Source organism: Bradyrhizobium liaoningense (assembly GCF_018130785.1).
Lineage (GTDB): Bacteria > Pseudomonadota > Alphaproteobacteria > Rhizobiales > Xanthobacteraceae > Bradyrhizobium > Bradyrhizobium liaoningense_A.
In genome coordinates, this window is record NZ_JAFCJT010000021.1 from 55,506 (window position 1) to 111,502 (window position 55,997).

Sequence of the window (55,997 nt, forward strand, 5' to 3'; positions counted from 1 at the left end):
GCGATGAACTCGTTCCACTTGCGGACCATGTAGTCGTTCTCGTCCATCACGGCGTTCCAGCAGGCGACGCCGCCCATGCGGTCCTCGTAGGAGCCGCCGTCGCGCACCGTGCCGGCCTTCTCGAGCAGCGAGCCGTCGGGCGCCTTGATGTCCTTTTCGGCCGCCTTGCCTTCCATCCAGTACGCCCATTCGTAGGGCTCCATATGCGCCTTCGCGGTGGAGAGCACGGCGGAGTAGTAGCCCTGGCGGTTAAGATAGGCGCCGGCATAACCGGACAGGAACCAGTTGACGAATTCATAGGCCCATTCGAGCTTCGCACCCGACACGCCCTTGGAGACGCAGAAGCCCGAGGCCCAGGAGCGATAGCCTTCCTTCAGCGGCTGGAAGGTGCAGGCAATCCCCATCGAGCGCACCTTCGTCACCGCCGGCGACCACATCGACTGGATCACGGTCTCGCCTGACGCCATCAGGTTGACGCTCTCGTTGAAGTCCTTCCAGAAGGCGCGGAACTGGCCGGCTTTCTTGGCTTCGGTCATCACCTTCATGGTCAGATCGATCTCCTCCTTGGTCATGTTGCCCTTGTCGGCATATTTGTACTTGCCGGTGGCTTCCACGACCATCGCGGCATCCATGATGCCGATCGAGGGGATGTTGAGGATCGAGGCCTTGCCCTTGAATTCGGGGTTGAGCAGCTCGGCCCAGGAGCTGATCGGCCGCTTGATCAGGTCGGGACGGATGCCGAGCGTGTCGGCGTTGTAGACGGTCGGGATCAGCGTGACGAACTCGGTCGCCGACGTCGCGAACTTCTTGGAGTCCTTGCCTTCGAGATAGAGCACCTTCCAGGGCGCAGTGCCCTGGCCGCCGATCTTCTTGCCGCCCGGCGTCTCGCCCTTGGTGAAGACCGGCGTGATGTTGTCGAATTCCTTGATCTTCCTGGCGTCGAGCGCAAGGATGTTGCCCGACGGCACGATCTTCTTCAGCGAGAAATATTCGGTGTCCAGCACGTCGAACGAGTTCGGCTGGGTCATGACGCGCTTGGTGACGTCGTCGGTGGTCGCAGTGATGTATTCGATCTTGATGCCGGTGTCCTTCAGGCACTGCTTGGAGATGTCGTCGCCCTCGTTCACGGCGGTGCCGAGATAGCGCAGCACCTTGGTCTCGGCCGACTTCACATAGGGAAAGCCGGTGATTGCGCCGGAGCCGGCGGCAAGGCCCGCGAGGCCCGCGGTGCTCTTCAATAGCGTGCGGCGGCTGACGCCGGTCTTCCTGGTCGTCTCGGTCATATCGCTCACTCCTCTGTGTTGCGCATTTTCTGAACGGAGGCGCTATTGCAGGCGTTGCGCCTTGGCGGGATCCCAGGTGGCCAGCACCCGATCGCCCGGGCGGAACGGGTGAACATCGAAGGCGGCCTCGGAAACGTGGGAGAACAGGGACGTGCCGTCATCGAGCGTGAGCGAGACGGCGATGTAGGAGCCCTGGTACTCGGTCTGGGTCAGCAGCGCCGGCGCGCCGAAGGCACCGTCAGTGAACGGCACGATGCCGAGCTGATCGGCGCGCACGGCGATGAGGTTTCCGGCGTCGCTGAGGACGTTGTGGCCGCCGATGAAGCGCGCCACGAATTCGGTGCGGGGGTTGTGGAAGATCTCGCGAGCGGTGCCCTGCTGCTCGATCCTGCCGTGGTTCATCACCACGATGTGGTCGGCGAGCGCCATCGCTTCCTCCTGGCCGTGGGTGACCTGGATGAAGCTGATGCCGAGCTCGCGCTGAAGGCGCTTCAACTCGCCGCGCATCTTCACCCGCAGGAACGGATCGAGCGCGGAGAGTGGCTCGTCGAGCAGCAGGATCTGCGGCTCGGTGATCAGGGCGCGAGCCAGCGCCACGCGTTGCTGCTGGCCGCCGGAGAGTTGGGCCGGGAGCCGGCCTGCATAGGGGCTCATTGCGACCAGTTCGAGCAACTCGCCGGCGCGCTTGTGGCGCGTCGGCTTATCGATGCCGCGCATTTTCAGGGCAAAGGCGACGTTGTCGAGCACGGTCAGATGCGGAAACAGCGCGTAGGACTGGAACATCATCGCCGTACCGCGCTTGGCGGGCTCGAGGTCGGTCACGTTCTGCGCACCGAGGATGATGTCGCCTCCGCTGACCGCCTCGTGGCCCGCGATCATGCGCAAGGTCGAGGTCTTGCCGCAGCCGGAGGGGCCGAGCAGGCAGCAATAGGTGCCGGCCGGGATCTTCAAATTGACGGTGTCGACCGCCAGCGTCGTATCGTAGCGCTTGGTGACGGCGACCAATTCGAGAGCGGCGGGAGTGGCCATGGCGTGTCCAAGGGAGGGGCGATGCTCCCGTCTCTCCGCAAGGTCCGTGCCAACCGCCCTTGGCCGGCTGAATTTCCGAACTGTGCAGCTGAGTCAGGTCGTTAGATCGAATCCGACGCCTTTGGCCGTCACCGCGCCCGCCTGCTTCGCTGCACACAAAACAGGCGCTGATTGTATAAAGTTTCGCCTGTGATTGGATACAGCTCGTCGACTAACATTCAAGGCCGAACGTCGCCGATCGAGCCCTCACACCCAACCCTTCGAACCGATGGCCGCCAAGACTCGCCCGAAATCCGACGCGCCAGACGCGAGCGACCGCGTCAGCCGTATCAGGGAGGGTGTGACCGCGGCGATCCTCGAGCATCGCCTGCTGCCGGGCACGAAGCTCGGCGAGGACGAGATCGGCGAGATCTACGGCGCCAGCCGCACGCTGGTCCGCACGGCGCTCCAGCAGCTTGCGCATGAGGGCATCGTCAACATCGAGAAGAACCGCGGCGCCTTCGTCGCGCGGCCGACGCCGGGCGATGCCCGTGAAGTTTTCGAGGCGCGCCGCCTGATCGAGCCCACCATCGTCGATCACGCGATCGATGCGGTGTCACCGGCCTGGATCGATCGCCTCCAGCAACATCTTACCGAGGAGCGTGAGGCGGAGCTACGCGGTGACGCGCGCGCCTCGGTGCGGCTCTCCGGCGAGTTTCATCGTCTCGTTGCCGAGATGAGCGGCCACAGCATCTATCTCGGCTTCCTGAAAGAGCTGATCGCGCGCTCCTCGCTCATCATCCTGCTCTACCGCCGCCACGACACGCCGGCCTGCGGCACCGATCATCACGCCGGCATCGTCGCGGCGATCCGCAAGCGCGACAGAAAGGCTGCGCGCGTGCAGATGCTGTCGCATCTCGACGAGATCGAGGCCGAGCTGTTCCTGAAGGATCCCGCCGCCGACGAGCTTCGGCTCGCCGACGTGCTCGGCGCGTGAGCGAGCGCGCCCTCCGGCTAGGTCAGCGGCGGTCCCTGGTTTCGCCTGACGATCTTGAGCACGAGCAGGACGGCGCCGAGCGCCAGAAACAGCACGCCCAAAATCGTCAAGCCGGTGGATTCGAATGTCACGCCGACGGCAGTCAGCAGGCATCCGGCGATGATTGCGAAGAGACCGCCGAGCTTCTTGGTCAGCAGAACGTGTCCGTCACTCGTCTGTGCCACCATGTCACGCCTCGTCCACTTGATGTCGGGCCTGCCTTCGAGGCCCCCTGATGCCCCCATCATCCTCTCGCACGGCCCGGGCGGATCGTACTCCTGCGCAAGGCGATTGCAATCTGGCGTTGATCGCGAGGCCAAGCCGCCGACCGATTTTTGATTAGAGTTCTACAGAATCGAGACAGTAGCGCTTACTCATTTACCAAGAATTCCCGGTCGATCGCACAGTCCCCGCGTTTCTCATGACGTCGTATGGCTGGCTTGCAGAATCGTCTCATGGTTGCAAATTGACTCGCTTCGATCTTCGGCATCAACTGGCGCACAAGCGTCGGGTTCTAGAACGGAGCCGACTTGCGTTTGATCCGTTCTGCGGAGTGGTGCCATGGCGCGACCTCTGGCTGACGAACAAGAGGCGGCTTACGTCTCGACCGGCCATCTCCCCGGTCCGGAGACCGTTCAATCGCTGGTGACCGAGGCGCAGCGACGGTTTCGATCAAATCGCGACGGAAACAACTCGCAGGTCTATCCCGCGCTGGCGCGCGTTCCGAGCGAGCTGTTCGGGGTCTGTGTCGTCGGAACCAGCGGGCAGGTCTACGGTGCCGGCGAGGTCGACTACGAATTCTCCATCATGAGCGTGTCAAAGCCGTTCCTGTTCGCGCTGGTCTGCGAGGCCATCGGGCCGGAGGAGGCGCGCGCGAAGCTCGGCGCGAACGCGACCGGGCTTCCGTTCAACTCGCTCGCCGCGATCGAGCAGGGCGGCGGGCGTACCAACCCGATGGTGAACGCCGGCGCGATCGCCACGACCAGCCTCGCGCCGGGCGCCACCGCCGCGGCGCGATGGACGTTCATCCATGACGGGCTGTCGCGCTTTGCCGGCCGCAAGCTGCCGCTCAACGACGAGGTCTACGCGTCGGCGTCGGAGACCAATTTCCGCAACCGCAGCATCGCGCGGCTGCTGGAGAGCTACAACCGCATCTATTGCGATGCCAAGGAGGCGACCGATCTCTACACGCGGCAGTGCTCGCTCAATGTGAGCGCACGCGACCTCGCCGTGATGGGCGCAACGCTCGCCGACGGCGGCGTCAATCCGGTGACGAAGCAGCGCGTGGTGGATGCTTCGGTCTGCCACTACGCGCTCGCCGTCATGATCACGGCCGGGCTCTACGAGACCTCTGGCGACTGGCTCTACGACATCGGTCTGCCCGGCAAGAGCGGGATCGGCGGCGGCATCGTCGCGGTGTCGCCCGGCAAGGGCGGGTTCGGCACCTTCGCGCCGCCGCTCGACGCCGCCGGCAACAGCGTGCGGGGGCAGCTCGCCGCAAAGTTCCTGTCGCAGCGGCTGGGGATGGATCTGTTCGTATCGCAACCGGAAAAGTGAACCGAAGCTGAAGGGGGCGGCGGGCGCAGGCTTGACCGACCACAACGCCGATCAAGCCGGAGGATGTCATGGCCACGCAGACAATGTCGATCGGCGGTATTCACCAGGAGGAGCGCGCGTCATGGGTTCCCATGATCGCCATTGCGCTCGGCCAGATGATCATGTCGTTCAACGTCGCCTCGCTGCCGGTGGCCATGGGCGGCATGGTGACGAGCTTTGGCGTTGCGCCGACGACCGTCGCGACCGGAATTGTCGCTTATTCGATGCTGGTTGCGGGCTTCGTCATGCTCGGCGCCAAGCTCGCCCAGCGCTTTGGCGCGTTGCAGGTGTTCCGCGGCGCGGTCGTGCTGTTCCTCGTCTCGCAGCTGATGATGACGTTCAGCCCGACGGCGACGATCATGATTTCGGCGCAGGCGCTCTGCGGCGCGGCCGGTGCGGCGATCGTGCCCTCGCTGGTGGCGCTCATTGCCGAGAACTATGCCGGCCGTCAGCAGGCGACCGCACTTGGCGCGCTCGGCTCGGCCCGCGCTGCGGCGGGCGTACTGGCTTTCGTCATAGGCGGCGTGCTCGGGACTTACATCGGCTGGCGGCCGGCGTTCGGCATCCTGATCGCGGCCTCGGCCATCGTTTTTCTGATGAGCTTTCGTCTCCGGGCCGATCGCGGCCGGCCGGACGTGCAGATCGATCTGGTCGGCGTCACGCTCGCCGCAAGCGCGATCATCCTCATCAGCTTCGGCTTCAACAATCTGAATGGCTGGGGCCTCGCGGTAGCCACGCCGAATGCGCCGTTCAATCTGCTCGGGCTCTCGCCCGCGCCGGTCATGATCGTGCTCGGCATCGTGCTGGGGCAGGCGTTCCTGCTCTGGACGCGCCGGCGGCAGGCCGCGGGGAAGACGCCGCTGCTGGCGCTGGAGGTGATCGATTCGCCGCAGGAGCGTTGCGCAGTCTTTGCGCTTTTCGCGGTGGTGGCGCTGGAGGCTGCACTGAATTTCACCGTGCCGCTTTACATCCAGATCGTCCAGGGGCGTTCGCCGATTGCGACCGCGATCGCGATGATGCCGTTCAATCTCACGGTCTTCTTCTCGGCGATGCTGATCGTCAACGTCTATGAGCGGCTGACGCCGCGTCAGATCGGCCGTTACGGCTTTGCATGCTGCACCATCGCGCTGGTCTGGCTCGCCTTCGTCGTGCGCAACGACTGGAGCGAGGTTCCCGTGCTGTTCGGGCTCGTCCTGTTCGGCATCGGCCAGGGCTCGCTGCTGACGTTGCTGTTCAACGTCCTGGTGACGGCGTCTCCGAAAACACTTGCCGGTGACGTCGGCTCGTTGCGCGGCACGACGCAAAACCTCGCCGCCGCAGTGGGGACCGCGGTCGCAGGGGCGCTTCTGGTCGGCCTGCTCAGCACCATCGCGCTCGGCAAGATCACAGCGAGCCCTGTGCTGACGCCGGAGCTTCAGGCCCAGGTCGATCTCGACAACATCACCTTCGTCAGCAACGACCGCCTGCGCAGCGTACTCGAACGCACGAGCGGATCGCCGGAGCAGGTGGCGGAGGCTGTGCGCGTGAACACCGAGGCGCGGCTGCGCGCGCTCAAGATCGGACTGCTCATCATGGCGGGCCTGGCGCTGATCGCGATCATCCCGGCGGGGCGGCTGCCCGACTATCTGCCGGGCGAGATTCCCGGCGATGAGTCCGCTGCAAAAACGTGAGTTCAAAAAATGGGGTGGGGGACTCGTGAAAGGACTGCCCATGAATGAACTGGATCGCCGCGGCGCGCTGCGCCTGCTGCTTGGAGGCGTGATCCTCGCAGGTGCGGGCGTCAGCCTGTGGTCGCGGGACGCCGCGGCCTTGCCCGAGATATCGCCAGCCGATCATGCCGCTCCAGGCAGGCGTGAACCCGTTGCCGGCACCTTTGCGCAGCAGACCGCCCGTCCGCTGCCGGCACCGGGCCATCGGCCGCCGCATCGGCCGTCGCCGCGGCACCGGCGGCGTCGGCGCTGGGAGTGCTGGTGGCATCGTGGCCGCCGTCATTGCGGATGGCGCTGGAGATAAACCTGGAGATAAACCTGGAGATAAACGGAGGAGGATGTCATGACGACTTACGACCATGGTGCGCCGATGGGCGCGACCGGCCTGCCGCAACCGCCCCGCTGGGTCTGCGTGCTCCTGGGTCTCTTCATGGTGTTCGCAGGACTGATGGTGCTCGGCGACATTGCGTTGTTCACCGTGGTCAGCGCGCTGTTCATCGGCTGGATGGCCATCGCCGCCGGCGCCTTCGAGATCTTCCACGCGTTCTGGACCAAGGGATGGGGCGGCTTTGTCTGGCAGATCATACTCGGCACTCTCTACATCGCCGTTGGCATCGTCCTCGTCACCCAGCCGGTGACCGGCGCGCTCCTGCTCACCTATGTGCTCGGCATTGCGCTGCTGGCCTCCGGTGTGGTGCGGATGCTGATCGGCATCGGTCGCTGGCAGCAGGGCGGCGGGATCATGGTCGCATCCGGCCTGTTTGGCGTTCTGGCGGGGCTCGTCATCCTCACGGGCTTTCCGATGACCGGGCTCTGGGTCCTCGGACTGCTGCTCGGCATCGACTTGTTGTCCCACGGCATCGGGTGGCTGACGTTCGCCTGGACGCCTGCGGCTCGTGCCGCGTAGCTTTGTGCGGAGATTGAGCATGTCGGGTGCGACGACGGCGGCTGGCCTGTTGAGGGCCGTGGCACTGCTTGCAATCGGAATGACCTTCGGCGCGCCGCCGGCATCGGCGCAGCAGGACCCCGCTGTTCTGTTCCGCAATGTCCGGATCTTCGACGGCAAGGCTGGTGCACTCTCCACACCGTCGAGTGTCCTTGTCCGGAACAGGACGATCGAGAAGATTTCGGCCAGCGACATCACGGCCGCCGCTCAAGTCATCGACGGCGGCGGCCGCGTGCTGATGCCGGGGCTGATCGACGCGCATTGGCACGCGATGCTGGTGCGGCCCACACCGATGGCCGCACTCGCGGGCGATGTCGGCTACAACAATCTGCTCGCCGCCAGCGAAGCAACGGCTACATTGATGCGCGGCTTTACCACCATACGCGACATGGGCGGCCCGAGTTTCGGCCTCAAGCAGGCCATCGACGAGGACCTCGTCGCTGGCCCGCGGATCTATCCGTCCGGCGCAATCATCACCATCACCGGTGGCCATGGCGACTTCCGGCAGCTCTCCGATCTGCCGCGAACCATCGGCGGCATGCTCAGCCGCATGGAGCGGATCGGCGGCAGCATGGTCGCCGACAGTCCGGACGAGGTGCGCGTGCGGGCGCGCGAGCAGCTGATGCAGGGCGCCTCGCAGGTCAAGCTCACGGCGGGCGGCGGCGTCGCGTCGCCCTTCAGTCCGCTCGACGTCTCCACTTTCACCGAGCCCGAATTGCGCGCGGCCGTCGAGGCCGCCGACAATTGGGGCACCTACGTCGCTACGCACGCTTATACGCCGGTCGCGATCCAGCGCTCGATCGCGGCCGGTGTCAGATGCATCGAGCACGGTCATCTCATGGACGAGGCGAGCGCGAAGCTGATGGCGGAGAAGGGAATCTGGCTCAGCACCCAGCCGTTCCTGGATATGTCCATGGCTGCCGCGCTCGGGCCTTCGGAACAGGACAAGATGCGGCAGGTGGTTGCCGGCACCGACCGTGTCTATGCGTTGGCGAAAAAATACGGCATCAAGACCGCGTTCGGCACCGACGTCCTGTTCTCGAAGGCGCTGGCTGACAGGCAGGGCGCGATGCTGGCTGCGCTGACGCGCTGGTATACGCCGGCGGAAGCGCTGACGATGGCGACGTCGACCAACGCCGAATTGCTGAGCCTGTCGGGCCCGCGCAATCCCTATCCGGGCAAGCTTGGCGTGGTGGCGGAGGGCGCGCTCGCCGATCTCCTGCTGGTCGACGGCAATCCGCTCGACGACATCAGGCTCGTCGAAGATCCCGCGAAGAATTTTGTGGTGATCATGAAGGGCGGAAAAATCTACAAGAACAGCCTTCCGCACTGACGCGAGCATGCCGGTGTGACCTGCGACATTGGACCGCTTCTAGTCCCGCTCGTCTGGGGTCGGCTTTTTGCGCCGCGAACTGGACTCGGCTTCCGGCACCGCAGGAAGTGGTGCAGAACTTGTCACAATCTCGGGCCGGTCATCGGAGGCGTAACTTCTAAGCGTCTCCAGAACCAGAAAGAATTTCTCGGCTAGCATGAGTCAAGCTCGCTGACGCGTTCATCTCGGTTTCGAGAACGACGAGATTCGCTATCAATTCGATCACTTACTGTACGTGGCAGCAATTTAATTCGTAGCGCAAAACTGGATTGTGACAGTCCTTGCCGGATTTTTGCGCTCGCAGCGTCGTGTTGACGATGAGGCGTTGCGACGTAACGTTCCTATTCCTCCCAGGCCGTACCGGCTATATGGTGGCGGTCTGTCATTGAATTGTCATGTCACCGGAAATGCTAAAATCAGACGCTACGCCGGCTCGCAAAACTGTGAGCGCGCCGGACGGGAATCCTGTCCCCAAAGACAACAAGAGAACGCAAGTCGTCGGCGGCTTCCTCTGGCAAGTTGGACGGGCCGAGCCCGGCGCGGAAGGCGCGATCGTCGAGGGCGCTGTGATGGATCAGACGCCGTCGCAAGATGTGACGTCTGCACCGGAGCCAGGCCAGCAGACCGCTGCCGCGCGTCCCGCCGGTGAGATCGAGCTCAAGCTTCTCGTCGATGCCGATCGCATGGCGGAGTTCAACGCCGCGCCTGTCATCGCGGCCAATGCGCGCAACAAGGGCTCGCGCAAGCATCTCAAGTCGGTCTACTACGACACGCCCGAGCGTCTGCTTCGGCGCAATGGCCTCAGCCTGCGCGTTCGCCAGAGCGGCGCGCGCTTCGTGCAGACGGTGAAGACGGACAGTGTGGACGATCCGCTCCGCCGCGGCGAGTGGGAGGCGAGCGTGCCGTCGCTTGCGCCGGATCTCGCTCTGGCAATGCCCTTCATTCCGGAGAAGCTTCGCGGTCACCTCGAAGCGCATCCGCTCGAAGCCGTCTTCACCGCCGACATCCATCGTCACGCGCGGATGATTGACCTGCCGACCGGCACGGTCGAGATCGCCTTCGACTTGGGCGAGCTGACGGCCGGCGATCGGTCGTTGCCGGTGAGCGAGATCGAGCTTGAACTGAAGAGCGGCAGCGCGAGCACGATCTACGAGATCGCGTTGCGGCTTGCGGAGCAGGGTGCGGTGAAGCCGTCGATCCGCACCAAGTCGGCACGCGGCTTTGATCTCGCCGCCGACAAGCCGCCCTCGGTGGGTCGCCCGCGAAAATTTCGCCTCGATGCGTCGGTTGCGCTCGACGAGGCCTTCGCGACGATCCTGCGGTCCTGCTTCCTCCATCTGCTTCAGTCGCTGCCGGCCGCCGAGGACGGGCGCAATCCGGAAGGCGTGCACCAGCTTCGCGTCTCGCTGCGCCGGTTGCGATCGGCACTCGACCTGATGCGATCGGTCGGCGCGCTCAGCAATCTCGACGCGCTGCGGTCGGAAGCCAAATGGCTGGCGCAAGACCTGTCCGCTGCGCGCGACTGGGACGTGTTCCAGCTCGACACCCTGCCGACGATCGCAAAAGCCTGTCCGTCGGTCGGCGGATTCGATGCGCTGGGCCGGGCCGCGACCAGGTGCCAGTCGGACGCCTATCGCAAGGCGCATGATGCACTCGACGATCGCCGCTGCGCCGTGTTCCTGATCGGCCTCGGTGGCTGGATCGAGACGCGCGGCTGGCGCAGCGACGTTGCCGCCGAAGATCTCGGCCAGCTCGCCGAACCCGCCGTCAACTTCGCGCAGCGCATCTTGTCGGAGCAATACGCCAAGGTGCTCAAGCGCGGCCGCCGCTTCAAGTCGCTTCCCGCCGAGGGTCTGCACCGGGTGCGGCTCGCGACCAAGCGGCTGCGCTATCTCAGCGAGTTCCTGCTGCCGCTGTTCGCGGATCGCAAGTCCGCGAGAAAATTCTCGCGCCGGCTCGCCGGCTTGCAGGAGGAGCTCGGGGTCTTCAACGACATGGCCGTCACGGCATCGCTGCTCGACGGGCTCGGCGCCGAGCCCGACAGCGCCATCGCCGCCGCGGCCATTGCCGGCTGGCAGGCGCGCGCATCGGTCGGCGTGCAGCCCGCTTTGCAAGGCACATGGCGCGATTTCACCGCGGCGCGCGTGCCCTGGTCGCGGCAAGCCCAGCAGGATTGATCGGCTCTCGAGTCTTCAAAAAGGTTGCGCCCAGCCATTGGGGGATGGCTGGGCGCGCGCGAACCGGTCTGGGACGGGGAGGGGTGGGGATGTGACCGGGTCGCGTAACTCGTGTTCCTGACTGCTAGTTCTTGACTGCTAGTTCTTGGCGCTGGCGGTGGAGACCGCCGGCTTGGTGTCGCCGAGCGAGACCCAGACGTTGGGATCACTCTGTGACTGGCGCTTGACGAAGCGGTAGCCGGTCTCCGTCCAGGCAACGACGTTCTCGTTCTGATTGTCGAGAACGAACTCGCCCTTGTCGGTCTTCACCGTCAGCACCGCGTGTCCTTCGCCCTTCTTGTCCCGCACGACGGTGATGAGCAGGGCCTCACGCGGCCATCCGGCATCGATCAGCATCTTGCGCTTCAACAGCACGTAGTCTTCACAGTCGCCGTAACCGTCAGTCGGCAGCGACCACTTCTCGATCACGCCCCAGTGCTCCTGGTCGGTCAAAGGCTTGACGGTCTCGTTGACCCAGCGATTGACCTTGACGAGGTCGCGCCATGCAGCCTGCGACATCACGATGTCGCGCGGTTGCGTCGGCGTGCCCTGGCACTGGGCGGCGTTATCCGCACAGAACTCGACCCAGCCGATCGGCGCACGCGTGGTGTCGCCGAGGCTTGCGTAGAGCAGACGGCCTTCGCCGGCCTGCGCTGTCGCGCCGATCCCGAAGAGCATGGCGGCCAGCGCCAAGCCCTTCCCCTGTCCCCTGAAGTCCAACATTGCGGCCCCCGTTTCTTGTTGGGACCACATTTCGCACGGAGCTTTTGAGTTGGCGCTAAGTCGGCCAAGTCAAGTCGAGACGAATGCAAGTAAAAGTCGCGGCGAATTCGATCTATACTTGAAGAAAATTCGAGTAAAATTTGAGATTACTGCAATTGATTCAAACTTTATCGATTAACGTGGAAACGCTGGCGGAACCGCCGTTTCCGCGCGCAAACGGGCCGCGCGTTAACTCGTGCGCGGCCGGTCTCAACGCATGAAAAAGGCGGCGTCCGCATCGCGGAGGCCGCCTTCAAGGCTGGAAATACAGTGGTTTTGGCGTCGTCGCGCTTTACCGCGCAGTAACGCTCTCTTCGAGAGTCTCGATCGGCTGCTCGTGCATGAACTCCAGCGCGAAGCCGTCTTCGAGGTTTCGGACCACGCGGCCCTGCACGCGGCCGAGCAAAACCGTCGATTTCAGCGGCGGGCGGTTCTCGGCGGCGATGGCCGCGCCCGACAGCGAGAGGTCGATGATGCGGCAGGTCATCTTGGTGCCGTCCTCGAGCGTCAGCACCGCGATCGGGTTGCGTGGCACGATACGGTCGTGGCGGCGATCCTCCGGCAGGTTGAGGATGTCGCGGTTGGCGAGCCAGGTGAGCTGGGCCGCCAGCTTGTCGCGCTTGCGGGGCGTCGCACCGACCGTCATGGCGAAGCCGTTGTCGATGATGCGGGTGATCTTGCCCTCGACACGGCCGATATGGTCGAGATAGGCGACCACGCGGTCGCCGACATTGCCGATGCCGGGCGCCAGCAGCGCCAGCCCGCCCGGCGACATGTTGATGACCTGGCAGGGGAATTCACGACGATCAGGCAGCATGTAGCGGCCGAGCAGGTGAACCTTCACCCGCTGGAAACGCCGACGTTCCTCGGCGGCCGGAAGAAATTTTTTGTTCGCCAACGCCATTTTCACAACCCGACTCCCCGCCTGGCGGAGTCCGCGACGACCCTAAGGTGCACAGGGTTAACGCCGCGTTAGGATTGGGCGCGTCGATTACGGACAGACACAATGCGCTCGAAAAGCCACATCAGCGGCGGGCAGGCCAACACCGTCAGCGCGCCGAGGTCGAGCGCGACCGCGGCAGTCCCCGCCGATTTGGCCAGCCGGCCGGCCACCGCCGGCCCCAGCATCATCGCAGCATAGAAGAGCGTGTAGAACACGCCCATGCCGATCGCCCTTGTTTCCGGCGCGAGCACGCGGGCGGCGAGGCTCATGATCGGGCCGGCCGGATGGCCGCCGATCAGGCCGATCAGGACGAGGATCGTGATCACTGCATCCGATCGCGGCAACCAGGCCAGCAGGGCGGCCACGATGAGGCTAGCCGCGGTCGCGAGCGTGAGCGGCCGCTTGAAGCGGTCGGCGAGATAGCCGCCTGCTGGCACCGAGATCACCGACAGCCACATCACGAGGCTGATCGCGGAGCCCGCCGCCGCAATGCTCCAGCCGCGCTCGGCGAGCAGCGAGGGGCCGAACGAGAAGATCATGGCGAAGCCGACATTAAAGAGTCCCCAGATCAGGCCCGCGACGATCACTGCCAACAGCGCGAGAGGATCGAGCCGGCCCGGGCCGGCCGCGCTGACCGTGGCTCCCGGCGGCGACTGATAGAGCGTGATCAGCACAATACCGACTGCCGTGAGAGCGCCCGCCGCCAGGAACACCGCGCTTGCGCCATAGGCCGTGCCGATCGCCGGCAGCACCAGCAGCGAGATCGCAACGCCGGCCGGCCAGGAGTTGACGAAGATCGCCATCGCGGTTGCGATCTCCTTACCCGCGAACCAGTCGGTGCCCATCTTGGTGAGCTGCACCGTCAGCAGCACGCCGCCGGCGCCGGAGACCAGCCGGCCGGTCATCTGCCAGCCCCAGATATCGGTTGTGGCCATGACGAGGCTGCCCGCCGTCATCAGCAGCAGCGCCGCGATCGTCGTCGGCTTGTCGCCAAGATTTCGGCCGATCGCGCCGCCCGGCAGCGCCAGCACGATGCCGGGGGTGAAATAGAGGCCGATCAGGATGCCGATGTCGGCAAGCCCGACGCCGAAAGTCTGTTGCAGCAGCGGCGCGACCGCGGCCACGCTCTGGAACTGGAACGCGATGGTGAGGCGCACGACGAACAGGATCGCAAGAATGCCCCAGCGATTGCGCAACGCCTCATCTCCTCAGGCCCATCTTGAGGGTGCGGTGGGGAGGGACGAGAGTCAACCGGCTGTCTTCCGCGTCGCGCGCCCGTAGAGAAGACACAGCAGCGCCAGCAGCACCGCGGCCGAGAGCCCGAGCGACCAGTGAATGCCGATCGCCGCGCCGAACACCCCGACGGTGATGCCGCTGAAGGCCCGCATCCCGAGGCCGGCCATGTTGTAGAGGCCGACGACCCGGCCGCGAATGTCGGACGGCGCGTTCAACTGCACCAGCGCCTGCGCCATGGTGTTGAACGACAGCTCGAAAAAGCCCGCAAAGAACAGCAGCACGATCGCAACCGGATAGATCCGCACCGAGGCGAAGCCGAGCAGCGCCACGCTCCAGAGCATCGCAAGCGCGATCGCGGTGCGCGGCGTGCCCTTCAGCCGTCCCCAGGATTCCAGCGCGATGCCGGCGAGCAGCGCACCGGCCGCGTCAGCCGCGAGCAGCACGCTGTAGGAGACGCCGGGATCGCCGTGGCCGAGGTCGCCGGCAAAGCCCGGCATCTGGGCGTGATAGGCGTTGCCGATCATGAAGGAGGTGAGGCCGGCAAGCCACGTCATTGCGGTCAGCACCGGCTGGGTCCCGATGGAGCGGATGGTCAGCATGATGTCGGCAAGGCCGCGCACGGCGAAGCGCCGCACCGCGACACTCTTGTCGCGCACCGGCGCCCAGAACAGCCACAGCAGCATCGGCAGGTAGAACAGCGTGTTGAAGATGATGCCGTGCGAGGTGCCGAGCGTCAGCATGATGACGCCGCCGACCGCAGGTCCAACCAGAATGCCGAGATAGCGCGCCATCGCGTTCAGCCGCACCGCGCTCGGCAGATCGGCGGGGCCGACCAGGTCGTAGAGCAGCAGCTCGTTCGGCGTCTGCCACAGCACGCCCGCGCAGCCGTGGATCACCAGCAGCAGCATCGCGTGCCACATCTGGATGGTATCGGTGATGAAGAAGAAGCCCCATCCGGCCGAGGCCGCGATGAACAGCAGCATGCCGCACTGGATGATGCGGCGCGGATCGACGCGGTCGGCGAGCCCGCCGACCGCGACCGAGAACAGCAGGAACGGCAGCCAGTGCGACAGCACGGCAAAACCGCCGAGCGTCGGCGAATGGAATTTCTGGAACACCACCCAATAGCTGATCACATGCTCGATGTTGTCAGCCATCATCGCCAGCACGTAGGCGATGAACTGGAGCCGGTACGTCACCGACTTCATCGCCGCGAACGATCCGGACGCGACAACAGGATTTTGGGGCAGGGGGTTCAAGCGATCACCAGGGTGGGACTGTTCGGGCCTTACACGTTCGCCGCCGGCCGCTCAAGACACTTGGGTGTGTGTCCATAGCCCGCAATCCGGGACCGCCGGCCCCGTATTCCGCAGCGCTCCATGCGGGCTACGAAGCAGCGCGTCGCGCGATCTCCGTCGCCAGAAACGACCTGACCACCGCAGCAAACTCATCCGGCTTGTCATACGGCAACCCATGGCCCGTATTCGCGATGACCTCATGGCGGAGGTGCTGATTGAGCCCCTGCAGCTCCCGCGCCGTTTCGACCGAGACAACGCCATTGTCTCCGATGACAAGCAGGCCCGGGGCGGCAATGGCTTCGACAAGCTCGCGATAATCCGGATTCGGCGGCGTGAGCACCTCGAAGGCGCTGATCTCCGTCCGCAGCCGCGCATCGATGATCAGGTCAAGCAATTCGGATGAGCGGTGCGGATGCCGCCGCCGGGCCTCGGCCAGCGCCTCGTCCCTGTCCCGAGCGAGAAGCCGGCGATGCTGCTCGGCGACGTCGCTCCGGTAAACCTCGCGCTGGCGCTCCGGTGCCAGGAAAGTCGGATCGGCGAGGATAACGCTGCGAATGGCCGTGCCCATCTCGCTCGCAACCACGGCGGCGGTCATGCCACCCATGGAATGGCCGAGCAGGATCGGGGCAGTCAGCCCGAGCGCGTCAATGAGGCCGATGACGTCGTCTGCGAGATCGCGGTACAGGTACCCGCCGGACGGTGCGCTCGACGCGCCATGTCCTCTCGCAGAGGGCATGATGACGTCGTAGCCGTCCTCGAGAGCGCGCGCCAACGGTGTCCAGCAGGCGCCGCTTCCGGTCAGACCATGCAGCGCAATGAGCGCAGGCTTGTCGTCCCCGGTCCGCAAATAATGGATGTCGATGCCATTTGCCGCGCAGGTTCGGCTCGTCCAGTTTGTCATTCGCAACGACTGTCAAAGAATCAACGCCGCCGCCATCTTACCCCAGCGTCTTGACGTACACCGCATACGGCACGCCCAAAATATCCGGCGCCTCGCGAACCCTGGTAAACCCCATCCGCAGATACATCGGCAGCGCGACCGTCATGATCGGCGTCGTATGCAGGGCAATGGCCGGAGACCGGTCGCGCTCGGCGCGGCGCAGGCATTCTTCGGTCAATTGCCGGCCGATGCCCTTGCCGCGCGCGGCGGGATCGACCACCAGCATGCGGATCACCGGCCAGGCCGGATCGAAGAACGCCGCCTTCGGTGCTTGCGGACCGACATAGGCGACGGCGCCGACGATCTGGCCGCCATCTTCGGCGACGATGATCTCGCCGGTTTTGGCAAGCTCCGGCATCTTTGCGACATGGGTCGTGAATAGTGGCCAGTCGGAATAGTCCTGCTCGAATTGCGCGAAAGCCGCGAGAGCGACGCGCACGATCGCTTCCGCATCCGTCGGCTGATAGTCACGCAGCATCGGCGTTGCCCTTGCTCGTAGCCCGGATGGAGCGCTGCGAAATCCGGGGCCGGCGGTCCCGCGACGAGGCTGTTCGCCTGGCACGACCGCGCATCTTACAGACTATTTGCGGTTGTTCGTGTCGTCACTATTGACACTTTGCGTTCGGAACGCCACCTTTCTCTCCGGTAGATACGACCTGCCGCTTGCACCCTCTACGGGATGGTGAACGTATCGCACGCATCGTCTTGGCCCCTTTGCCGAACAACGGGCCAGCAACGCAAGCACTGGCTTTTCCGAATTGTTCAAGCAAAGGAGTAAGCCATGCGCGACTTCCGCGATGCCAAAGCCATGGCGCAAACGCTGCGCGCCTCCCTCGTCTCCAAAGGTCTCAAGATATCGGTTGCCGAAAGCCTCGAACTGACCGCCGAGTTGTTTGGCTTGGCTGACTGGAACACGCTTGCTGCCGCCATTCGACGCGGAACGTCAGCGCCCGAGCCAGCGGCGCGTGCAAGTATCAAATGGCCTTCGGGATTTACGCGCGAGCTTGAGCAGACCCTGAACAGGGCCATCACCTACGCCACTGCGCGAAAGCACGAGTTCGCGACGCTGGAACACCTCCTGTTGGCGCTGCTGGACGATCCGGATGCCTCAGGGGTGATGAAGGCCAACGAAGTCGATCTCGAAGCCCTGAGGCGAACCACAACCGCCTATATCGACGACAAGCTGAGCACCTGGGTGATGATCAAGGATGGGCGCGATACGACGCCGACGGTCGCGTTTCGACGCGTGGTGCATCGTGCGCAGATACGCGGCCTGAAACGCGAAACGAGCGGATTGGATGTGCTGGCCACCATGTTCGGTGAAAGTGCAAGTCCTGCGGTCCGGCTCCTGAGCGAGCAGGGCATGACCGGCGAACGTCTAGAGAGCGTTCCTCCTCGTGCAAATTGAGCGGAGCAGACCTGCTCGGGCGCTTGAGGCGCGCGCTCGAGTATTTCCAAGATCGCATGGCTGTCATAGGCTGATCCGAGCCCGCACCATCAATTATAACAGACGGGCAGCGAGGAAACAGCAATGGACCAGATCCGCGTCTGCACTCACGCAGGGCCGGGCTCGGAGCCCGTCATCAAGACCGTGCCATGGCCGAAGGTCGGCAAGAAGGCCGCGCTGATCAAGGTCGGCGCCTGCGGTGTCTGCGGCACCGATCTGCATATCCTGAAAGGTCACTGGCCGAGGCCATTGCCCTGGCCGTTCACGCTGGGCCACGAGCTCGGCGGAATCATCGTCGAATGCGGCGAGGAGTTTACCGAGGATTTCATGAGCAAACCGCTGAAGGTCGGCTCGAAGGTGATGATCCCGCGGCTGATGCCCTGCGGCCACTGCTATTACTGCATCCACTATCCGCAGACCGCCAACAAGTGCCTGACGCCGGTCTATTACGGCCGCTATCTCGGCTTCGACAAGGCGCCTCACATGTGGGGCGGCTGGGCCGAATATGTCTATGTCGATCTCGATATGCTGCCGGGCACCAAGATCTACAAGCTGCCCGACGACATGTCGCTGCGGCTGGGCGCGCTGTCGGAGCCGCTGACGTCCTGTATCCGCGCCTTCAACCGCGCCAGCCGCGCCGGCGGCTTCAGTTGGGGCGATACTGTGGTGATCCAGGGCTCGGGCCCGATCGGCATTCTCGCTGTCGCGGCCGCAAAGGAGATGGGGGCAGGGCGCGTGATCTGCGTCGGCGCGCCGGAGGAGCCGCGCCTCAAGCTCGCGCGCGAGTTCGGCGCGGAGACGACGGTGAACATCGAGGAGATCAAATTGCCGCAAGACCGCATCGCCCGTGTGCGCGAGATCGTCGGCGGCTTCGGCGCCGATCTCGTGATGGATTGCTCGGGTCATCCGACCGCCGGCCCCGAGGGCATCGAGATGCTGCGCGACGGCGGCACCTATGTCGAGATGGGCCAGTTCACCGACGCCGGCTCGATCGAGACCTCCTGGCACCGCATCTGCACCAAGGATCTCAACGTGCTGGGATCCTGGGGTTTTACCGGCAACGATCTGCCGCTCGGCGTCGACATGCTCTACCGCACGGCTGGCAAATATCCCTGGCTGAAGATGCAGACGATCTATCCCTTCACGGAGGAGGGCGTTGCGCAGGCGGTCAAGGACGCGATGGCGATGAAGACGGTGAAATCGACCATCGTGCCGTGGCCGGAGCTTGTGGAATAGCCGATGCCGTCCGCCCCCCACGATCTCGCAACGTTTCTGGTCGAAGCCAAGCGGCGCACCTATGCGGGGCTGGACGACGACGCGACCGTGGCCGCGCCGCTGCTCGCCGGCTCAAAACAGCTCGAGCATCGCGCGCCGCCTTATGCCTATCGCGATATCTATTTCGGGATGGGATTTTTCGTTGGCCAAGAGACCGTGTCGCGGGATGACCGCGTCATCTGGTCGATGAGCTACAGCGGCGGCGCCCGCGCGGACATTGCGGATCAGTCCACGCTGCTCGAGATCTACAAATTCCTGCGCCAGGCGCTGCTTGGTGTGAGCGTCGAGGAGCCTTATCGGGGACCGCGCCTGTTCGAGCAGAGCGGCATGACTTACCGCAACGAGGTCGAAGGTACGCTCGATCGCTTCCACGGCATCGAGACGATCGCGCGGCATGATGGCGCGCTGCTGTACGAGCTGCGCTATAGCGGTGGTTTGCTGCGATAATCCTTGAACCTTGTAGCCCGGATGGAGCGCAGCGCAATTCGGGGCCGCCGGTCCCGCATTCCGTTTCGCTCGATGCGGGCTACGAGCCTGAGTTTGGAATGAGGGCCACGATGACCGACGAACCTGACCCGCGCACCCGCTCGCCATTCCGCGCTATCCGCGCGATCGACTACACCGTCATCTTCGTGCGCGACATGGCAGCGATGCGCCGGTTCTACGAGGACGTTCTCGCCTTTCCGCTGCTGCGCGAGCTCTCGCCGAACTGGATCGAGTACGGCCTGGGCGGCAATACACTGGCGCTGGCGCGACCGAGCCGGACCGCGGCCGACGTGCCGACGCCGGCGGGCAGCGCCTCGCTGCAACTGGCCTTCAAGGTGTCCGCGGCCGAGGTCGATCAATGTGCCGATGAACTGGTGCGGCAGGGCGTGGCGCTGCTGTCACCGCCGACGAACCAAACGTTCGGGCATCGGACCCTGTTCTTTCGCGATCCCGACGGCAATTTGCTGGAGGTCTATGCCGAGATCTGAGGCGCCCAAAAAGTTCCATCGGGAATCCCCGATCTATCCATGCTAAGGTGAAACTTAGGCCCAGGTTCCGGCTTTCACTTTACGGGAGAGGTATCGTGAAGCGAATCCTGAAACCCGTTACTTACATCCTGGCGGCGATCTACTTTCTGGTGGATGCGGTCTTCATGGCCGTGGCCAGGCCAATAGCGCGCTGGATCGGGCGGCATTTCGAATTCAAGTGGTTGCGCGCCTGGATCAGGTCGCTGCCCCCTTATCCCTCGCTCGCCCTGTTTTCCGTGCCCGTGATCATTCTGGAGCCGATCAAGCCGGTGGCGGCCTACCTCGCCGCAACGGGTCAGGTCGTGAGCGCCGCCGTGACTTTCGTCGTCGGCGAATTGCTCAAGCTCGTGCTGGTCGAACGCCTGTTCCATCTCACGCGCGACAAGCTGATGCGGATTCCGGCGTTCGCCTGGGCGTACGGCAAGTTCTCCGAGGTGAAGGCGTGGCTGCAGGCAACGGAAGCCTGGCGCGCCATCCGCGCCCTGAGCCGCGCGGCGCGGGACACTGTTGTACGGGCGAGAGCAAGGCTGGTCGGCGGCTTCACCAAGCTGGCAGCCTCCAAGGACTAGGGTCGCGCCGGGAAGGACGAGGGTCGCGCCGGAGGCGTTGTCCTCTATGCGAGCTTGCGTGCTGCGGCGGTGGCCTTGTCGCCCGTGTTCGGCGTGCCGGTGGGCTCGATGAGCAGGAGGTGAACCTCCTCGCGTGCCACCGGGCGATGCTCGACCCCTTTGGGCACGACATAGAGTTCGCGCGGGCCGAGCGTCACCGTCCGGTCCCGCAATTCGATGTCGAGACTGCCTTTCAGGACGAGAAAGAAATCGTCGGTGTCGTCATGCTTGTGCCAGGTGAACTCGCCCTTCACCTTCACCACCATCACGTCGCAATCGTTGAAGGTCGTGACCGTGCGCGGCGACCAATAGTCTTGAAAGGTCGCGAGTTTGTCGGCAAGCGATATGCTGTCGGCCATGTTTCACCCGTTGCTGTCTCGTGAGGCTCGATTTGGGATCCGACGGTCGGCGCGGCAAGAGCTGTATCCGTCAACCGGTCGTTCTGGCTCCGGCTATTCGACATGTCCAGACAACAAGGCCTGCGCCCATTCCGGACGGTTGTTGGCGAGTGCACGCGCCGACGCGGACTCCCAGTCATAATCCAGGGCCAAGAGTTCGACCTGCCAGCCTCTCTTTCGTTTCGTGAGTACCGCATACCGAGCGTGAGGCGAGCGGTGTTCCAGGTTTGAGGCAAAAGGAATGTCCGCGAACACCGGGCAACCAACACTACCGGGATTAAGAACCAGACACTCGTTCGGACCGTGAACGACCGCCTGGCGGTGGCTGTGACCGCACAGGATCACGCGAGCCGTCGGCTCACTCGCGAGGCGCGTTGCCAGCACGTCGCGGCGCGCCGGCACAAAGCGGCGGTCGTCGAGCGCTTCTTCCATCAGGCACGTTGTATCGTCGCTGGGCGTGCCGTGGCAGGCCAAAATCCCGTCTTCCAGCCGCAGTTGCGCAGGCAAACTGTGGAGTGCGAGACGTTGCTCCGCAGTCAATGCGTTGCGCGCAAACCGACCTGCCGACGAAAGCCGGTCCTCTGGAAACTCCTCAATCCAGCGGTCATGGTTTCCACGTACAGTCGGTAACGACAACGATTGGAGTGCTTCAAAAGTTTCTCTCGGCCACAAAGGGCTGGTGACGCAATCGCCCAGATTGACGGTGCTATCGACGCCACGCGTCTTGATGTCGGCCAGCACAGCCTCCAAAGCAGCAAGGTTGCCGTGAACGTCGGAAATGACTGCCAGTCGCATCGTTGTGCTCCCACTCCACCTCGGCCTGAGACCTGGCCCAATTGTGCCGAGGTTAATTGAGGTGGCCGCAAAAATCCGCTGCAACCTTCAGGCGCGGTGCTTTCTGCCAAGCCATGCATCATAGGCATGGTGATTTCAGAGCACTTGGCGTAAAGAGCGCCCTGATCACATCCGGCGTGCGGCCGGGCCGTTTGCCGCGCACGCAACTCAGGTCCGCCGGTTCACCGTTCCGCGCCTGACATTAACCAAGGTTCTCCATCCCGTGTCTTTTCCGGCCCTGACCCCGCCGCTCGCCCGCGCTTTGGCCGAGCGGAACTATGATTCACCCACCCCCGTCCAGCTCGCCGTGCTCGCGGACGAAGCAGCCGACCGCGACCTCCTGGTTTCGGCCCAGACCGGCTCCGGCAAGACCCTTGCTTATGGGTTGGCCATGGCCAGGGATCTGCTTGGTGAAGCCGAGCGGTTCGAGCAGGCGGGTGCGCCGCTCGCCCTGATCGTGGCGCCGACCCGCGAGCTCGCGCTTCAGGTTCAACGCGAACTGGCATGGCTGTACGGGCACACGGGCGGGCGGGTCGTCTCCTGCGTCGGTGGCATGGATCCGCGCCGCGAGCAGCGCGAGCTTGCCGCCGGCGCTCACATCGTCGTCGGCACGCCCGGCCGGTTGTGCGACCATTTGCGCCGCGGCCGTCTCGACATTTCGGAATTGAAGGTGGTCGTCCTCGACGAGGCCGACGAGATGCTCAATCTCGGCTTTCGCGAGGACATGGAGTTCATCCTCGAGACCACGCCGGAGACACGCCGCACCCTGCTGTTCTCGGCGACCTTTCCGCGCGGCATCGTCGCGCTGGCCAAGCAATATCAGCAGCAGGCGTTCCGCATCGAGGTCGCGGGCGACGAGGGCGGTCACGCCGACATCGAGTACCGCGCGATCCGGATCGCGCCCGCCGATGCCGAGCATGCGGTCGTCAACGTGCTGCGCTTCTACGAGGCGCCGAGCGCTCTCGTGTTCTGCAGCACGCGCGATCACGTCAGGCATTTGCAGGCGGCGCTGCTGGAGCGCGGCTTCTCTGTCGTCGCTTTGTCGGGCGAATTGACCCAGAACGAACGCACCATGGCGCTGCAGTCGCTCCGGGACGGGCGCGCCCGCGTCTGCGTCGCGACCGACGTTGCCGCGCGCGGCATCGATCTGCCGAGCCTCGACCTCGTCATTCATGCCGATCTGCCCAACGACGCCGAGGTCATGCAGCATCGCTCGGGCCGCACCGGTCGTGCGGGCCGAAAGGGGACAAGCGTCCTGCTGGTGCCGCCCGCACGGCGGCGGCGCGCGGAGCTGCTGCTCAATCTCTCGGGCATCGACGCTGTCTGGGGCACGGCGCCGCAGGCCGAAGAAATCCGCAAGCTCGATCATGAGCGCATGAAGGACGTGTTGTTCACCGAAGAGACGACCGCCGACGATCTGGTGCTGGCGCAGGCATTGCTGGCCGAGCGGTCGGCCGAGGATATCGCAGCCGCACTCGCTCGGCTCTATCGCGCGCGGCTGCCGTCGCCCGAAGATATCATCGATCCCGGCGAGCGAGCTGGCCGGCCGCGCGACGATCGCGGTCGCGACAAATTCCAGGACAGGGGCGACGATCGTCCCGCCAGGCCTCGATCCAAATCCGAAAAATCGTCGTCGCGTCACGGCATGGCGGAGGCCACCGTCTGGTTCCGCGCGGCGATCGGACGCCGCAAGAATGCGGAGGCGCGCTGGCTGCTGCCGATGATCTGCCGCCGCGGCGGCATCGACAAGCGCGACATCGGCGCCATCAAGATCATGGACACCACCACCGAGTTCGAGATTTCGGAGCGGGTTGCGGAGTCCTTTGCCGCCAAGGTCAAGCGTCCGGACAAGGAAGACAGCATCCGCATCGATCCGATGACGGATGCACCGCAGCGGCAGGCAATGTCGGAAGAGAGGTCACATCCGCCGCGGCGCGAGAGAGACGACAGCGATCATCGTGAACGTCGCGACGATCGTCCGCGCGACGCAGCTGGATTCAAGCCGCGGGACAAGGGACACGGCGACCGCAGGCCGAAATTTGAAGATGCTCCGTCCTTCGGAAAGAAAAAGAAGCACAAGAACAAGCCGGGCCACGCAGAGCCGTCGGTCACGCCGTGGCCCGTGAAGGGCGCGCCGGGCAAGAAGCCGAAGAAGAAAAAGCATCGTGGCTGAACTGGCGCCGTTCAACGTCAGCAGGAATGATGCCGCCGGATTGCACCGGCGGCATCATCCCAGAAGTCAGGTGTGAGCTCAGCGGCCACCGCCACCACCGCCACCGCCGCCGCCACCTCCACCACCGCCGGCATTACGCAGCGCCGAATTGTAGCGGGGGTCGGTCTGCCTCATGTAGGTGGGCGAGATATCGTTGGTGAGCCGAACGACGCGGCGTCCGCCACCCTGGTTCGGCATTTCGATCAGGCCGCCACAGCCCTCGAAGAAGGCGAATTCGCAGCCGTAGGTCCGGTGCTGCGCCGCGTTGGCGCTGGTCGCGGTGAACGCGGTCGTGGCAACGACTGCAATGAAAGCAACTTTCGACAATGTGAGTTTCAAGGAAATTCTCCAGTCTCGTTTCGGCGAGACCAGAACGGCCCGCACACCTTCGGCGGGGGCTGATCGAAGCCGGTTCGAGGGGGCGGCTTCACGCCCGCGTGAGCCGGGGCGGCCGGCAAGGGGACGTTACGTCGCAGCGAGGTCGCGGAGCATGTAGGTCGCGCCTTCGCCGTAAGACGCGAGCTTTGCGCGCGCTTCCGCATCGGCCGCGACGGGCCGAAAGCCGAGACGTTCCCACAACGGCCGTGTGGCGTAGACCGAGACCAGCGCAAGCGTCGTGATGTGCGATGCGCGCGCCAGCTCTTCGATATCAGTAATGTAATCGCGCGCGGCGCCACCGCGGAAATCGGGCAGCACGGCAACGTCGTGCACGTAGAGACAATCCGCATCGTCGGGCAATTTTTGCAGGAAGCCATTGAGCGGCGGAATCCGGTGCTGCTTCCACGGATGCGCGAGTCCGTAGCCGGCGACCTCTTCGCCGGCGATGAGCAGACGGCAGCCGTCGGGATAGAGGCGCATCTTCTCTGCGAACACGTCGGGGCTCTCAGGAAGATCAGGATGGATCTGCGCTGCGATCGTGCTGATTGCGACCAGGTCGGAGGCGCGCGCGGGGCGCCAATGCGGCTTGCTCATGTCGGTTCGTTGGTCCGTCTCACGCATTCCAGTTTATTCCGTCGCGACGATGCGCGCAGCGAAAAATATCTTGGCCGCCGTCCCGGGAATACGAAGCGTTGCGCGGCGTCCTACCCCATGCAAGCCAATTTTCATGACAGGAGATACCATGACGTCCTCGATCCGCCTCGCGCTCACGCTCGCCGTATCGCTCGCCATCATCCCCGCTGCCTTCGCGGCGCCGCCGACCAAGACCGGCAAGTCCGACAAGGGCAACGTACTCACCGACGCTAAGGGCATGACGCTCTACACCTTCGACAAGGATGCGGACGGCAAGTCGGCCTGCAACGGCCCGTGCGCGACAAACTGGCCGGTGTTGAAGGCCGAGGCGAGCGATGCCGCGTCCGACGGCTACACCGTCATCACGCGCGACGACGGTACCAGGCAGTGGGCCTACAAGGGCAAGCCGCTCTACACTTTCGCCAAGGACCAGAAGCCCGGCGACATCACCGGCGACGGCTTTCTGAACGGCGCCTGGCATCTGGCGATGCCGTGAGCGGACAATCCGCCGCGTGAATGCAAGGTGGTGTCTGGAATCGACGAGATGCCACCGGTCTCGTGCCTCGGACGCAGCGCAGTGCCGTGTTGGCGATACGAAGTATCGTTCAATGCGGTGCGCTGCAGAGCGGCTCCATCAACGCGCGGTCGCCGGGCATCCGGAGGAAGGCCGCCGGCGCCGGCCGTACCGCCTGCCGGAGTGATCTCAAGTTGGCAGACGTCATTGCGACAACTTCAAAGAAGTAAAAGGCTCGCCCGTGGCGCTTCGTCGCTTGAATCGAATTTATTCAAGTCGAGAGTCCGAAAGCGAACGGAAAGCCTGATGTTGGTTCGTCATAGTTGGCTTCGGCGGGGGGCAGAGCGGCACATCAGCAACAGCATCCCTCCAGTTTGAGAATAGGGGCACTGGTTTCCCGGTGCGGTACGCACCTGGGAGCTTCTGGACGTCTTCAATCCATTATCTGGTTTCGCGTGAGGGAATGAATGACCATGAATGATGCCAATTCGAAAGCCGAGACGAATATCGCTGCGCTGAGTGGGACGGCGGATAGTGGTGCAAAGCCCAGGTTCGACATGCCATTTTTCAACATCCAGGCGATTTTCGGCGATCTTGCCGCGCAAGGCGCCGCGCGGGCCAAAGCAAATTTCGAGCAGATGAAGGCGGCTTCCGAGGAGATCACCGAAGCTCTCCGCGAAGCCTGTTCGACCAATGCCACGCGTGCCGCCGATTACGGCACCAAGGTCATCGAAATATCAAACCTCAATACCAGCTCCGCGCTGGAATTCCTGTCCCAGCTTGCGGATGCGAGGTCGTTTGCGGATGTCGTGAGCCTCTCCACCACCCACAGCCGCAGGACCTTTGAAGCGGCGTCTGGCCAAAACCGGGAGCTTTGGGACCTCGCCCAGAAGGTCGCCACCGAGACGGCTGAGCCGATCAAAAAGGGCTTCAACCGGGTTCTGCACAGGGCTGCTTGAATCGAATACCGGCCGCGTGGATCGGCTGGACGAGCGTCTTCGTCAGAAGAGACGCCGTCCGGCCGATGGCGGCGGTGCCTTGCCGTGAGGTGATGCCGAGCTGGAGGAAATCAGGATGGGTATGTTGATGATCAAATGTCCGGAAACGGGCCGCGCCATTTCGACGGGCATCGAGATGGATCGCGAAAGATTTCGATCCAGTACAGTGTTCTTTTCGCGGACATATTGCGGGATGTGCGCGGCGACGCACGAGTGGTTCGCCAGAGAGGCCTGGGTCTATGAATCGGTCTTGGCGAACGGGAAGGCCGGGGGCGGGCAGCCGTTCCGCGCGGGCGCGGCGTGAAGCAGCCTGACGGCATCTTGCGAGACGATCCGATCGATCCTGCGGCTCATCACCTTGTAGCATTCGCATGCGACGACCTCGAGCCGGCGCCTGTCGATCTCGAGTTGGCCGCGTCGATTGGATCTGATCGCCCTTGACGCGCGAAGTGCGCTCACGACGTGCGTGACCGTGGTCCGCCGGACGCCGAGCAGTTCCGACAACGTCTCTTGCGTCAAGGGCAGGACGTCACTGTCGCCCTCCGTCCGATCGTGAATGTGCAGCAGCCAGCGGGCGAGGCGCGCTTCGACGGAGTGCAGTGCATTGCAGGCCGCGACGTGCAGGAATTGCGTCATCATCGCCCTGGTGGCGATCTGAACCGCGCTTGCGAGGGCCGGACTGCGTGCGAGTGTCGCGTGAAATCGCGCGGGCGAGATCTGCAGTGCAGTCCCGGCAACGCGGACAACCGCTGTCAGGGGGGATCGTACGGGGCCGAGCGCCGTCATGAGGCCGACGACGCCGTCGTTGCCGACCACGGCGGTTGCGGCCGTCTGTCCGTTCGGCAACTCCATGATGAGGGCGATCACGCCGCTGCACGGGAAGTAAAGGTGCTCGATCCGGTCGCCCGATCGAACCAGGACTGCGTCGTGCTGGAGCGGTACCTTCCGAAGATGCGGTGCAAGCAAGGCGAAGTCGGCCGGCGGTAAAGCAGCTAACAGGCGATTACCAACTCTGGTCGCGTGCTCCATCACGGGTGATCGTCCCTCGACGGAGGCCCGGCGGCTAGCGAACGCATCGTCTCCGGCCGAGCCGCGTTGCCGTGCAGACACTGGCATACAGGAAAAACGTACGATGGCGGGTAAGGTTCCCGTGATGGCTCGCGAGTCTGCGCGCCGGCGCGTCCGTCCGCCATCCGATCCAGCAATGACGATCGCGCCGTTTGCACGCGCTGCGCGCAAGGCGCGAGGGTTGCGCTACCTCAGCCCCTCATACACCATCAGCCCGCGCGCGACTTGCGGCGGCAGATGGCTACGCGATCAGCCGGCGCGGCAAGCCTTTCACGCAGCCGGCACCAGTCCGTAGCGGAGCATCGTCTCTTTCATCTTCGCGGGATCGGGCGGTGCGCCGGCCGACAGGAGTGCGCTCATCTCCGTGAAATATTGCGGGCCCAGCACCCCGGGGCTCAGGATGCACAGGCATGTCGCCGGGCCCGTCGAAAGGTTGGTAAAGCCGTGCACGATACCGCGCCTGATGAAGACCGATTCTCCGGGGCCGAGATCGTTCTGCTTGCCGTCGATCGTCCAGGTCGATACGCCGGACAGCCCGTAGATTGTTTCGTCCCAGCGGTCGTGATAGTGCGGGATCGGCATCCGCGCATTCGGCTGCAACGTCATCTCGAAGATGTCGACGCTGCCGCCGGTGTCGTCCTTGCTGTGCAGGAAGCGGAGCTGAAGCGTACCGAAATCGATCATGTTGGACATGGCTGCGTCATCCGGGTGAGAGGCTGCACCGAAGTCGCGTCGTTCGCCGCCTCGTGACGAAAACTACCTCAGCCCCTCATACACCATCAGCCCGCGTGCGATCTGCAATTTGCGGATCGCGCGCGGCAGCAGTTTCTCCGGCTGATGCAGATAGCGCCAGGAGGTGAGGGCGAATGCGGACAACGCGCCGCATTCGTCGTCGAACGGTGCGAGCACGCCGGTGACACTCACGGGCGTATGCGGGCGGGCGTTGAAGGGCAGCAGCAGCAGCTCGAGATGCGCCTTGCTGCCGTCTTCGCGCGCGGCGGTGACGCCGGCGATCGCACCTAACGTCTCGTCGGCGACGATCGTGGTGATCTCCTCGATCTCGCTGCGGCTGCCTTGCGTGAACAGCGCCGCAAAGCTCTGGTCCTTGAGGTCGAGCCCCGCGAGCGCGCAGACGCGCGTGCCGGCGACGCGGAACGGGAAGCCGAGGTTCTGCTCGCAGGACAGCACGAAGATGTCGCCGAGCAGGCCGCGAACCGCGCCCGGATCGATATCGGCCCGATCAGGGGCCCGCGCAGTGCCGCGCTTCTTGTCCCAATACGCGAAGAACGCGCGGCTCGACGGATGTTTCATGGCTGAACGCTTATCCCGGGGCGCTACCTCACGGGACAAACCTGTCCCGCTTCAGTGCACCCGCGATCCCTTTCGTTGTTGTGCAGGAGGGGATTTGCAGCGTCCATGCCGGAGGGGCGTTTTCGCACTCCTTAAGCCCGTCTTTGCGTTGTTAACGTTAAATTAACTATGCGCTTTCCGTCCGACGCCCCGCTGCTATGGTGGTCGCGGTCGCAAGCCTCGCCGCTTTCATCCAGGTTCTCGGCGGGGCCTGTACACAGGCGTCAAACAGTTTGGTCGCGGGCCGCGGGGAGGGGTGGGGATACGCCTTATTCCTCCGGGTACCGGAAGACCGACATGGACGGGGAGGGCTTTCCCAGGGCCCTCCCTTTTCCTTTTTGTGCACTTGCACAGGGTAGGCAAAGGCGACTATCTCCAAGGTTGTCGCTCCAATCGCGCCTGAAAGCGAAGCTGCCTTGGATTCCCCGCAAGATTCTCCGCCGGAGATACCGGCCGTTGTCGAGGAAGCTCCGCGCGAGCCGATCCTGACGCTGCCGGTCGCTCTGACCGCCTACATCATCCTGCTGGCCGTGATCCATCTGCGGATGCTGCTGCCGCCCGAGATCGAGAACTGGACCGTCGACGTCTTCGGCTTCATCCCGAAGCGCTACGATTCCTCGCTGCTCAATCTGCAGATTCCCGGCGGGGCCGGCGCCAAGGTCTGGACTTTCGTCACCTATTCGCTGCTGCACGCCAATCTGACCCATCTCGGTTTCAACGTGCTGTGGCTGCTGCCGTTCGGCAGCGCGCTGGCGCGGCGCTTTGGCGCGATCAGGTTCTTCCTGTTTCTCGCGGTGACGGCCGCGGCCGGTGCGCTCGCCCATCTCGTCACCCATGAGCATGCGGTGGCGCCGATGATCGGCGCCTCGGCCTCGGTGTCCGGCGCGATGGCGGCGGCGATCCGCTTCGCCTTTGTCCGCGGCAGCTTCTTGTCGTTCAGCCGATCGGACGCCGATACCGCCGCAAGGGTTCCGGCGCTGCCGCTGTCGCGCGCGCTGCGCGACGGACGGGTGGTGGGCTTCCTCGCAGTGTGGTTCGGCGTCAACATCATCTTCGGCGTCGGCGCGATCGGGGTCGATTCCGAAACCACGAGCGTCGCCTGGCAGGCACATATCGGCGGCTTCTTCGCAGGCCTTCTGCTGTTCGCGCTGTTCGATCCCGTTCCGCGCGTGCGAAACGATGCTGCGGATGCGTCATCACAGGACATTTCAAACCGCATTTGAAGCGGCGCTTGCGGCGCCGCCCGAATTCATCCATCATTATCGAGAAGAATGTTCCGAAGCGACAAGCCGCTAGCGGCGATGCTTTGCACAGCGCACGAGGATGAACCGGCGCTGAAACTGTTAGTTGAAGACTCGACGAACAAGTCCCGACCGCCAAACGGCGGACGGCTCCGATTCAGGGAGGCAACAATGACGGTACGTTCCATTCTCAACACCAAGGGCCACCAGATCATGAGCGTCGAGCCCGACGCCAAGCTGGCTGCCGCAGTCAAACTGCTCGGCGAGAAGAAGATCGGCGCGGTGCTGGTGATGAACCAGAGCCGGCTCGAAGGCATCCTGTCCGAGCGCGACATCGTGCGCGTGATCGGCGAGCGCGGCGCCGGTGCGCTGGAGGAGCCGGTCTCTCAGGTCATGACCCGCAAGGTCGTGACCTGCAAGGAGACCGACACGGTCGCCGAGCTCATGGAGACGATGACCACCGGCAAGTTCCGCCATCTGCCCGTCATCGACGGCGGCAAGGTGGTCGGCCTGATCTCGATCGGCGACATCGTCAAGCGCCGCGTCCAGGAATACGAGGCCGAGCAGGAAGCCCTGCGCGACTATATCAAGACGGCCTGAGCGGCCTCACTCGTCTACCTTGGACTCGCTCGTTTTGGGCGCGTGGCCCGCGGGCGCCGGCGCGAGCACCTCGATCGCCTCCTGGATCGACTCCAGCGCACGCTCGGCGGCGCGGGTGCCGTGGGCGATCAGATCCTCGCCGCGGTGGAAGTCGAACCAGCCGAACTGACCGACCCGCGGCGTGATCAGGAGATCGGGCGGATCGCCGGCGAGACGCGCGCGGGTAATGCGGTCCTGCATGATGTTGAAGGCGTCGACCATCACCGAGGAGATGCCGGGCCGTCCGGCGCTGCCGAAGAACTCGCGCTTCATGGCCTTCTCCGCAGAGAACAAGCGCGGAAAGCGCCGCTTCGTCGTCGTCGCCGCGACCACAGGCGTGACCGGTTCGGGTATCGCGCCGTGCGAATAGATCGTCGTGGAATGGGTGAAGATGTCGCTGGAAAGATTTGCGGCGATGACGATTTCGGCGCCAAGCGCGCGGGCGGCCGAGACCGGCACCGGATTCACCAGCGCGCCGTCGACCAGCCAGCGGTCGCCGATCAGGACGGGAGAGAAGATGCCGGGCAGGGCGTAGGAGGCGCGCATTGCGTCGACCACGCGGCCGCGCGTCAGCCAGATCTCGTGGCCGGTCCGGACCTCGGTTGCGACGGCGGCGAACTTGATCGGAAGATCCTCGATCAGGGTCTGGCCGACCGCATCCTCGAGCCGGGTTGCCAGCTTCTCACCGCCGATCAGGCCTGAGCCGCTGAGCCGGATGTCGAGATAGCCGAGGATGTTGCGCATCCCCTGCAGGCTGCGTCCCCACTCCTGCAGCGTATCGAGCCGGCCGGCCGCATAGAGGCCGCCGACCACGGCGCCGATCGAGGTGCCGACCACGACGTCGGGTACGATTCCATTGGCAGCCAGGGTTCTCAGGATGCCGATATGGGCAAAGCCGCGCGCCGCGCCACCGCCGAGCGCAAGGCCGATGACCGGCCGTCGGACGCTGCCAAGACCGACCTTCTCGCCATTGGAGCCATTCGCGCCCCGACCCTTCAAGATATCAAGCACCGAAACCCTCCTACCCCGGGCCAGCCCTCACACCAGAGTAGGCGCCGTACTTCCGCTCCGCCAGAACGAGGGCAAAGCATGGTTTATACCGTTCGGGACCCAGGGGGCAGGAGTGTGGCGAGGACCGGCTGCCTCTCGTTTAATCACGCAGGCGTCAACCGGGTTCCAAAGAACAGTACCGGGCCGTATTTCCTGGGGATTCGGAGGCTTGAATTTGCCGCGTTTTCGGTGAAAAGCAGGTGGCATGACTATCGGGGGTGACGGCATCATCGGATGGCGGCGCAGCACATTGCTGCTGCCGACGCTGATCCTTGCCGCCTTCCTGGTCGGTCTCGGCCAAAACGCCGCTCAGGCGCAGCTTTTCTCCGATCGTCCGCCTCCGGTGCCGCCCGCCTCGGTGCCCGACCCCGGCGGCGCCGTCAGCCTCGCGCCGCCCGCCGGGCTGGGCGCCGCGCCGCCGAGCCTGCCGCCGACGCTGATGCAGCCGAATACGCCCAGCATGCCGCCGCCCGCGGTCTCGACCGTGCCGGCGGCCCCACCGCTCAACGCGGCGGTGCCCGGCCAGGGCGTTCTGTCGCTGACCGCGAAATACGGCAAGGACACTCCCGCGATCACCAGCGGACTGGTCTGGCGCGTGTTTGCCGACCGTCCTGACGAGAACGGCACCTTCAAGCTGATCCGCGAGGATCGGAACGCCACGCCGAACATCGTGTTGCCGCCGGGGAATTACGTCGTGCACGTCGCCTTCGGCCTCGTCAGCGCGGTGCGCACCGTCAGCCTGAAGGCCGAGACCGACCGCGAGTCCTTCGTGCTGCCGGCCGGTGGCCTGCGCATCGAGGGCCGCGTCGGCACCAGCCGCATTCCGCAGAACCAGATCTCGTTCGCGATCTACAAGGGCAGTCAGTTCGAGTCCGGCGAGCGCGCCTCGCTGGTGCCGAACGTCGCAGCCGGCGACGTCGTGCTGATACCGGAGGGCACCTACTACATCATCTCCAACTATGGCGACGCCAATTCGGTGGTGCGCTCGGACATCCGGGTCCAGGCCGGCAAGCTCACCGACGTCACCATCACCCACCGCGCCGCCGTGATCACACTCAAGCTCGTCAGCGACAGGGGCGGCGAGGCGCTCGCCAACACCGCCTGGTCGGTGCTGACCCCCGGCGGCGACGTCATCAAGGAATCGATCGGCGCCTTCCCGCGCGTCGTGCTCTCCGAAGGCGAATACCGCGCCATCGCCAAGAACGAGGGCAAGGTCTACGAGCGCGGCTTCAACGTCGTCAACGGCGTCGATGGCGAAGTGGAAGTCGTCGCGCGCTGATCTGGCCGATATAGCGTCGGGTCTCTCCACATCGTCATTGCGAGCGCAGCGAAGCAATCCAGAGTCCCTCCGCGGCAAGATTCTGGATTGCTTCGCTGCGCTCGCAATGACGAGGAGGAGGGCCGCGCCCCTCACGTCCGATACCTCAGCGCCTCGACCAGGGCTCAAGACCGACCGCATCGATCTGTTCTACCAGCACCGCGTCGATCCCGACGAGCCGGTCGCGGAGACCGCGGGCGCGGTGAAGGACCTGATCCAGGCCGGCAAGGTGCTGCATTTCGGCCTGTCGGAGGCGGGCGCGCAGACCATCCGGCGTTCGCATGCGGTGCAGCCCGTGACCGCATTGCAAAGCGAATATTCGCTGTGGTGGCGCGAGCCGGAACAGGAGATACTGCCGACGCTGGAAAAACTCTGCATCGGCTTCGTTCCGTTCAGCCCGCTCGGCAAGGGTTTTCTCGCCGGCGCCATCACCGAGAGCACGACGTTCGATGCGAGCGACTTCCGCAATATCGTGCCGCGCTTCTCATCCAGCGCACGAAAATCCAATCAGGCCCTCGTCGACCTGCTCGGCGAGATCGCCGCAGTGAAGAAAGCGACGCCGGCGCAGATCGCGCTGGCCTGGTTGCTCGCGCAGAAGCCGTGGATCGTGCCGATCCCCGGCACCGCCAAGCTGCACCGGCTCGAAGAAAATCTCGGCGCGGCTGCGGTGACCCTGTCGGACGCAGATCTCACTGCAATTGCAGGGGTGCTGTCCAAGGTAGCCGTGCATGGCGAGCGCTATCCTGCGCATCTCCAGGCGCGAGTCGGACGCTGAGCGTGGCGTGAATGCCCGGTGAGCGTTCGCTTACCGGGCATACGCGTCTTGTGTTCGGACTTGAATACGTTTGCAGGCGCTACCAGCGCGTTGGAGGGCTAATAAACACCGGCAACATCGGCTTATTCCGCAAGCGTCGCGACTTCATCACAGCGGTGCAAGATACGTATTTCCGATAATCAATTTTATTCTCTTTCCCTCCTGCTGCGTTATATGTCGTGCATCCGTCTAACGGGGGAGGCCGGAGCAGGCGTATGACTGCGAGACCGGCAGGAGCAGGGGACCAAGCCCGTCGGCATGTTTGAAGTGATCATCACCAGGCGTAAGCGGTTTGGCTGGCGATGGCAGGTGTGCCAGTCCGGCAAGATATTTGCCGATGGCTTCGAGCGCACGCGGCCGTCCGCCAAATATCATGGCGAGCGCGCATTATTCTTCCTGTTGTCGCAGGCTTACTTGCGCAATCGCTCCGCGGCGGCCAGCGAGGACTAGCAGCGGGTGCAGCAGACAGCTGCGTAGCCCGGATGGAGCGCAGCGAAATCCGGGACCGCTGTGCCAGCTCGCGAGAACCCCGGATTATGCTGCGCGCCATCCGGCCTACGAGCCCCACGTCAGATGTCGACGACCAGCTTGCCCCTGGCGGCGTGATCCCGGATCAGAGCGTAAGCATCGCCAACACTCTCCAGCGTGAAGCGCCTTGCATCGACCAGCGACGCGAGCTTGCCGGCTTCAACCAGGCGCGTCGCTTCCGCCATGATCTCATCGTGATGTGCGCGGCCTTCGCCCGACAGCAGCGGCAGCAGTGTGAACACACCGGAATAGCTGGCGGCGCGGAACGACAGCGGCGCAAGCGCATGCGTGCCCCAGCCAAGCGCGCTCACCACATGGCCAAACCGGCGCACGGCTTCGAAGGAGGCATCGAGCACCTTGCCGCCGACGGTATCGTAGACGATCTCGAAGCCGCGGCCGCCGGTATGCTCTGCAACGTAAGCTTCGATCGCAGTGCCGCGGTCGATGAATACAGCGCCAAAGCCTTCGATGGTGGCGCGCTGCGCCGCCGAGCCGGTCGCGAAGACGTCTGTTCCGAAGGCGCGCGCGATCTGGATCGCGACATGGCCGACGCCGCCGGCACCGCCATGAATCAAAACCTTCTGGCCGGCCTTCAGAGCCGCGCGATCGATCAGGCCCTCCCAGGCCGTGATGAAGATCAGCGGCAGGGCGGCCGCTTCGCGCATGCTGAGATTGGCGGGCTTGGGCGCCAGCAGGTCGGCATCGACCGCGGCGAATTCAGCGAGCGATCCCGGCACGCCGCCGACGCCGCCCGTCATGCCATAGACCTCGTCGCCCGGCTTGAAGCGCGTCACGCCGCGCCCGATCTGCTCGACCACCCCGGCGAGGTCGATTCCGAGAATGGCAGGCAGCGGATGGCGCGCATGCGTCGCGGCACCGGCATGGATCTTGGTGTCGAGCGGATTGACCGCGCTCGCATGCACCCGCACCAGTACCTCGCGCGGCCCGACCTCGGGCGTGGAGACGGTTGAGAGGCGCAGCGGCGCGTTGTGGGTCTCCAGGATCGCAGCCCGCATAGTCGATTGTCTCGTCATGATCGTCTTGCTCCGTTGTTGGCCTCCAATATGCCCATGAATTTTTGCATGGAAACGAACAACGATGTACGATGATCGTGCATTTTTGTATGAGGTCATATCGATGGACTGGAGCGATCTGCGCATCTTCCTGGCGATTGCGCGCGAAGGCACGCTCGGGGCCGCCGCGCGCAAGATCGGGCAGACCCAGCCGACGATGGGACGGCGGCTTCGCGCGCTCGAAACCGCGCTGGGGCAAACGCTGTTCCAGCGCACCGCCGATGGCTTTGTGCTGACCGACGAGGGTGCCGCCGTGCTGCGCCACGCCGAGCGGATCGAGGAGGAGGCGCTCGCGCTTCAGCGACACGCCTCGGGTGCGGAGACGCAGCTCGACGGCATGCTGCGCCTGTCGTCGTCGGACTGGTTCGGCACGGTGATGCTGTCGCCGGTGATCGCCGCCTTCGGCAAGCGCCATCCCAAGGTGACCGTCGAGCTCCTGACCGATGCGCGCCTCTACAGCCTGCCGCGGCGCGAGGCCGACCTAGTCTTCCGCATCAAGCCGTTCAGCGAACCCGAGGTGATCTCGAGAAAACTGCGTGATTGAAAGGTTGGCGGGGTGATCTGTCGTAGCCCGGGTGAGCGAAGCGACACCCGGGACCGGTGGCGAGAGGAACCCGGATATCGCCGCGCTCATCCGGGCTACAAGATCTCGCGTTGCCCGTCGGGCAAAACACCACAACTCTCGGTCAATGCCTGAAGGCCAAAATATTCCACTTTACCGAAATTCGGAAACGGCGTATCCATCGCATCAACCCGGCCCAAGGAAGAGGGGCGTATCGCGATCGTCACGAACGCGGGCCGGGCGGCGGTGGACGTAGACCATACTGGTGCGAAGGTGATCGCAGGGCGGGCAGCCGTGAGCGAAGCACGTCGCACGCACGACCGGTGTGATCCACGTACGGCCAAATCGTGTCGTCCTGGCGCCCGGGGTCTGTGCGCCAAGTCTTGTGGTGGTGCCTGTTGCCCAACCGGGCGCGCGCATCAGCCATCTGCAAGGCGACGGGGGCAATAGTGCATCGCTCCCCGGGGAGAGCACGACATAAGCCGTTCCAACTACTGCGCAGGGAAGGCCGGGATGTCTTGGCTACACCTGTATGCCGCTGTGCAGATTTCTCATCACAATTTCGCACAGTGGACCGCGGGTGCCAGCCGGCTCCCGGTCTTCCCTGCGCCCTCTTTCAATTGGGGGTGAGGCATTGCCGCAAAGCTCGGGCGAAACAAGCCGCGAGGATGCGAAGGTGTGTCAGCGGGGCGTAGGATGGGTAGAGCACTTGCGAAACCTATCATGCCTCCGCGTGGCAAAGCGTGATGGGTTTCGCTTCGCTCTACCCATCCTGCGAACTGTCATCCACACTCCGTCATTGCGAGCGTAGCGAAGCAATCCAGAGCGTTTCCGCGGTGGGAGTCTGGATTGCTTCGCTACGCTCGCAATGACGATGTTGAGGCGGCGGTGCGCCAGAGGTGCAAGCTCGCGCGCCGACCACGCAGCGCATTTTAAGAAACCGCCATAGTCTCTAACGCCCACTAACCAACACCTGATTTAAAACTGTCATAATCGCCGAATGGAAGCCGCGGCTGCGTCCTTTTTACACGCCATTAAGCGCGGCTGCTTTGGATGCGCTCGGGAAAGTGCGTTGGGGACTGCAATGAGTGCCGCGAAGAAGATGCCGGGCAAACCGGCCACCGAAATGTTCGACGACATCCCGGTGCTTCAACGCAAATGGCGTGCCGCGTTGAAGCCGGGCGAACGGCTGCCGCGCTATGAGGACGTGATGCTGGGCAGCCTCGGACGGCTCGCCGACCACATCGCGCTGCTGAAGAACGATGGCGCGCTCGAATTGTCGCGCAGCGGGCGTTACGTGCAGAAATGGCTCGGCGAGGAACGCTGGGATATCCCGGTCGCCGATCTCTCGCCCGACTGCGCCACGGCGCTGTCGGAAGCCGTGGCGAGCGCGCTCGAAAACGGACGGCCGCACCAGGCCAGCGCGCATTGCGTGCGCGACGGCATGGTCAGGACATATGATTTACTGGCGCTGCCGACCGCCTCGCGCTGGGGCGCCACGCTGGTTGGCGCCTACATCAACGAGCGCGGTGCGCAATACAATCTCTTGGACGCGATCTTCTCTTCGACCGATGACGCCGTGGTCTCGCTGGCGACGCTGCGCGATGCCGCAGGCAAGCCGTTCGATCTCCAGATCGTGCATCACAACAAGAGCGCCGGTGCGCTGCTGAAGGTCGCGAGCGCGGGCCTGTTGTGGCGGCGGATCGGCGAGGGGGACACGCTATTGGCCTCGCCCGAGGTCATGGGCTTCCTGCTCAAGGTCGTCTCCGGCGGCCGCGGCGAGCAGCTTGAGATCGAAAACGACGGACGGTACCTTCGGCTCAGTGCCACCGCCTTCGCCGACGTGGTCTCGTTGACGATCTCCGACGTCACCGCGTTGAAGCGGCGCGACGCCTCGTTCCGTCTGCTGTTCGACAACAACCCGATGCCGATGTGGGTGTTCGAGGCCGAGAGCAAGGAATTCCTCAGCGTCAACGATGCCGCGGTCCAGCATTACGGCTACAGCCGCGCCACCTTCCTGCGCATGAAGCTGCACGAAATCTGGCCCGAGGACGAGTGGGACAGCCATGCCGAGGCACTCGAACGCATCGGCGACACCTATCACTCCTCGCGCAACTGGCGCCACCTGCGCGCCGACGGCAGCGAGATCGAGGTGCTCACTTTCGGTCGCCGCGTCACCTTCGACGATCGCGACGGCTATCTGGTCGCGGTGGTCGACATCACGGAGCGGCGCAAGGCCGAGGCGCGGATCGCCCACATGGCGCATCATGACGGGCTCACCGACCTGCCGAACCGCGAACATTTCCAGCAGCGCTTGAAGCAGGCGCTCGACCAGGCCGGGGGAAAACGGGTCGGCGTGCTCTATGTCGACCTCGACCTGTTCAAGAACATCAATGATTCCTTCGGGCATCCGGTGGGGGATCGCCTGCTGAAGCAAGTTGCCGAACGCCTCACCACCGCGGTCCGCGGCGCCAATCTCGCGGCCCGGCTTGGCGGCGACGAATTCGCCGTGATCCTGGCAGCCGACGTCTCGCCGAACGAGGCCAGTGCCTGCGCGACCTTGCTGATCGACATGCTGAAAGCACCCTACGACCTCGACGGCCAGGAGATGGTGATCGGCGCCAGCATCGGCATAGCGCTGTCGCCCGGCGACGGCACGACGTCGGAAGAGTTGATGCGCAACGCCGACATGGCGCTGTACCGGGCAAAGTCCGACGGCGGCGGCGTGCACCATTTCTTCGAGCGCGAGATGGACCTCCAGGCGCAGAAGCGCCGCGACATGGAGCTCGATCTGCGCCGGGCCTTCGCCAATGGTGAGTTCGAGCTGCACTATCAGCCGCTGGTGTCGATCGCGTCCGACCGCATCTCCGGCTTCGAGTCGCTGTTGCGCTGGCGTCATCCCGACAAGGGCATGATCTCGCCGGCGGAATTCATTCCGGTCGCCGAAGACATCGGCCTCATCACCCAGCTCGGCGAGTGGGTGCTGCGCGAGGCCTGCGCTGAGGCGGTGAAATGGCCCGTTGACGTCAAGATCGCGGTCAATCTGTCGCCGGCGCAATTCCGCAGCCGTAACCTGGTCCAGGTCGTGATCTCGGCGCTGGCGCAGTCCGGCCTGTCGCCGAAGCGGCTCGAGCTGGAGATCACCGAGTCGATCTTCCTCGCCGAGACCGATGCGAACCTCGCGATCCTGCATCAGCTGCGCGAGCTCGGCGTCGGCATCTCCATGGATGATTTCGGCACCGGCTATTCCAGCCTCAGCTATCTTCGCAGCTTCCCGTTCGACAAGATCAAGATCGACCGCTCCTTCGTCAAGGATCTGGCGCAGCGGCCGGATTGCGGCGCGATCGTGCGCGCGATCTCCGGCCTCGGCCGCAGCCTCAACATCACCACGACCGCCGAAGGTGTCGAGACCGAGGATCAGCTCGACTGGCTGCGCGCCGAAGGCTGCAACGAGGTGCAGGGTTTTCTGTTCAGCGCGGCGCTGCCCGCAGCGGAGATCGCAAAGCTGCTCGCCGATTTTGGCCAGCGCGCCTCACGGGCGGCGTAGCCCTTCGGGATAGCAGCCGTAGACCAGTTCCTTGAAGGCGGGCGTGATGCGGCTGCGCTCGTTCTGGGTCTGCTGCATCAAGAGATAGACCATGTCGAGCTTGGGATCGACGCCGAAATAGGTGCCGCTGCCTGAATCCCATTTCAATTCGCCGATCGATCCGGCCGGCGGCGGCTTCGCATTGCCGGGATCGGTGCGCACACCGATGCCGTAGCCATAGCCAAAACCGTCGCCCGGGAAATAGAAATAGTCGCGCGCGACACCGGAGCCGGGTCCGACGTGATCGGTGGTCATCGCCTTGAACACGGCGGGGCTGAGGTAACGCTTGCCCTCGAACTCGCCGCCATTGAGCAGCATCTGGGAGAAGCGTTGATAGTCGGTGATGGTCGAGAGCAGGCCGCCGCCGCCGGATTCCCATTCGGGATGGGCGAGGCGGTCGCGCTCGCCGGCGAGCAGGACCGGATCGCTCGGCAGCGGCCGCGCCATCCGGGCGCGCTCCTCCGGCGTTTTCAGGACGAATTTGGTGCTGTTCATTCCGAGCGGATCGAGAATGCGCTGCTTGAGGAATTCATACAGCGTCTGCCCCGAGATGATCTCGATGACGGCGCCGAGCACGTCGGTGGAATGGCCGTAGCGCCACAGCGTTCCGGGCTGGCGCGTGAGCGGCAGCTTGGCGACGCGGTCGGCGAATTGCCTGTTGTTGAAGGGCCCCTCGAAAATGTTGGCGGCCTGGTAAACCTGCATCACCCATGGAGCGCCGATATAGTCGTAGCTGATGCCCGAGGTTTGCCGCAGCAGATCCTCGATGTTGACAGGGCGGATCGGCGGCTCGAGTTCGATCTTCGAGGTGCCCTCCGGCTCCACGCCCACCTTGGTGTCGGCGAAGAGCGGGACGTATTTCGACACGGGGTCGGTGAGCGCGAGCTTGCCCTCGTCGATCAGCATCATCGCGCCCAGGCACGTGATCGGCTTGGTCATCGAGTGGATGGCGAAGATCGTGTCCGGCGTCATCGCAAGGCCGGTCCTGGTGTCGCGCACGCCGAAGGCCTTGAGGTAGACCGGCTTGCCGTGCTGCTGGACCATGATGACCGCGCCCGGCAGGCGACCGCGCGTCACCTCGTTGTCAAAATACGCGGTGATGCGCTCAAGTCCGTCGGGCGACGGGGCAGGGATGTCGGCCGCGCGGCTGCGCGCCATCGTGCCGGCGAAGAGTGCGGCCCCGACCAGAAATTCACGACGCTTCATCCGGGCTTCCTCCCTCGCCGGGATCAAAGCCGCAAGACGTCGGAGGCGTCAACAAGACATCGATTAAAAACGCGTCACGATTTCCGAAAGGAACGGCCGCGGACGGTCTTCGCTGGGCTTGGTCGGCGTGCCGATGTGGACGAGGCCGGCGAGCTTTTCGTCCGGCTTGAGGCCGAGGCCGTCCAGCACGTCGCGATCGAAGGCGAACCAGCCGGTCAGCCAGCAGGCGCCGTAGCCGAGCGCGGTCGCGGCCGTGACAATGTTCATGACGCTGGCGCCGGCCGACAATTCCTGCTCGAACGCCGGCACCTTCGGATGCGGCTTGGTGAAGCTGACGACACCGATCACCAGCGGCGCGTCGGTGAGGCGTTTGCGCTCGGTCTCGACATTCGCCGCCGGCGCGTCCGGATTCTTGCGGGCGAAGACCTTCGCGATGACCTCGCCGGCCCGCTCGCGTGCGTCACCCTCGAAAATGATGAAACGCCAGGGCGCGAGCTTGCCGTGGTCGGGCACTCGCGCCCCGATGGTGAGGATGGTTTCGAGCTCGGCGGGGGAGGGGCCGGGCCCGGTCATTTCGCGCGGCTTGACCGAGCGGCGGGTCTTCAGGAGTTCGATGGCGTCGGGCACTGGGGCGTCCTCTTCGGCTGGTCGTCGGGCGTGCCATGCCGAGATAAGCATGCACGCCCGCAACCGAAAGCGAATTTAGATCGATTTCAGGGATCAGGCCGCGCCGCGCGCCCGCCGGACGTCCGGCGGGGTCGCTTCGTCGACGAGGGCGGCGAGCGCCTCCACCGTCGTCATCACCTTCTGGCCCTCGCTGCCGAGCCGGCGGACGGAGACCGACTGCGTCTCGGCCTCCTTCTTCCCGCACACGAGCAGCGCCGGAATCTTGGCCAGGGAGTGCTCGCGGACCTTGTAGTTGATCTTCTCGTTGCGCAGGTCGATCTCGGCCCGAAGTCCCGCGCGCCGGACCTGTTCCAGCACCTGCTTGGCATACTCGTCGGCCTCCGAGGTGATGGTGGTGACCACCACCTGCACCGGGGACAGCCAGAGCGGAAAATTGCCGGCATAGTGCTCGATCAGGATGCCGATGAAGCGCTCCATCGAGCCGCAGATCGCACGGTGGACCATCACCGGCGCCTTCTTGCCGCTGTCATGGTCGATGTAGAACGCACCGAACCGTTCCGGCAGGTTGAAGTCGACTTGCGTGGTGCCGCACTGCCAGTCGCGGCCGATGGCGTCGCGCAGCACGTATTCGAACTTCGGCCCGTAGAAGGCGCCTTCGCCCGGATTGATCTCGGTCTTGATGTGGTTGTTCTGGGCCTGGATCTGGCTCAGCACGGTGGCCATCACGCGCTCGGCGTGATCCCACATCGCATCGGTGCCGACGCGTTTCTCCGGCCGGGTCGAGAGCTTCACCGTGAGATCGCCGGTGAAGCCGAAATCGGCATAGGTCGACAGGATCAGCTCGTTGATCTTCAGGCACTCGTCGGCGAGCTGGTCCTCCATGCAGAAGACGTGCGCGTCGTCCTGCGTGAAGCCGCGCACGCGCATCAATCCGTGCATGGCGCCGGAGGGCTCGTAGCGATGCACCACGCCGAACTCGGCGAGGCGCAGCGGCAGGTCGCGGTAGCTCTTCAGCCCGTGCTTGAAGATCTGCACGTGGCCCGGGCAGTTCATCGGCTTGAGCGCAAACCAGCGCTTGTCCTCGGCCTCGTCGCCGGCCGACTGCGCCGCGAACATGTTCTCGCGGTACCAGCCCCAATGGCCCGAGGTCTCCCACAGCACCTTGTCGAGGATCTGCGGCGCGTTGACCTCGCTGTAGTCGCCGGCGAGGCGGCGGCGCATGTAGGCGATGAGCTGCTGGAAGATGGTCCAGCCCTTCGGGTGCCAGAACACGACGCCCGGACCTTCCTCCTGGAAGTGGAAGAGGTCGAGCTCGCGCCCGAGCTTGCGATGGTCGCGCTTCTCGGCTTCCTCGATCTGCTTGAGATAAGCGTCGAGGTCCTCCTGCTTGGCGAACGCGGTGCCGTAGATGCGGGTCAGCATCGGGTTGTTGCTGTCGCCGCGCCAATAGGCGCCGGCCACCTTCATCAGCTTGAAGGCGTTGCCGACCTTGCCGGTCGAGGTCATGTGCGGGCCGCGGCAGAGATCGAACCAGTCGCCCTGGTAGTAGATCTTGATCGGCTCGTTGCCGGGAATGGCGTCGACCAGCTCGACCTTGAAGGCCTCGCCCTTGTCGCGGAACACCTGTTTGGTCTTTTCGCGATCCCAAACCTCTTTCGTGAAAGGTTTGTCGCGCGCAATGATCTCGCGCATCTTCTTCTCGATCGCGGCAAAGTCTTCCGGCGTGAACGGCTCGTTGCGGAAGAAGTCGTAGTAGAATCCGTTCTCGATCACGGGGCCAATGGTGACCTGCGTGCCGGGCCACAGCGTCTGCACGGCTTCGGCGAGCACGTGGGCGCAGTCGTGGCGGATCAGCTCGAGCGCGCGCGGATCGTCGCGGTTGATCAGCTCGATCTTGGCATCGGCTTCGATTGCGTCGTCGAGGTCGGAGACCACGCCGTCGAGCGCCATCGCAACCGTGCGCTTGGCCAGCGACGGCGAAATGCCCTTGGCGATCTCGAGGCCGGTAATGCTCTTGTCGAATTGGCGCTGGGCGCCGTCGGGGAAGGTGAGGGTGACTTTGGCGGCGGGGGACACGGGCTTGAGATTGCTCAGGCTGTATTGGAAACCGGATTCGGATTTGGGCTGTTCGGACATTGCTTTTCTCCTGAAGCTCACTCCTGCGAACGAGCGCAGGTAAGCGGGAACGAGCGATATATCAGGCGATTCGGCCTGTGCAATCCGGCATTTCCAAGAAAGTGGCGCGCAAAAGCCGAGACCGTGCACCAACTATTTCGCGCGCTACCCTTTCAATGGCCGCAGGCCTGCTCTACATGCATTTGCATGGAAAATTCTCCTGCTGCCGGCCGTTTCACGCCAACCGCCCTGATGCTCGGCAATCTCGTCACCGGCTGCTCGGTGCTGGCGCCGGCGGGCATGCTGCCGGAATTGTCGACGGGGCTCGGCATCACCATCCATGCCGCGGGGCTCCTGATCACCTTCGGCGCGATTACGCTGTGCATCGGCTCGCCGTTGACGGCGTGGCTGACCAGCCGCATCGAGCGGCGGACGCTGCTTGCGACGACGCTTGCGGTGCTGGCCTTGGGCAATCTCGCCTCGGCCTTTGCGCCCGACTACACGAGCCTCCTCATCATCCGCCTGGTGATGCTCGCGGTCGGTGCGCTCTATACGCCGCAGGCGGCCGGTACGGCGGCGCTGATCGTGCCGGTGGAGCGGCGGGGCAGTACCATCGCCTACATCTTTCTCGGCTGGTCGTTAGCTGCTGCCGTCGGTCTTCCGCTGCTCACGTTCATCGCCAGCCGCTATGGCTGGCGCGCGGCCTATGGCGGGATCGGCGCGCTCGGCTGCATCAGCTTCCTGTTGCTGCTGCTGCGCCTGCCGGCGGGCCTGAAAGGCGCGCCGGTGGACCTGAAGACCTGGAGCGCGGTCGGCCGCAGCAGGACGATTTTGCTGCTACTTGCGATCACGATGTTGCAAATGTCCGGGCAGTTCGTGGTGTTCACCTTCATGGGCCCGCTGCTCAAGAAGCTCACCGACGCCGGCCCCGATGCAATCGGCATGGTGTTCGGCATCTACGGTGTTTGCGGCTTCCTCGGCGTCGTCATCGCGACCCGCATCGTCGATACCTGGGGACCCTTCCGAACCTCGTTGCTGTTCACCTGCCTGCTGCTTGCAGGCATCACCGGCTGGGCGCTCGGTGCGGGGAGCCTTGTGTTGATGGCGCTCGCGGTCGCGATCTGGGGCCTCGGCTTTGCGTCCACCAATTCGATGCAGCAGGTGCGGCTGGTCGCGGCTGCGCCGCCGCTCGCATCGGCGACCGTCGCCCTCAACACCTCCGTCCTCTACATCGGCCAGGCTGTCGGCTCCGCCATCGGCGGGCTGCTGTTCGCCCGCGAGCTGTTGCATCCGCTTGGCTTCGTCGCGGTCGGCTTCGTCGTCCTGGCGCTGATCCTGGTGGTTCTGACCCGGCCCCGGCCGGTTGCTACCGCCTGACGCCGCGTTTTCGTGTGCGCAAGGTGCTTGGCAAACCGCGCGCGGGAGCGCTAGAAGGCGAGGCATGGGGACCAAAGAGAGTTGACTGAAATGAGGATGATTCTGGCGGTTGCCGCGGTGCTCTATTCAGCCTCCGCGTTTGCGCAAACCGACAAGCCACCGATGGTGGGGGACAAGCCGCTGGTGCAGGTCCAGGCCAAAGGGACCAAGGAGACCGCGGCCAAGCCGGCTGCGGCGCCGAAGGGCAAGCCGCAGTCGATCGCGGCGCGGCTCCAGGCCTGCCTCGACCTCGATGATGGCACCAAGGACCGCCTCAACTGCTACGACGCCATTATCCCGCCGACGCCGAAGCCGAAGCCGGCGAAGGCCAAGGGCTATGCCGATTGCCGCTTCTTCAAGGAAGAGGACGAGCGGCTGGCCTGCTTCAACGGCTTTGCCGAGAGCATTCCGAAGCTGCCCAAGACCTAAAGGTCAAGACTTGAAGATCAAGAAGGTCATGAGCTGAGGTCTGGAAGCCGGACGGCTAGTCGCTGATCCGGCTCAGCACGGCCCTGAAGGCAACGCCCGGCACCTGCAGCGCGGTGCCTTCGAATTCCGCCGTGTCGCCGTCCTCCCGGCCGGCGAGCGTCAGCGTCACCCGGTCAATGCCGAACAACGCCTTGAAGGACGGGTCGTCGTTGTAGCGCTGGGTCGAGATCTTGACCTTGATGCTGTCGCCTTCGCCCATATAGCTGCCGACGAATGCGAACGCGGAATTGCCGCCGCGCATCTTGCCGTCGGTCACATAGACGACGCCGCAGCCGGTTCCATGAACCGTGTGGAAGTCGACCTTGTACAGTCCCTGACGCACTGCCTGTCCCTGCGGAAGTCCAACACCAACTCGGTCGGCAAATTATGATCCTTGCCAGCGGAAGCAATCCGGTCGGCCCCGGGGATATCGGCCATCAACATCACATTTTGATCAAAGCCTGAGACAATTGCAGGCAGCGCGGCCAAATGTTGGCGCTGCGCAATTTCGATTTAGCGGCTCGATGAGGACGGATTGGTGGAGGCAACACGCGTCAGCGCCAGCGAAGGCGTCGCCGACATCTTCACCAGCACCTCCTTGAGCGGGTCCCGGGTCCACGCGCGCGTCACATAATCACGATGTGTGATGCCGTCGCCGGTTTCGACGAACACCACGCTGCCGGGACGAAGCGGCCCATCCATGTCCTCGGAGACGCCGATGCCCTTCTGCCGCAGCATGCTCATCAGCTCGCGGTCGCGCCGCGCGGTGTAGCGGGTGTAGGAACTGACGAAGAAGCCGGAGCGGTGGCTCTCGATCCAGGAGGCGAACTTGTCCATTTCGCCGTAGACGGCATCGAGCAGGACGACGCCGCGGACGCGGTCGCTGATGCCGCCGACTTCGAGGCTCCAGGCCGTCGGCAGGAAGCCGCCGCTGTAGCCGACGATCACGATCGGCATGTTGGCGAAGGCGCGGGCGCTGTCGGGATCGCCGGTGAGCCGGGCCAGATGGACCGCCGACTCTTCCATGAAGCGCTTGAGGCCGCCCGCCTGCCAGAACTTGCCGGCGCTGGAATCGGCGGCATCGACCGCCATCTGCGGCGCCAGCAGGATAGCGTTGGCGCCGGAATCGGTGACCTGCCGCGGTACGAGTTGCCGGTCGCGCACGTCGCGCTCGAGCGTTGCGCCGTTGCCGTGGAAGAACACCACGATCACGCCCGGCTTGCGCACGTCGAAATGCTCGGGCACGTGCATCAGCACGCGGCTGTCGCTGTAAGTCTCGTCCTGCCAGTAGACGCGCCCGGAATAGCTGCGGTGGCCGCGGCGATCGCCCTTGGAGATGTTGAGGAACGGCGTGTCGGAGGCGGGATTGTTGCCGAAATAGGGGAAGGCCGACGATTTCATGCTGACGAGCGTCGTCAGGTCTTCGCGTGCCGGACGCTGGTAGGGGACCTGTGGTGCGAGCGAGGCCACCTTGTACGGCGCCTGCTCCGGCTGAGGCTGCTGCTGCACGGCGCGTTTGGGCGAGAAGTCGGACATCTGCCGTTGCAGAAAACTCTCGCTCGCCGACGGGAAGCGCTCCTTGAATTGCGGGGCGGGGAAACGATCCTCGAACGTGTCGCTGCTTGCGACCTGAGGATTGGTCTTCGCGACGATTTGGACGTTAGCCTGCGAGTTCGCCGCGAGCGTCGCCGGGTTGGACGCCTTGCCGCATTGAACCAGCGTGAGCGACAGCGGCACCAAGGCTGAGATCACCGCGATCCGGAGCGCACGGCCACGCGCCCCGGACAGCGCCCGATCGGCACGAATATCAGCTCTCAGTTTCGGAGCGGCCCCGACCATCCACCCATGACCCCAAGTCATGTCCACAAGCCCAGCGGCAATATTCAAGCTAATTGAGCCGACTGGCGTTTAGGCGACGTTAAGTGTCCGGAGAAACTTCCCCACATCCGGAACGCTCGAAAGGACCATGCAATCGTGTCCTGATTGTGAGGGAGCGGAACGGGATTCTCCGGTGTTTGCGGAGGTTTGTCGCCCAGGATCATGCGCAAAAGGTGCCGCAATACCGATTCCGTGCGCCTCATTTAACCCTTGTTAACCCTGCTTGAATTGACTGGACCAAACTGCACGATGCTCACCACGAGACGTGACGCCCGAGGTTGAGGACCCCGATGACGGCATCAGATGCGGGTACCGCGCACTGGACCGGCCGGCTCACAGGGAGCGGGTCGGGGGTCTCCGTTCTGGTCGCAACCGCCATCGTCGTTGCAGACATGATCGGGGTCGGCGTCTTCACCAGCCTCGGCTTCCAGGTCAAGGACATCCCGTCCGGCTTCTCGATCCTCGCGCTCTGGACCATCGGCGGCATCGTCGCGCTGTGCGGGGTGTTCTCCTACAGCGAGCTCGGCGCGATGTTTCCGCGCTCGAGCGGCGAGTACAATTTCCTCGGCCGCGCCTATCATCCCGCCTTCGGCTTTCTTGCCGGCTGGGTCTCGGCGACGGTCGGCTTCGCAGCGCCCGTCGCGCTTGCGGCGATGGCGTTCGGCGAATACGCGAAATCGGTCTATCCCGGGGTGCCGCCGATCCCGCTTGCCATCGCCGTGGTGTGGTTGGTCTCGATCGTGCAATTGACCGGCGTCAGGCACTCCTCGACCTTCCAATTGGCCTCGACCGTCTTGAAGGTCGTGCTGATCGTCGCCTTCCTGGTCGCCGGCTTCGTCATCGGTGTGCCGCAGCCGATCGCCTTCACGCCACAGCCGGGCGACTGGGCGCACATCGTCAGTGCGCCCTTCGCGATCGGGCTCGTCTTCGTGATGTACTCGTTCTCGGGCTGGAATGCCGCGACCTACATCATCGGCGAGATGAGCACGCCACAGCAGAACCTGCCGCGCGCGCTGCTCGCGGGCACGCTGATCGTGCTCGTCCTGTACGTCGCGCTGAATGCGGTGTTTCTCTACTCGACGCCGGTCGGCGCGCTGGCGGGCCAGCTCGATGTTGCCAGCGTCGCCGGCAGCGCGATCTTCGGCAGCCTCGGCGGCCGGATCGTCGGTGCGATGATCTGCGTCGGCCTGATCTCCTCGATCAGCGCGATGATGTGGATCGGCCCGCGCGTCATGATGACGATGGGCGAGGACATTCCGGCCCTGCGCGTGTTCTCGAAGCGATCCGTGAGCGGCGCGCCCGCCTATGCCATCCTGTTTCAGCTTGCCGTCGCCAATCTGCTGCTGTTCACGCGCAGCTTCGAGGCGGTGCTCGACTTTATCCAGTTCGCGCTGCTGTTCTGCTCGTTCTTCACGGTCGCCGGCGTCATCAAGCTGCGCATCACCGATCCCGACCTGCCGCGGCCCTACCGCGCCTGGGGATACCCGTTCACGCCGCTCGTTTTCCTGCTCGTGACGGGGTTCATGATGTACTACCTTTTGACCGAGCGACTGGTCCAGTCGCTTTCGGGTATGCTCGTCATGCTCGCGGGCCTTTTGATTTATGCTGTTTTCCGCAGGCGGCCGGTCGCCGCTGGCACGTCATACAATCGCGAATAGACATGGTTCGAGCCTTAAGAATTGCGGCCGTCGCTCTTGCCCTGCTGGCTGCGGCCGTCTCGTCTGGACGTGCCGCCGACGTCACCTTCGATGATGCCGCGCGCTTTCTCGCGGGCATGCAGCCGTCGCCGGACTCGCCGCTGGTGCCGCTCACCAAGGACCCGGGCTGGCAGCGTCACGCAAAGTTCTTCGACGGCGCCTTCGCCCAGCTCGAGCAGCGGCAGCTCTCGAAGATCCGCAATTGGGCCGAGGTCAATCTGGCCGCGCCCCGGCCGACCATGTTCTACCTGTTCAGCGGTCCGGATTTTCTCTACGCCGATGCGTTCTATTCCAAGGCCAGCACCTACGTGCTCGGTGCGCTCGAGCCGGTCGGCGCGGTGCCTGACCTGACGCGGCTGCCGCGCGGCTCGGTCGGTGCCGCGCTCTACAATGTCGAGCGTTCGCTCGGCTCGATCCTGAGCTTTTCCTTCTTCATCACCAAGCACATGAAGGTCGACCTGCACGCCAACCAGGTCAACGGCACGTTGCCGATCCTCTACGTCTTCCTCGCGCGCTCCGGCAAGACCATCCGAAATGTCGAAATGATTGCGCTGGACGACAAGGGTGGGGTGCATGCGGGAGGCGACAATCCGGGACGGAACGCGACGCGCGGTGTCCGCATCACCTTTGTCGGAAACGACGGCGAGGCGCGCACGTTGTACTATTTCTCGACCGATCTCTCCAATGCCGGCGCGCGGGCCGCAGGCTTCCTGAAGTTCTGCGGGACGCTCGGGCCAGGCAACAGCCTGCTCAAGAGCGCGTCCTATCTCCTCCACAAGGGCGACTTCACCGTCGCTCGCAACTGGCTGCTTACCAACAGTGCGACCATCATCCAGGACGATTCCGGCATTCCGCTTGCGAACTACAATGCGCAGCAGTGGCGGTTCTTCCCGTTCGGCCGCTATCTCGGACCGATCGACGAATTCCCCGGCCGCTACCAGGGGCGCTACGCGGAACTGTTCACGCGCGCCCAGCCGATCGATTTCGGCGTCGGCTACCGCTGGCGCATGCACGAGTCGAACTTGCTGCTGTCGGTGAAGGTGCCGGGAAGCGAGACGGCGCCGGCTGCGGAGACCACCTCGTCCGCCGAGCCGTCGCCAAAGCCGCCGCGTCCGAAGCGGCCGCGCCCGCCCGAGTCGATCCCGCCACAGTCGGGGCGCTTCTTCTGGTTTCGCTAGGTTGCCTCTTGAGGTGAGCGTCACGCCGGGCCCTGCGCCACGACTGGTGCTGGCCCTCTAGCGTCCAGCCTACCAGTGCACGCTCTGACTCGGCACGATGAAGGCCGTCGTGCTCGGCGGCGTGGCAAGGCTCGTCGCCAGATACCAGCCGGAGCCGACCACGAGCGCCAGCAGGGCGATGATGGCGAGCATGTCGATGGTTCTGGGGTCGTGATGCCCTTTGGAACCAGGATGTGAACCGTGTCTGAAGTGAAAATGAGGGCTGATTTTCCAGCGCATTGTTGTTTCCTCCCGTGGGAGCATCAAAACAACGCGAGGGGAAAGTTCCGGTTCCATTCAAGGCAGCGATGCGCGAAGCACCGCGGCGTTCCCGGTCGGCAGATTCAGGCTGCGTTGACGCCGCGCCAGCGAGCGTAACGCCAAGGCAAGTACCAGCGCGCGCCTTGCGGTGCGGAGAGGGGCACGTTGTCGATTCCCGACGTGCCGAACGGGTTGCAGCGGAGCAGGCGCGCGAGTGTCATCCAGCCACCGGCCCACAGTCCGAACCGTTCGATCGCCTCATCGCCATAGACGGAGCAGGTCGGCAGGTGCCGGCAGTTGTAGCCGACCAGCGGCGACAGCGTGTGACGATACAGCCAGATCAGTCCACGGCCGAGATTACGTGGCTGGCGCAGCAGTGAAGCAGCAATTGTGGAACCGACTCCGGAGGCTGAATGCTTCATGTGCGCTCTGCTTCAAACCTTTGCCTCGACTTGCGCGGTTCCTGCGCAGGGAACGTCAGCGTGTTGCGCGCGTGCCATATTTTGCATGTTTTTAGGGAGCAGTGCAGCAAGTCCGTATGGACGAGCTGTATTCCCCCGGATACCATTTTTGTGACACTCGTGGAAACATACGTCTGTATGATCGACTCATCGAGCGCGAAGCGGGGATAATCGCGCCAATGGGGCTTGGGGAAGGGACCGGTTTGAAACTTCTGGAGTCGCTCAATCTTCGCGGCTGGTTACTGGTAGGAACAGCCGTTTGTGGAGTCGTGCTGGCTGGCGCCGTCGCGACATTCGGGTCGTCGGCCCGGGCCGGTGCCGCCCTCGAAGAGCGCAAGCTTCCGATGAAGTTCGGCTGGGTCGCCTGCGAGCCGAACTGCCGCGGCTGGGTCAGCGCGGTCGGCATCATCACCGCTGATACGCCCAGGGATTTCGAGGAGTTTTCGCGCGGACGCCAGCTTGGTGGCGCCACCGTGGTGCTCGATTCCAGCGGCGGTTCCGTCAACGATGCGATCACGCTCGGCCGGCGCTTCCGCAATCTCGGACTTTTGACCACGGTCGGCATCAGCGTTCAGAACCGCGGCGGGCAGTCGGCCCGTCCGGCGGTTGTGCCCGAAGCCTATTGCGAATCCATGTGCGTGTTCCTGCTGCTGGCCGGCAAGAAGCGCTACGTGCCGGAAGCCGCTCACGTCCGGGTCCACCAGATCTGGATGGGCGATCGTGCCGACGATGCCAGGGCGGCGAGCTACAGCGCGCAGGACCTGATGATCGTGGAGCGCGACATCGGCCGGCTCGCCAAGTACACGTTCGACATGGGCGGCGCCGGCGACCTGCTCTCGCTCGCGCTCAGCGTGCCGCCGTGGGAAGATCTGCACGAGCTGGATGCTGGCGAGCTGAAGCTCACCAATCTCGTAACCACCAACCTGGTGGCCGACGTGCTGCCGCACGTGGACGTCGCGGCCCCCGCAGTGGCGGAACTTGCGCCGAAGACGCAGGCGAGGTTCGGCGAGGAACCGGAGCCGCAACCCGTCAAGTCGACCAAGACGGCGGAAGTCGTGGTGCCGACCGGCGCGGCGCAAAGCGCAGGCTCGCAGAAGTAAGATTTCCCTATCGTCATTCCGGGCTCACGCTGGCGCGCGTCCCGGAATGACCTTGACCAAATTAGCCCTGCGCCGTGGCCGGCTGCTTGGCCTTCGCCTCGATCTGGCCGATGGCATCGACCACGGCATCGAAGGTCAGAAGGGTCGAGGCGTGGCGCGCCTTGTAGTCGCGGACCGGCTCGAGGAATTTGATCTCTTCCCATTTGCCTTCAGGAGGCGCGCCATTCTCCTTGAGCATCTTGCGAACGGTTTCACGTAACTCACGGAGTTCGCTCGCGGTCGAGCCGACGACGCGACTTGCCATGATGGATGAGGAGGCTTGTCCGAGGGCGCAGGCCTTCACGTCATGGGCGAAGTCGGTGACCCTGTCGCCCTCCATCTTGAGGTCGATCCTCACGGTTGAACCGCACAGTTTGGAGTGGGCCGTGGCGCTGGCATCGGGGTCCGGAAGCCGTCCGAGGCGTGGAATATTCCCGGCCAGTTCGATGATCCGCTTGTTATAGATGTCGTTCAGCATGTGATGGAGTCCAACACTTCCGCACCGGATCGGCCTTGGCGGGCGCCGTCCACGGTCCTATATAGGGCTGGAACTGGCGAAAAAACAGTCCAGCGGTGCGGCAGCGGTGATCCAGACCTGCGCTGCCGGCGTGATGACGCGGGGATTTTTTTCGTCAAAACTGTTCTCTTCAGGCGTCCGGCGGCTTGCCGCCCCGTCTGCCGGTGACACTCCGGCCGCGAGGCCGTCGAACGGAGTAGACATGGACGCTACGATCAAATCCATCCGCCCGAACAAGCCCTCTGACCGGCAGCTCGAGAGCCGGCCGGCCGAGCTCGATCCTGCCGAATTCCTCGCGGCGGCCGTCCGCGCCGACCAGCCCCGCCCGGCGCGCGCCGAGGCCGAGCAGGCGGTGAAGACGCTGCTCGCCTATATCGGCGAGAACACGCAGCGCGAGGGTCTTTTGGATACGCCTCGCCGTGTGGTCGAGGCCTTCGACGAGCTCTATCAGGGCTACCACCAGTGCCCGGCCGAGGTGCTCGACCGCACGTTCGGCGAGACGGCCGGCTATGACGACTTCGTGCTGGTGCGCGACATCGAGTTCACCTCGCAGTGCGAGCATCACATGATGCCGTTCTACGGCAAGGCGCACATCGCCTACACGCCGGTGGAGCGCGTCGTCGGCCTGTCCAAGCTCGCCCGCCTCACCGACATCTTCGCCCGCCGGCTCCAGACCCAGGAGCATTTGACCGCGCAGATCGCCGCCGCGATCGACGAGATCCTCAAGCCCCGCGGCGTTGCCGTGTTGATCGAGGCCGAGCATACCTGCATGTCGGTGCGCGGCGTCGCCAAGCATGGCGCCTCCACCTTCACCAGCCGCTTCACCGGCATGTTCCGCGACAATCCGGCGGAGCAGGCCCGTTTCCTGTCCCTGGTGCGAGGTCTGCAGCGCTGACCTCGCGGATGTCTTAAGCGAGGACGCCAGTGTCCGCTCACTCCCATGAGATCGAGGAAGGCCTTGCCTTCCTCCCCAAGTTCGACGCCGCGGGCCTCGTGACCTGCGTCGCGACCGACGTCGCCACCGGCGACGTGCTCATGGTTGCGCACATGAACGATGAGGCGCTGCGCAAGACGATTGCGACGGGCGAGGCCTGGTACTTCAGCCGCTCGCGCAATGCCCTGTGGCGAAAAGGTGAGACGTCGGGTCAGACCCAGCGCGTGGTCGAGATCCGCACCGATTGCGACCAGGACGCGGTCTGGATCCGTGTCGAGCAGATCGGCGCGGCCTGCCACACCGGCCGCCGGTCCTGCTTCTACCGCAAGGTCGAGGCCGAGGGCGGCGGCGCCAAGCTGGTCTTCGTCGATGCGGACCGGTTGTTCGATCCGGGCGCCGTCTACACGAAATAGCCCGCCGTCAGGCCGGGTTCGGGCAGTAAAGACGGCGAGGGGCGGATTAACTCCGCATTAACCATACCTGTCCCACGGTGAGACGACAGGCGCCGAATTGCCGGCGTCGCTCAACGCCGCACGGAGCGGGCACTCCAGCATGTCGGTCGACAATTCCAGTGCCTCTCAGACGGCGGGTCTCGATCCGTCGCGGGCACGCGTCGCCGGCGCGATCAAGCAGGTCTCCAGCCGGACCGGCGTCAGCTTCCAGTACATGCTGACCACCGCCAAGATGGAATCAGATTTCGATCCGACGGCGGGCGCCACCACGTCGTCCGCGCACGGCCTCTACCAGTTCATCGATCAGACCTGGCTCGGGACGGTGAAGGAGGCGGGCACCCAGCTCGGCTATGGCAATTATTCCGACGCCATCACCAGGACCTCGTCGGGTGGTTACACCGTCGATGATCCCGTGATGAAACGGTCGATCATGAAGCTGCGCGACGATCCGGAAGCCGCATCCACCATGGCGGCGGCGCTGACGCAGTCGAACAGCTTCAAGCTCACCGGGCTGCTCGGCCGCAGGCCGTCCGACAGCGAGCTCTACATGGCGCACTTCATGGGCGTCGGCGGCGCCGCGAAACTGATCGCCAATGCCGAGGACAATCCGCAAGCCGTCGGCGCGCGGCTGTTTCCCAATGCGGCCTCCGCCAATCGCTCGATCTTTTACGCCAAGGACGGCCGCGCGCGCAGTATCTCCGAGGTCTATTCGGTGCTCGACGCACGTTACGCCAGCGCGGCGAATTCCAAGACGACCCGCGGTGCGATGGCGCTGTATGGCGACACGCCGTCGACCACGCAGGTCGCGAGCGCCAACGGCATGCAGCTGGCTGCGCCGATGGTCGACAACGCCGCTTATCTCCAGACTTTCCCCAATACGAATGCCGCGATGCCGGTGGGCGCGACGTCGTCAACGACCGTTGCAGACAACACGCCGGTCACGCCGGCTTTCCGCTCGATCTATCAGCCCGGCGACACCACGCAGCCGGTCTCGACCACGGTGCAGAAATTGTGGGGCAACAACGCCTCGCTCACCTCGGTCGCATCAGCGACGCCCGATGTGCGTCCGCCGCAGCCGCTCGATCTCTTCAGCGATCGCAGCGGGACGTTCTCGAGCTAGTCGAGATCCGCGCCGCGCAGGCGCCCTTGTTCCCTTAACAAAACGTCAATAAAACCAGCCGGTTATGGTGAACGCTTTGTTAAGCGTCGTGGTTTATTTTGTGTTGCAGGTGACGAGCCGTCACCGCTTCGTCTTCGTTGCGTAAGCCGGAAGCACCATGATTGTTCGGCAGTTCATCCATTGGATCAGGACAGCGCCCGCCGGCGAGCGGGCCGAGGCAACGCGGGCGTTGGCCCGGGCCTGGCTGATCTCGGATCTTTCCCATGACGACCGCGTCGCCGCCGAAGGCGCGCTCCTGATGCTGCTCGACGATGCCTCGCCGCTGGTGCGGCAGGCGATGGCCGAGGCATTTGCGCGCAGCACCGATGCTCCGGCATCGATCGTGCGGGCGCTGTCGGCGGACCAGCCGACCGTCGCGCTGCCCGTGCTCGAACATTCTCCGCTGCTGATCGATGCCGATCTCGTCGATATCGTCGCGACCGGCAATGACGAGGTGCAATGCGCGGTCGCGCGCCGCATCGCGTTGCCGGTCTCGGTCTGCGCCGCGATTGCCGAAGTCGGCTGTGCGGCGGCAGCTCTCGAGCTGATCGAGAACCCTCACGCCG

55 protein-coding genes and 2 pseudogenes (2 of these 57 cut by a window edge) are annotated in these 55,997 nt (G+C 64.5%); 31 read left to right on the forward strand and 26 right to left on the reverse strand.

What is annotated here, in order from left to right:
* On the reverse strand, positions 1-1,283 hold the 5' portion of the coding sequence (locus tag JQ627_RS30130) for a PotD/PotF family extracellular solute-binding protein (RefSeq protein WP_212488003.1). It extends 7 nt beyond the left edge of the window; the window shows 1,283 of its 1,290 coding nt (coding positions 1-1,283); its start codon is at positions 1,281-1,283; its stop codon lies off the left edge, out of view.
* Between the two features lie 42 nt (positions 1,284-1,325).
* Positions 1,326-2,312, reverse strand: coding sequence for an ABC transporter ATP-binding protein (locus tag JQ627_RS30135; protein ID WP_212488004.1), 987 nt, complete (start codon positions 2,310-2,312; stop codon positions 1,326-1,328).
* 268 nt (positions 2,313-2,580) lie between these two features.
* On the opposite strand from JQ627_RS30135, the gene JQ627_RS30140 reads away from it, so the two are divergent.
* On the forward strand, positions 2,581-3,288 hold the full coding sequence (locus tag JQ627_RS30140) for a GntR family transcriptional regulator (RefSeq protein WP_212488005.1): 708 nt from the start codon (positions 2,581-2,583) through the stop codon (positions 3,286-3,288).
* A gap of 17 nt (positions 3,289-3,305) precedes the next feature.
* Here JQ627_RS30140 and JQ627_RS30145 read toward each other — a convergent pair whose 3' ends face one another.
* Positions 3,306-3,515, reverse strand: a complete 210-nt coding sequence (locus JQ627_RS30145) for a GPR1/FUN34/YaaH family transporter (protein WP_212488006.1) — start codon at positions 3,513-3,515, stop codon at positions 3,306-3,308.
* Between the two features lie 373 nt (positions 3,516-3,888).
* Here JQ627_RS30145 and glsA point away from each other — a divergent pair, with 373 nt between their 5' ends.
* The 6 genes from glsA to JQ627_RS30175 all read left to right on the forward strand — a co-directional run bounded on the left by glsA (position 3,889) and on the right by JQ627_RS30175 (position 11,127).
* The gene (gene glsA / locus JQ627_RS30150) at positions 3,889-4,884 is read left to right on the forward strand and encodes a glutaminase A (RefSeq protein WP_212488007.1); all 996 of its coding nucleotides are present in this window, start codon (positions 3,889-3,891) and stop codon (positions 4,882-4,884) included.
* A gap of 68 nt (positions 4,885-4,952) precedes the next feature.
* The gene (locus JQ627_RS30155) at positions 4,953-6,593 is read left to right on the forward strand and encodes an MFS transporter (RefSeq protein WP_249143497.1); all 1,641 of its coding nucleotides are present in this window, start codon (positions 4,953-4,955) and stop codon (positions 6,591-6,593) included.
* Between the two features lie 40 nt (positions 6,594-6,633).
* Entirely contained in the window at positions 6,634-6,936 is a 303-nt protein-coding gene (locus JQ627_RS30160; RefSeq protein ID WP_212488008.1) for a hypothetical protein, read from the forward strand.
* A gap of 39 nt (positions 6,937-6,975) precedes the next feature.
* Positions 6,976-7,539, forward strand: coding sequence for an HdeD family acid-resistance protein (locus JQ627_RS30165; RefSeq protein ID WP_212488009.1), 564 nt, complete (start codon positions 6,976-6,978; stop codon positions 7,537-7,539).
* A gap of 19 nt (positions 7,540-7,558) precedes the next feature.
* Complete coding sequence (locus JQ627_RS30170) at positions 7,559-8,911, forward strand: amidohydrolase family protein (RefSeq protein ID WP_212488010.1); 1,353 nt, start codon at positions 7,559-7,561, stop codon at positions 8,909-8,911.
* A gap of 446 nt (positions 8,912-9,357) precedes the next feature.
* Positions 9,358-11,127 carry a CYTH and CHAD domain-containing protein gene (locus JQ627_RS30175; RefSeq protein WP_212488011.1) on the forward strand — a complete coding sequence of 590 codons (1,770 nt, stop codon included), beginning with the start codon at positions 9,358-9,360 and terminating at the stop codon, positions 11,125-11,127.
* A 138-nt stretch (positions 11,128-11,265) separates the two neighbouring features.
* Here JQ627_RS30175 and JQ627_RS30180 read toward each other — a convergent pair whose 3' ends face one another.
* The 6 genes from JQ627_RS30180 to JQ627_RS30205 all read right to left on the reverse strand — a co-directional run bounded on the left by JQ627_RS30180 (position 11,266) and on the right by JQ627_RS30205 (position 16,823).
* Complete coding sequence (locus JQ627_RS30180; RefSeq protein ID WP_212488012.1) at positions 11,266-11,889, reverse strand: transglutaminase-like cysteine peptidase; 624 nt, start codon at positions 11,887-11,889, stop codon at positions 11,266-11,268.
* Positions 11,890-12,220: 331 nt separating this feature from the next.
* On the reverse strand, positions 12,221-12,832 hold the full coding sequence (locus JQ627_RS30185; protein WP_057744308.1) for a PilZ domain-containing protein: 612 nt from the start codon (positions 12,830-12,832) through the stop codon (positions 12,221-12,223).
* 68 nt (positions 12,833-12,900) lie between these two features.
* The gene (locus tag JQ627_RS30190; protein WP_212488013.1) at positions 12,901-14,067 is read right to left on the reverse strand and encodes a CynX/NimT family MFS transporter; all 1,167 of its coding nucleotides are present in this window, start codon (positions 14,065-14,067) and stop codon (positions 12,901-12,903) included.
* Between the two features lie 51 nt (positions 14,068-14,118).
* Entirely contained in the window at positions 14,119-15,366 is a 1,248-nt protein-coding gene (locus JQ627_RS30195) for an MFS transporter (RefSeq protein ID WP_283817146.1), read from the reverse strand.
* A 127-nt stretch (positions 15,367-15,493) separates the two neighbouring features.
* The gene (locus JQ627_RS30200; RefSeq protein WP_249143498.1) at positions 15,494-16,252 is read right to left on the reverse strand and encodes an alpha/beta fold hydrolase; all 759 of its coding nucleotides are present in this window, start codon (positions 16,250-16,252) and stop codon (positions 15,494-15,496) included.
* Between the two features lie 91 nt (positions 16,253-16,343).
* On the reverse strand, positions 16,344-16,823 hold the full coding sequence (locus JQ627_RS30205; RefSeq protein ID WP_212488016.1) for a GNAT family N-acetyltransferase: 480 nt from the start codon (positions 16,821-16,823) through the stop codon (positions 16,344-16,346).
* Between the two features lie 303 nt (positions 16,824-17,126).
* On the opposite strand from JQ627_RS30205, the gene JQ627_RS30210 reads away from it, so the two are divergent.
* The 5 genes from JQ627_RS30210 (at position 17,127) to JQ627_RS30230 (ending at position 20,649) form a co-directional block, all read left to right on the forward strand.
* On the forward strand, positions 17,127-17,753 hold the full coding sequence (locus JQ627_RS30210; RefSeq protein ID WP_212488017.1) for a Clp protease N-terminal domain-containing protein: 627 nt from the start codon (positions 17,127-17,129) through the stop codon (positions 17,751-17,753).
* A 123-nt stretch (positions 17,754-17,876) separates the two neighbouring features.
* Positions 17,877-19,028: a zinc-binding dehydrogenase gene (locus JQ627_RS30215; RefSeq protein WP_212488018.1), complete on the forward strand. Its 1,152-nt coding sequence runs from the start codon at positions 17,877-17,879 to the stop codon at positions 19,026-19,028.
* Between the two features lie 3 nt (positions 19,029-19,031).
* Positions 19,032-19,514 (forward strand): DUF5680 domain-containing protein, encoded by a 483-nt coding sequence (locus tag JQ627_RS30220; protein ID WP_212488019.1) that lies wholly within the window; start codon positions 19,032-19,034, stop codon positions 19,512-19,514.
* 110 nt (positions 19,515-19,624) lie between these two features.
* On the forward strand, positions 19,625-20,041 hold the full coding sequence (locus JQ627_RS30225) for a VOC family protein (protein WP_212488020.1): 417 nt from the start codon (positions 19,625-19,627) through the stop codon (positions 20,039-20,041).
* Between the two features lie 95 nt (positions 20,042-20,136).
* A complete protein-coding gene (locus JQ627_RS30230; protein ID WP_212488021.1) occupies positions 20,137-20,649 on the forward strand; it encodes a hypothetical protein in 513 nt (170 codons plus the stop codon).
* Between the two features lie 44 nt (positions 20,650-20,693).
* On the opposite strand, the gene JQ627_RS30235 is transcribed toward JQ627_RS30230, so the two are convergent.
* Together JQ627_RS30235 and JQ627_RS30240 are read right to left on the reverse strand one after the other, a co-directional pair.
* Positions 20,694-21,047, reverse strand: a complete 354-nt coding sequence (locus JQ627_RS30235) for a cupin domain-containing protein (protein ID WP_212488022.1) — start codon at positions 21,045-21,047, stop codon at positions 20,694-20,696.
* Between the two features lie 93 nt (positions 21,048-21,140).
* A complete protein-coding gene (locus tag JQ627_RS30240) occupies positions 21,141-21,881 on the reverse strand; it encodes a metallophosphoesterase (protein ID WP_212488023.1) in 741 nt (246 codons plus the stop codon).
* A 262-nt stretch (positions 21,882-22,143) separates the two neighbouring features.
* Here JQ627_RS30240 and JQ627_RS30245 point away from each other — a divergent pair, with 262 nt between their 5' ends.
* Positions 22,144-24,093 (forward strand): DEAD/DEAH box helicase, encoded by a 1,950-nt coding sequence (locus JQ627_RS30245; RefSeq protein WP_212488024.1) that lies wholly within the window; start codon positions 22,144-22,146, stop codon positions 24,091-24,093.
* A gap of 78 nt (positions 24,094-24,171) precedes the next feature.
* Here the strand turns inward: JQ627_RS30245 and JQ627_RS30250 are convergent, their stop codons facing one another.
* The gene (locus JQ627_RS30250) at positions 24,172-24,471 is read right to left on the reverse strand and encodes a hypothetical protein (protein ID WP_212488025.1); all 300 of its coding nucleotides are present in this window, start codon (positions 24,469-24,471) and stop codon (positions 24,172-24,174) included.
* A gap of 126 nt (positions 24,472-24,597) precedes the next feature.
* Positions 24,598-25,104, reverse strand: a complete 507-nt coding sequence (locus tag JQ627_RS30255) for a GNAT family N-acetyltransferase (RefSeq protein WP_212488074.1) — start codon at positions 25,102-25,104, stop codon at positions 24,598-24,600.
* Positions 25,105-25,252: 148 nt separating this feature from the next.
* Here JQ627_RS30255 and JQ627_RS30260 point away from each other — a divergent pair, with 148 nt between their 5' ends.
* Positions 25,253-25,639: a hypothetical protein gene (locus JQ627_RS30260; protein ID WP_212488026.1), complete on the forward strand. Its 387-nt coding sequence runs from the start codon at positions 25,253-25,255 to the stop codon at positions 25,637-25,639.
* A gap of 491 nt (positions 25,640-26,130) precedes the next feature.
* Positions 26,131-26,616: a phasin gene (locus JQ627_RS30265; RefSeq protein WP_212488027.1), complete on the forward strand. Its 486-nt coding sequence runs from the start codon at positions 26,131-26,133 to the stop codon at positions 26,614-26,616.
* Between the two features lie 276 nt (positions 26,617-26,892).
* Here JQ627_RS30265 and JQ627_RS30270 read toward each other — a convergent pair whose 3' ends face one another.
* The 3 genes from JQ627_RS30270 to JQ627_RS30280 form a co-directional block, all read right to left on the reverse strand.
* Positions 26,893-27,687: a Crp/Fnr family transcriptional regulator gene (locus JQ627_RS30270; protein ID WP_212488028.1), complete on the reverse strand. Its 795-nt coding sequence runs from the start codon at positions 27,685-27,687 to the stop codon at positions 26,893-26,895.
* Positions 27,688-27,993: 306 nt separating this feature from the next.
* A complete protein-coding gene (locus JQ627_RS30275; protein WP_212488029.1) occupies positions 27,994-28,416 on the reverse strand; it encodes a cupin domain-containing protein in 423 nt (140 codons plus the stop codon).
* Positions 28,417-28,479: 63 nt separating this feature from the next.
* The gene (locus JQ627_RS30280) at positions 28,480-29,034 is read right to left on the reverse strand and encodes a PAS domain-containing protein (protein ID WP_212488030.1); all 555 of its coding nucleotides are present in this window, start codon (positions 29,032-29,034) and stop codon (positions 28,480-28,482) included.
* A gap of 455 nt (positions 29,035-29,489) precedes the next feature.
* On the opposite strand from JQ627_RS30280, the gene JQ627_RS30285 reads away from it, so the two are divergent.
* Both JQ627_RS30285 and JQ627_RS30290 read left to right on the forward strand, forming a co-directional pair.
* Positions 29,490-30,296 (forward strand): rhomboid family intramembrane serine protease, encoded by an 807-nt coding sequence (locus JQ627_RS30285; RefSeq protein ID WP_212488031.1) that lies wholly within the window; start codon positions 29,490-29,492, stop codon positions 30,294-30,296.
* 189 nt (positions 30,297-30,485) lie between these two features.
* On the forward strand, positions 30,486-30,914 hold the full coding sequence (locus JQ627_RS30290) for a CBS domain-containing protein (RefSeq protein WP_212488032.1): 429 nt from the start codon (positions 30,486-30,488) through the stop codon (positions 30,912-30,914).
* Between the two features lie 6 nt (positions 30,915-30,920).
* Here the strand turns inward: JQ627_RS30290 and JQ627_RS30295 are convergent, their stop codons facing one another.
* Positions 30,921-31,964, reverse strand: coding sequence for a patatin-like phospholipase family protein (locus tag JQ627_RS30295; RefSeq protein WP_212488033.1), 1,044 nt, complete (start codon positions 31,962-31,964; stop codon positions 30,921-30,923).
* A 244-nt stretch (positions 31,965-32,208) separates the two neighbouring features.
* Between JQ627_RS30295 and JQ627_RS30300 the strand changes: the two genes are divergently transcribed.
* From JQ627_RS30300 to JQ627_RS30310, 3 genes and pseudogenes are all read left to right on the forward strand, one after another.
* Complete coding sequence (locus JQ627_RS30300; RefSeq protein ID WP_212488034.1) at positions 32,209-33,282, forward strand: hypothetical protein; 1,074 nt, start codon at positions 32,209-32,211, stop codon at positions 33,280-33,282.
* A 163-nt stretch (positions 33,283-33,445) separates the two neighbouring features.
* A pseudogene (locus JQ627_RS30305) lies at positions 33,446-34,096 on the forward strand (aldo/keto reductase); the annotation flags it as partial.
* 297 nt (positions 34,097-34,393) lie between these two features.
* Positions 34,394-34,585, forward strand: a complete 192-nt coding sequence (locus JQ627_RS30310; RefSeq protein ID WP_028150253.1) for a hypothetical protein — start codon at positions 34,394-34,396, stop codon at positions 34,583-34,585.
* A gap of 119 nt (positions 34,586-34,704) precedes the next feature.
* On the opposite strand, the gene JQ627_RS30315 is transcribed toward JQ627_RS30310, so the two are convergent.
* Positions 34,705-35,697, reverse strand: a complete 993-nt coding sequence (locus JQ627_RS30315) for a zinc-dependent alcohol dehydrogenase family protein (protein ID WP_312015819.1) — start codon at positions 35,695-35,697, stop codon at positions 34,705-34,707.
* A 103-nt stretch (positions 35,698-35,800) separates the two neighbouring features.
* Here JQ627_RS30315 and JQ627_RS30320 point away from each other — a divergent pair.
* Both JQ627_RS30320 and JQ627_RS30325 read left to right on the forward strand, forming a co-directional pair.
* A pseudogene (locus JQ627_RS30320) lies at positions 35,801-36,271 on the forward strand (LysR family transcriptional regulator); the annotation flags it as partial.
* Between the two features lie 1,111 nt (positions 36,272-37,382).
* On the forward strand, positions 37,383-39,845 hold the full coding sequence (locus JQ627_RS30325; protein ID WP_212488035.1) for a bifunctional diguanylate cyclase/phosphodiesterase: 2,463 nt from the start codon (positions 37,383-37,385) through the stop codon (positions 39,843-39,845).
* Here JQ627_RS30325 and JQ627_RS30330 read toward each other — a convergent pair.
* The 3 genes from JQ627_RS30330 to thrS all read right to left on the reverse strand — a co-directional run bounded on the left by JQ627_RS30330 (position 39,831) and on the right by thrS (position 43,853).
* Complete coding sequence (locus tag JQ627_RS30330; RefSeq protein ID WP_212488036.1) at positions 39,831-41,090, reverse strand: serine hydrolase; 1,260 nt, start codon at positions 41,088-41,090, stop codon at positions 39,831-39,833. The genes JQ627_RS30325 and JQ627_RS30330 overlap by 15 nt on opposite strands.
* Before the next feature lie 63 nt (positions 41,091-41,153).
* Positions 41,154-41,717, reverse strand: a complete 564-nt coding sequence (locus JQ627_RS30335) for a nitroreductase (protein ID WP_212488037.1) — start codon at positions 41,715-41,717, stop codon at positions 41,154-41,156.
* Positions 41,718-41,810: 93 nt separating this feature from the next.
* Positions 41,811-43,853: a threonine--tRNA ligase gene (thrS, locus tag JQ627_RS30340; protein WP_212488038.1), complete on the reverse strand. Its 2,043-nt coding sequence runs from the start codon at positions 43,851-43,853 to the stop codon at positions 41,811-41,813.
* Between the two features lie 186 nt (positions 43,854-44,039).
* Here thrS and JQ627_RS30345 point away from each other — a divergent pair, with 186 nt between their 5' ends.
* Together JQ627_RS30345 and JQ627_RS30350 are read left to right on the forward strand one after the other, a co-directional pair.
* Positions 44,040-45,209: an MFS transporter gene (locus JQ627_RS30345; protein WP_212488039.1), complete on the forward strand. Its 1,170-nt coding sequence runs from the start codon at positions 44,040-44,042 to the stop codon at positions 45,207-45,209.
* Positions 45,210-45,299: 90 nt separating this feature from the next.
* Positions 45,300-45,677, forward strand: a complete 378-nt coding sequence (locus JQ627_RS30350) for a hypothetical protein (protein WP_041958452.1) — start codon at positions 45,300-45,302, stop codon at positions 45,675-45,677.
* A 55-nt stretch (positions 45,678-45,732) separates the two neighbouring features.
* On the opposite strand, the gene JQ627_RS30355 is transcribed toward JQ627_RS30350, so the two are convergent.
* Together JQ627_RS30355 and JQ627_RS30360 are read right to left on the reverse strand one after the other, a co-directional pair.
* Complete coding sequence (locus JQ627_RS30355) at positions 45,733-46,059, reverse strand: GrlR family regulatory protein (RefSeq protein WP_212488040.1); 327 nt, start codon at positions 46,057-46,059, stop codon at positions 45,733-45,735.
* A 170-nt stretch (positions 46,060-46,229) separates the two neighbouring features.
* The gene (locus JQ627_RS30360) at positions 46,230-47,555 is read right to left on the reverse strand and encodes an alpha/beta hydrolase (RefSeq protein WP_212488041.1); all 1,326 of its coding nucleotides are present in this window, start codon (positions 47,553-47,555) and stop codon (positions 46,230-46,232) included.
* 329 nt (positions 47,556-47,884) lie between these two features.
* Here JQ627_RS30360 and JQ627_RS30365 point away from each other — a divergent pair, with 329 nt between their 5' ends.
* Both JQ627_RS30365 and JQ627_RS30370 read left to right on the forward strand, forming a co-directional pair.
* Positions 47,885-49,252 (forward strand): APC family permease, encoded by a 1,368-nt coding sequence (locus JQ627_RS30365; protein ID WP_212488042.1) that lies wholly within the window; start codon positions 47,885-47,887, stop codon positions 49,250-49,252.
* Positions 49,253-49,254: 2 nt separating this feature from the next.
* A complete protein-coding gene (locus tag JQ627_RS30370) occupies positions 49,255-50,469 on the forward strand; it encodes a hypothetical protein (RefSeq protein ID WP_212488043.1) in 1,215 nt (404 codons plus the stop codon).
* 69 nt (positions 50,470-50,538) lie between these two features.
* On the opposite strand, the gene JQ627_RS30375 is transcribed toward JQ627_RS30370, so the two are convergent.
* The gene (locus JQ627_RS30375; protein WP_212488044.1) at positions 50,539-50,748 is read right to left on the reverse strand and encodes a hypothetical protein; all 210 of its coding nucleotides are present in this window, start codon (positions 50,746-50,748) and stop codon (positions 50,539-50,541) included.
* A gap of 104 nt (positions 50,749-50,852) precedes the next feature.
* Positions 50,853-51,191, reverse strand: coding sequence for a membrane protein insertion efficiency factor YidD (gene yidD, locus JQ627_RS30380; RefSeq protein ID WP_212488045.1), 339 nt, complete (start codon positions 51,189-51,191; stop codon positions 50,853-50,855).
* Positions 51,192-51,433: 242 nt separating this feature from the next.
* Here yidD and JQ627_RS30385 point away from each other — a divergent pair, with 242 nt between their 5' ends.
* Entirely contained in the window at positions 51,434-52,330 is an 897-nt protein-coding gene (locus JQ627_RS30385) for a hypothetical protein (RefSeq protein ID WP_212488076.1), read from the forward strand.
* A gap of 61 nt (positions 52,331-52,391) precedes the next feature.
* Here the strand turns inward: JQ627_RS30385 and JQ627_RS30390 are convergent, their stop codons facing one another.
* Complete coding sequence (locus tag JQ627_RS30390; protein WP_212488046.1) at positions 52,392-52,847, reverse strand: iron-sulfur cluster assembly scaffold protein; 456 nt, start codon at positions 52,845-52,847, stop codon at positions 52,392-52,394.
* A 241-nt stretch (positions 52,848-53,088) separates the two neighbouring features.
* On the opposite strand from JQ627_RS30390, the gene folE reads away from it, so the two are divergent.
* From folE to JQ627_RS30410, 4 genes are all read left to right on the forward strand, one after another.
* Positions 53,089-53,781, forward strand: a complete 693-nt coding sequence (gene folE, locus JQ627_RS30395; RefSeq protein WP_212488047.1) for a GTP cyclohydrolase I FolE — start codon at positions 53,089-53,091, stop codon at positions 53,779-53,781.
* A 29-nt stretch (positions 53,782-53,810) separates the two neighbouring features.
* Positions 53,811-54,233 (forward strand): phosphoribosyl-AMP cyclohydrolase, encoded by a 423-nt coding sequence (gene hisI / locus JQ627_RS30400; protein WP_212488048.1) that lies wholly within the window; start codon positions 53,811-53,813, stop codon positions 54,231-54,233.
* A 139-nt stretch (positions 54,234-54,372) separates the two neighbouring features.
* Complete coding sequence (locus tag JQ627_RS30405; RefSeq protein WP_249143502.1) at positions 54,373-55,392, forward strand: lytic transglycosylase domain-containing protein; 1,020 nt, start codon at positions 54,373-54,375, stop codon at positions 55,390-55,392.
* A 157-nt stretch (positions 55,393-55,549) separates the two neighbouring features.
* A protein-coding gene (locus JQ627_RS30410; protein WP_212488050.1) for a DUF2336 domain-containing protein crosses the window boundary here: on the forward strand, positions 55,550-55,997 show its beginning. 728 nt of this gene lie beyond the right edge of the window; only the first 448 of its 1,176 coding nucleotides appear in the window; the start codon lies at positions 55,550-55,552; the stop codon falls past the right edge of the window.

Excerpts from the sequence above, each read along its gene's own strand:
- JQ627_RS30145 (WP_212488006.1), bottom strand. The coding sequence starts at position 3,515 with ATGGTGGCACAGACGAGTGACGGACACGTTCTGCTGACCAAGAAGCTC.
- JQ627_RS30325 (WP_212488035.1), top strand. The coding sequence starts at position 37,383 with ATGAGTGCCGCGAAGAAGATGCCGGGCAAACCGGCCACCGAAATGTTC.
- JQ627_RS30375 (WP_212488044.1), bottom strand. The coding sequence starts at position 50,748 with ATGCGCTGGAAAATCAGCCCTCATTTTCACTTCAGACACGGTTCACAT.
- JQ627_RS30345 (WP_212488039.1), top strand. The coding sequence starts at position 44,040 with ATGGAAAATTCTCCTGCTGCCGGCCGTTTCACGCCAACCGCCCTGATG.
- JQ627_RS30205 (WP_212488016.1), bottom strand. The coding sequence starts at position 16,823 with ATGCTGCGTGACTATCAGCCGACGGATGCGGAAGCGATCGTGCGCGTC.
- JQ627_RS30255 (WP_212488074.1), bottom strand. The coding sequence starts at position 25,104 with ATGAGCAAGCCGCATTGGCGCCCCGCGCGCGCCTCCGACCTGGTCGCA.
- JQ627_RS30365 (WP_212488042.1), top strand. The coding sequence starts at position 47,885 with ATGACGGCATCAGATGCGGGTACCGCGCACTGGACCGGCCGGCTCACA.
- JQ627_RS30225 (WP_212488020.1), top strand. The coding sequence starts at position 19,625 with ATGACCGACGAACCTGACCCGCGCACCCGCTCGCCATTCCGCGCTATC.
- JQ627_RS30170 (WP_212488010.1), top strand. The coding sequence starts at position 7,559 with ATGTCGGGTGCGACGACGGCGGCTGGCCTGTTGAGGGCCGTGGCACTG.
- JQ627_RS30310 (WP_028150253.1), top strand. The coding sequence starts at position 34,394 with ATGTTTGAAGTGATCATCACCAGGCGTAAGCGGTTTGGCTGGCGATGG.
- JQ627_RS30300 (WP_212488034.1), top strand. The coding sequence starts at position 32,209 with ATGACTATCGGGGGTGACGGCATCATCGGATGGCGGCGCAGCACATTG.
- JQ627_RS30280 (WP_212488030.1), bottom strand. The coding sequence starts at position 29,034 with ATGAAACATCCGTCGAGCCGCGCGTTCTTCGCGTATTGGGACAAGAAG.
- JQ627_RS30370 (WP_212488043.1), top strand. The coding sequence starts at position 49,255 with ATGGTTCGAGCCTTAAGAATTGCGGCCGTCGCTCTTGCCCTGCTGGCT.
- JQ627_RS30405 (WP_249143502.1), top strand. The coding sequence starts at position 54,373 with ATGTCGGTCGACAATTCCAGTGCCTCTCAGACGGCGGGTCTCGATCCG.
- glsA (WP_212488007.1), top strand. The coding sequence starts at position 3,889 with ATGGCGCGACCTCTGGCTGACGAACAAGAGGCGGCTTACGTCTCGACC.
- JQ627_RS30240 (WP_212488023.1), bottom strand. The coding sequence starts at position 21,881 with ATGCGACTGGCAGTCATTTCCGACGTTCACGGCAACCTTGCTGCTTTG.
- JQ627_RS30235 (WP_212488022.1), bottom strand. The coding sequence starts at position 21,047 with ATGGCCGACAGCATATCGCTTGCCGACAAACTCGCGACCTTTCAAGAC.
- folE (WP_212488047.1), top strand. The coding sequence starts at position 53,089 with ATGGACGCTACGATCAAATCCATCCGCCCGAACAAGCCCTCTGACCGG.
- JQ627_RS30210 (WP_212488017.1), top strand. The coding sequence starts at position 17,127 with ATGCGCGACTTCCGCGATGCCAAAGCCATGGCGCAAACGCTGCGCGCC.
- JQ627_RS30360 (WP_212488041.1), bottom strand. The coding sequence starts at position 47,555 with ATGGTCGGGGCCGCTCCGAAACTGAGAGCTGATATTCGTGCCGATCGG.
- JQ627_RS30275 (WP_212488029.1), bottom strand. The coding sequence starts at position 28,416 with ATGTCCAACATGATCGATTTCGGTACGCTTCAGCTCCGCTTCCTGCAC.
- JQ627_RS30160 (WP_212488008.1), top strand. The coding sequence starts at position 6,634 with ATGAATGAACTGGATCGCCGCGGCGCGCTGCGCCTGCTGCTTGGAGGC.
- JQ627_RS30390 (WP_212488046.1), bottom strand. The coding sequence starts at position 52,847 with ATGCTGAACGACATCTATAACAAGCGGATCATCGAACTGGCCGGGAAT.
- JQ627_RS30135 (WP_212488004.1), bottom strand. The coding sequence starts at position 2,312 with ATGGCCACTCCCGCCGCTCTCGAATTGGTCGCCGTCACCAAGCGCTAC.
- thrS (WP_212488038.1), bottom strand. The coding sequence starts at position 43,853 with ATGTCCGAACAGCCCAAATCCGAATCCGGTTTCCAATACAGCCTGAGC.
- JQ627_RS30185 (WP_057744308.1), bottom strand. The coding sequence starts at position 12,832 with ATGGCGTTGGCGAACAAAAAATTTCTTCCGGCCGCCGAGGAACGTCGG.
- JQ627_RS30175 (WP_212488011.1), top strand. The coding sequence starts at position 9,358 with ATGCTAAAATCAGACGCTACGCCGGCTCGCAAAACTGTGAGCGCGCCG.
- JQ627_RS30330 (WP_212488036.1), bottom strand. The coding sequence starts at position 41,090 with ATGAAGCGTCGTGAATTTCTGGTCGGGGCCGCACTCTTCGCCGGCACG.
- JQ627_RS30140 (WP_212488005.1), top strand. The coding sequence starts at position 2,581 with ATGGCCGCCAAGACTCGCCCGAAATCCGACGCGCCAGACGCGAGCGAC.
- JQ627_RS30165 (WP_212488009.1), top strand. The coding sequence starts at position 6,976 with ATGACGACTTACGACCATGGTGCGCCGATGGGCGCGACCGGCCTGCCG.
- JQ627_RS30155 (WP_249143497.1), top strand. The coding sequence starts at position 4,953 with ATGGCCACGCAGACAATGTCGATCGGCGGTATTCACCAGGAGGAGCGC.
- JQ627_RS30290 (WP_212488032.1), top strand. The coding sequence starts at position 30,486 with ATGACGGTACGTTCCATTCTCAACACCAAGGGCCACCAGATCATGAGC.
- JQ627_RS30315 (WP_312015819.1), bottom strand. The coding sequence starts at position 35,697 with ATGACGAGACAATCGACTATGCGGGCTGCGATCCTGGAGACCCACAAC.
- JQ627_RS30220 (WP_212488019.1), top strand. The coding sequence starts at position 19,032 with ATGCCGTCCGCCCCCCACGATCTCGCAACGTTTCTGGTCGAAGCCAAG.
- JQ627_RS30260 (WP_212488026.1), top strand. The coding sequence starts at position 25,253 with ATGACGTCCTCGATCCGCCTCGCGCTCACGCTCGCCGTATCGCTCGCC.
- JQ627_RS30350 (WP_041958452.1), top strand. The coding sequence starts at position 45,300 with ATGAGGATGATTCTGGCGGTTGCCGCGGTGCTCTATTCAGCCTCCGCG.
- JQ627_RS30215 (WP_212488018.1), top strand. The coding sequence starts at position 17,877 with ATGGACCAGATCCGCGTCTGCACTCACGCAGGGCCGGGCTCGGAGCCC.
- yidD (WP_212488045.1), bottom strand. The coding sequence starts at position 51,191 with ATGAAGCATTCAGCCTCCGGAGTCGGTTCCACAATTGCTGCTTCACTG.
- JQ627_RS30180 (WP_212488012.1), bottom strand. The coding sequence starts at position 11,889 with ATGTTGGACTTCAGGGGACAGGGGAAGGGCTTGGCGCTGGCCGCCATG.
- JQ627_RS30265 (WP_212488027.1), top strand. The coding sequence starts at position 26,131 with ATGAATGATGCCAATTCGAAAGCCGAGACGAATATCGCTGCGCTGAGT.